Source organism: Gemella sanguinis ATCC 700632 (genome assembly GCF_000701685.1).
Classification (GTDB): Bacteria; Bacillota; Bacilli; order Staphylococcales; family Gemellaceae; genus Gemella; species Gemella sanguinis.
The window spans coordinates 57,672-115,342 of sequence record NZ_JNJO01000005.1 but is presented as its reverse complement, the minus strand read 5'-3'; the positions used below and the strand labels follow the sequence as shown (position 1 = coordinate 115,342).

Annotated in this window: 60 protein-coding genes and 1 other annotated feature (2 of these 61 cut by a window edge); of the genes, 8 read left to right on the top strand and 52 right to left on the bottom strand. The window is 29.5% G+C overall.

The window, feature by feature from the left end; genetic code table 11:
- From T369_RS0104515 to T369_RS0104495, 5 genes are all read right to left on the bottom strand, one after another.
- Positions 1-437: the 5' portion of a phosphotransferase family protein gene (locus tag T369_RS0104515; protein ID WP_031552305.1), read on the bottom strand. It extends 340 nt beyond the left edge of the window; only the first 437 of its 777 coding nucleotides appear in the window; the start codon lies at positions 435-437; the stop codon falls past the left edge of the window.
- Positions 438-666: 229 nt separating this feature from the next.
- A complete protein-coding gene (gene pepV / locus T369_RS0104510) occupies positions 667-2,064 on the bottom strand; it encodes a dipeptidase PepV (protein WP_031552303.1) in 1,398 nt (465 codons plus the stop codon).
- A gap of 14 nt (positions 2,065-2,078) precedes the next feature.
- Positions 2,079-2,786 (bottom strand): pseudouridine synthase, encoded by a 708-nt coding sequence (locus T369_RS0104505; RefSeq protein WP_031552300.1) that lies wholly within the window; start codon positions 2,784-2,786, stop codon positions 2,079-2,081.
- Complete coding sequence (locus tag T369_RS0104500; RefSeq protein ID WP_233417880.1) at positions 2,786-4,414, bottom strand: putative polysaccharide biosynthesis protein; 1,629 nt, start codon at positions 4,412-4,414, stop codon at positions 2,786-2,788. Before T369_RS0104500 ends, T369_RS0104505 begins: the two co-directional genes overlap by 1 nt.
- A 33-nt stretch (positions 4,415-4,447) precedes the next feature.
- Positions 4,448-4,630, bottom strand: coding sequence for a hypothetical protein (locus T369_RS0104495; RefSeq protein WP_006363424.1), 183 nt, complete (start codon positions 4,628-4,630; stop codon positions 4,448-4,450).
- 227 nt (positions 4,631-4,857) lie between these two features.
- On the opposite strand from T369_RS0104495, the gene T369_RS0104490 reads away from it, so the two are divergent.
- Positions 4,858-5,241, top strand: coding sequence for a MerR family transcriptional regulator (locus tag T369_RS0104490; protein WP_006363425.1), 384 nt, complete (start codon positions 4,858-4,860; stop codon positions 5,239-5,241).
- Between the two features lie 32 nt (positions 5,242-5,273).
- Complete coding sequence (gene glnA, locus T369_RS0104485; RefSeq protein WP_031552295.1) at positions 5,274-6,611, top strand: type I glutamate--ammonia ligase; 1,338 nt, start codon at positions 5,274-5,276, stop codon at positions 6,609-6,611.
- Positions 6,612-6,722: 111 nt separating this feature from the next.
- On the opposite strand, the gene trxA is transcribed toward glnA, so the two are convergent.
- The 3 genes from trxA to T369_RS0104470 all read right to left on the bottom strand — a co-directional run bounded on the left by trxA (position 6,723) and on the right by T369_RS0104470 (position 8,996).
- Positions 6,723-7,028: a thioredoxin gene (gene trxA / locus T369_RS0104480; RefSeq protein WP_031552292.1), complete on the bottom strand. Its 306-nt coding sequence runs from the start codon at positions 7,026-7,028 to the stop codon at positions 6,723-6,725.
- 79 nt (positions 7,029-7,107) lie between these two features.
- Positions 7,108-8,712: a chaperonin GroEL gene (gene groL, locus T369_RS0104475; RefSeq protein WP_031552288.1), complete on the bottom strand. Its 1,605-nt coding sequence runs from the start codon at positions 8,710-8,712 to the stop codon at positions 7,108-7,110.
- Between the two features lie 8 nt (positions 8,713-8,720).
- Entirely contained in the window at positions 8,721-8,996 is a 276-nt protein-coding gene (locus T369_RS0104470; RefSeq protein ID WP_006363428.1) for a co-chaperone GroES, read from the bottom strand.
- Between the two features lie 302 nt (positions 8,997-9,298).
- On the opposite strand from T369_RS0104470, the gene T369_RS0104460 reads away from it, so the two are divergent.
- Complete coding sequence (locus T369_RS0104460) at positions 9,299-10,660, top strand: FAD-dependent oxidoreductase (RefSeq protein ID WP_210727755.1); 1,362 nt, start codon at positions 9,299-9,301, stop codon at positions 10,658-10,660.
- Positions 10,661-10,700: 40 nt separating this feature from the next.
- Here the strand turns inward: T369_RS0104460 and mtrB are convergent, their stop codons facing one another.
- The 19 genes from mtrB to T369_RS0104365 form a co-directional block, all read right to left on the bottom strand.
- Complete coding sequence (gene mtrB, locus T369_RS0104455; RefSeq protein WP_031552280.1) at positions 10,701-10,904, bottom strand: trp RNA-binding attenuation protein MtrB; 204 nt, start codon at positions 10,902-10,904, stop codon at positions 10,701-10,703.
- Between the two features lie 23 nt (positions 10,905-10,927).
- Positions 10,928-11,488: a GTP cyclohydrolase I FolE gene (folE, locus tag T369_RS0104450; RefSeq protein WP_006363431.1), complete on the bottom strand. Its 561-nt coding sequence runs from the start codon at positions 11,486-11,488 to the stop codon at positions 10,928-10,930.
- Positions 11,489-11,555: 67 nt separating this feature from the next.
- Positions 11,556-11,828, bottom strand: a complete 273-nt coding sequence (locus T369_RS0104445) for an HU family DNA-binding protein (protein ID WP_003144688.1) — start codon at positions 11,826-11,828, stop codon at positions 11,556-11,558.
- Between the two features lie 186 nt (positions 11,829-12,014).
- On the bottom strand, positions 12,015-13,025 hold the full coding sequence (locus tag T369_RS0104440) for an NAD(P)H-dependent glycerol-3-phosphate dehydrogenase (protein WP_031552275.1): 1,011 nt from the start codon (positions 13,023-13,025) through the stop codon (positions 12,015-12,017).
- A 150-nt stretch (positions 13,026-13,175) separates the two neighbouring features.
- Positions 13,176-14,063 carry a YidC/Oxa1 family membrane protein insertase gene (locus tag T369_RS0104435; RefSeq protein WP_031552272.1) on the bottom strand — a complete coding sequence of 296 codons (888 nt, stop codon included), beginning with the start codon at positions 14,061-14,063 and terminating at the stop codon, positions 13,176-13,178.
- Between the two features lie 142 nt (positions 14,064-14,205).
- Positions 14,206-15,492: a solute carrier family 23 protein gene (locus T369_RS0104430; protein ID WP_006363435.1), complete on the bottom strand. Its 1,287-nt coding sequence runs from the start codon at positions 15,490-15,492 to the stop codon at positions 14,206-14,208.
- Positions 15,493-15,652: 160 nt separating this feature from the next.
- Positions 15,653-16,237: a peptidylprolyl isomerase gene (locus tag T369_RS0104425; RefSeq protein ID WP_031552269.1), complete on the bottom strand. Its 585-nt coding sequence runs from the start codon at positions 16,235-16,237 to the stop codon at positions 15,653-15,655.
- Positions 16,238-16,291: 54 nt separating this feature from the next.
- Complete coding sequence (gene thrS, locus T369_RS0104420; RefSeq protein WP_031552266.1) at positions 16,292-18,235, bottom strand: threonine--tRNA ligase; 1,944 nt, start codon at positions 18,233-18,235, stop codon at positions 16,292-16,294.
- Between the two features lie 336 nt (positions 18,236-18,571).
- On the bottom strand, positions 18,572-19,768 hold the full coding sequence (locus tag T369_RS0104415) for a leucine-rich repeat domain-containing protein (RefSeq protein ID WP_031552263.1): 1,197 nt from the start codon (positions 19,766-19,768) through the stop codon (positions 18,572-18,574).
- The gene (locus T369_RS0104410) at positions 19,749-21,317 is read right to left on the bottom strand and encodes a membrane protein (RefSeq protein WP_031552260.1); all 1,569 of its coding nucleotides are present in this window, start codon (positions 21,315-21,317) and stop codon (positions 19,749-19,751) included. The genes T369_RS0104415 and T369_RS0104410 overlap by 20 nt, the downstream gene beginning before the upstream one ends.
- A gap of 3 nt (positions 21,318-21,320) precedes the next feature.
- Positions 21,321-22,283 carry a glycosyltransferase family 2 protein gene (locus T369_RS0104405; RefSeq protein ID WP_031552257.1) on the bottom strand — a complete coding sequence of 321 codons (963 nt, stop codon included), beginning with the start codon at positions 22,281-22,283 and terminating at the stop codon, positions 21,321-21,323.
- A gap of 16 nt (positions 22,284-22,299) precedes the next feature.
- On the bottom strand, positions 22,300-23,331 hold the full coding sequence (locus T369_RS0104400) for an L-threonylcarbamoyladenylate synthase (protein WP_031552254.1): 1,032 nt from the start codon (positions 23,329-23,331) through the stop codon (positions 22,300-22,302).
- A gap of 44 nt (positions 23,332-23,375) precedes the next feature.
- Positions 23,376-24,164 carry an energy-coupling factor transporter transmembrane component T family protein gene (locus T369_RS0104395; RefSeq protein ID WP_031552251.1) on the bottom strand — a complete coding sequence of 263 codons (789 nt, stop codon included), beginning with the start codon at positions 24,162-24,164 and terminating at the stop codon, positions 23,376-23,378.
- Positions 24,161-25,042 carry an energy-coupling factor transporter ATPase gene (locus T369_RS0104390; protein ID WP_031552248.1) on the bottom strand — a complete coding sequence of 294 codons (882 nt, stop codon included), beginning with the start codon at positions 25,040-25,042 and terminating at the stop codon, positions 24,161-24,163. Before T369_RS0104390 ends, T369_RS0104395 begins: the two co-directional genes overlap by 4 nt.
- The gene (locus T369_RS0104385; protein ID WP_031552246.1) at positions 25,027-25,848 is read right to left on the bottom strand and encodes an energy-coupling factor transporter ATPase; all 822 of its coding nucleotides are present in this window, start codon (positions 25,846-25,848) and stop codon (positions 25,027-25,029) included. The genes T369_RS0104390 and T369_RS0104385 overlap by 16 nt, the downstream gene beginning before the upstream one ends.
- A 139-nt stretch (positions 25,849-25,987) precedes the next feature.
- Positions 25,988-27,166 carry an AAA family ATPase gene (locus T369_RS0104380; protein WP_035496383.1) on the bottom strand — a complete coding sequence of 393 codons (1,179 nt, stop codon included), beginning with the start codon at positions 27,164-27,166 and terminating at the stop codon, positions 25,988-25,990.
- A 307-nt stretch (positions 27,167-27,473) separates the two neighbouring features.
- Positions 27,474-28,781, bottom strand: a complete 1,308-nt coding sequence (rseP, locus tag T369_RS0104375; protein ID WP_031552242.1) for an RIP metalloprotease RseP — start codon at positions 28,779-28,781, stop codon at positions 27,474-27,476.
- 13 nt (positions 28,782-28,794) lie between these two features.
- Positions 28,795-29,577, bottom strand: coding sequence for a phosphatidate cytidylyltransferase (locus T369_RS0104370; RefSeq protein WP_031552240.1), 783 nt, complete (start codon positions 29,575-29,577; stop codon positions 28,795-28,797).
- Entirely contained in the window at positions 29,567-30,325 is a 759-nt protein-coding gene (locus tag T369_RS0104365; protein ID WP_035496381.1) for an undecaprenyl pyrophosphate synthase, read from the bottom strand. The genes T369_RS0104370 and T369_RS0104365 overlap by 11 nt, the downstream gene beginning before the upstream one ends.
- 497 nt (positions 30,326-30,822) lie before the next feature.
- Between T369_RS0104365 and T369_RS0104360 the strand changes: the two genes are divergently transcribed.
- From T369_RS0104360 to T369_RS0104345, 4 genes are read left to right on the top strand one after another with little or no spacing between them, the layout of a single operon-like run.
- Positions 30,823-31,842: a methionine ABC transporter ATP-binding protein gene (locus T369_RS0104360; protein WP_031552236.1), complete on the top strand. Its 1,020-nt coding sequence runs from the start codon at positions 30,823-30,825 to the stop codon at positions 31,840-31,842.
- Positions 31,832-32,512, top strand: coding sequence for a methionine ABC transporter permease (locus tag T369_RS0104355; protein WP_006363452.1), 681 nt, complete (start codon positions 31,832-31,834; stop codon positions 32,510-32,512). The genes T369_RS0104360 and T369_RS0104355 overlap by 11 nt, the downstream gene beginning before the upstream one ends.
- Positions 32,513-32,531: 19 nt before the next feature.
- Complete coding sequence (locus tag T369_RS0104350; protein ID WP_031552234.1) at positions 32,532-33,359, top strand: MetQ/NlpA family ABC transporter substrate-binding protein; 828 nt, start codon at positions 32,532-32,534, stop codon at positions 33,357-33,359.
- A 21-nt stretch (positions 33,360-33,380) separates the two neighbouring features.
- Positions 33,381-34,559 (top strand): aminotransferase class I/II-fold pyridoxal phosphate-dependent enzyme, encoded by a 1,179-nt coding sequence (locus T369_RS0104345; RefSeq protein WP_031552232.1) that lies wholly within the window; start codon positions 33,381-33,383, stop codon positions 34,557-34,559.
- Between the two features lie 46 nt (positions 34,560-34,605).
- On the opposite strand, the gene T369_RS0104340 is transcribed toward T369_RS0104345, so the two are convergent.
- From T369_RS0104340 to T369_RS0104250, 19 genes are all read right to left on the bottom strand, one after another.
- Positions 34,606-35,061 carry a LysM peptidoglycan-binding domain-containing protein gene (locus tag T369_RS0104340; protein WP_031552230.1) on the bottom strand — a complete coding sequence of 152 codons (456 nt, stop codon included), beginning with the start codon at positions 35,059-35,061 and terminating at the stop codon, positions 34,606-34,608.
- Between the two features lie 16 nt (positions 35,062-35,077).
- Positions 35,078-35,257 (bottom strand): DUF6501 family protein, encoded by a 180-nt coding sequence (locus tag T369_RS0104335; RefSeq protein ID WP_031552227.1) that lies wholly within the window; start codon positions 35,255-35,257, stop codon positions 35,078-35,080.
- Positions 35,258-35,283: 26 nt separating this feature from the next.
- Positions 35,284-36,750 carry a sodium/pantothenate symporter gene (panF, locus tag T369_RS0104330; RefSeq protein ID WP_031552224.1) on the bottom strand — a complete coding sequence of 489 codons (1,467 nt, stop codon included), beginning with the start codon at positions 36,748-36,750 and terminating at the stop codon, positions 35,284-35,286.
- Positions 36,740-36,994, bottom strand: a complete 255-nt coding sequence (locus tag T369_RS0104325; RefSeq protein ID WP_031552212.1) for a DUF997 family protein — start codon at positions 36,992-36,994, stop codon at positions 36,740-36,742. The genes panF and T369_RS0104325 overlap by 11 nt, the downstream gene beginning before the upstream one ends.
- On the bottom strand, positions 36,982-37,590 hold the full coding sequence (locus T369_RS0104320; RefSeq protein ID WP_031552209.1) for a phosphatase PAP2 family protein: 609 nt from the start codon (positions 37,588-37,590) through the stop codon (positions 36,982-36,984). Before T369_RS0104320 ends, T369_RS0104325 begins: the two co-directional genes overlap by 13 nt.
- Before the next feature lie 2 nt (positions 37,591-37,592).
- Positions 37,593-38,672, bottom strand: a complete 1,080-nt coding sequence (locus T369_RS0104315) for an undecaprenyldiphospho-muramoylpentapeptide beta-N-acetylglucosaminyltransferase (RefSeq protein ID WP_031552206.1) — start codon at positions 38,670-38,672, stop codon at positions 37,593-37,595.
- A gap of 2 nt (positions 38,673-38,674) precedes the next feature.
- The gene (gene coaD, locus T369_RS0104310; RefSeq protein WP_031552203.1) at positions 38,675-39,166 is read right to left on the bottom strand and encodes a pantetheine-phosphate adenylyltransferase; all 492 of its coding nucleotides are present in this window, start codon (positions 39,164-39,166) and stop codon (positions 38,675-38,677) included.
- A 4-nt stretch (positions 39,167-39,170) separates the two neighbouring features.
- A complete protein-coding gene (gene rsmD / locus T369_RS0104305; RefSeq protein ID WP_031552201.1) occupies positions 39,171-39,722 on the bottom strand; it encodes a 16S rRNA (guanine(966)-N(2))-methyltransferase RsmD in 552 nt (183 codons plus the stop codon).
- Between the two features lie 70 nt (positions 39,723-39,792).
- The gene (locus T369_RS0104300) at positions 39,793-40,059 is read right to left on the bottom strand and encodes a DUF2129 domain-containing protein (protein WP_006363463.1); all 267 of its coding nucleotides are present in this window, start codon (positions 40,057-40,059) and stop codon (positions 39,793-39,795) included.
- Between the two features lie 9 nt (positions 40,060-40,068).
- Positions 40,069-42,156: a polyribonucleotide nucleotidyltransferase gene (gene pnp, locus T369_RS0104295; protein WP_031552197.1), complete on the bottom strand. Its 2,088-nt coding sequence runs from the start codon at positions 42,154-42,156 to the stop codon at positions 40,069-40,071.
- Positions 42,157-42,390: 234 nt separating this feature from the next.
- Positions 42,391-44,025, bottom strand: a complete 1,635-nt coding sequence (locus T369_RS0104290; RefSeq protein ID WP_031552194.1) for a Na/Pi cotransporter family protein — start codon at positions 44,023-44,025, stop codon at positions 42,391-42,393.
- Positions 44,026-44,199: 174 nt separating this feature from the next.
- Positions 44,200-44,481, bottom strand: coding sequence for a 50S ribosomal protein L27 (gene rpmA / locus T369_RS0104285; RefSeq protein ID WP_031552190.1), 282 nt, complete (start codon positions 44,479-44,481; stop codon positions 44,200-44,202).
- 5 nt (positions 44,482-44,486) lie between these two features.
- Positions 44,487-44,816: a ribosomal-processing cysteine protease Prp gene (locus T369_RS0104280; protein WP_031552187.1), complete on the bottom strand. Its 330-nt coding sequence runs from the start codon at positions 44,814-44,816 to the stop codon at positions 44,487-44,489.
- Between the two features lie 2 nt (positions 44,817-44,818).
- On the bottom strand, positions 44,819-45,127 hold the full coding sequence (gene rplU / locus T369_RS0104275) for a 50S ribosomal protein L21 (RefSeq protein WP_003144981.1): 309 nt from the start codon (positions 45,125-45,127) through the stop codon (positions 44,819-44,821).
- Between the two features lie 19 nt (positions 45,128-45,146).
- Positions 45,147-45,218 (bottom strand) — a sequence feature (ribosomal protein L21 leader region).
- Between the two features lie 126 nt (positions 45,219-45,344).
- Positions 45,345-46,136 carry a tRNA pseudouridine(38-40) synthase TruA gene (gene truA, locus T369_RS0104270; protein WP_065419622.1) on the bottom strand — a complete coding sequence of 264 codons (792 nt, stop codon included), beginning with the start codon at positions 46,134-46,136 and terminating at the stop codon, positions 45,345-45,347.
- A gap of 10 nt (positions 46,137-46,146) precedes the next feature.
- Positions 46,147-46,836, bottom strand: a complete 690-nt coding sequence (locus tag T369_RS0104265) for a pentapeptide repeat-containing protein (RefSeq protein WP_031552182.1) — start codon at positions 46,834-46,836, stop codon at positions 46,147-46,149.
- Positions 46,837-46,862: 26 nt separating this feature from the next.
- Positions 46,863-47,966 (bottom strand): MBL fold metallo-hydrolase, encoded by a 1,104-nt coding sequence (locus T369_RS0104260; protein ID WP_035496380.1) that lies wholly within the window; start codon positions 47,964-47,966, stop codon positions 46,863-46,865.
- Between the two features lie 487 nt (positions 47,967-48,453).
- Positions 48,454-49,551 (bottom strand): MGDG synthase family glycosyltransferase, encoded by a 1,098-nt coding sequence (locus T369_RS0104255; protein WP_031552176.1) that lies wholly within the window; start codon positions 49,549-49,551, stop codon positions 48,454-48,456.
- Between the two features lie 3 nt (positions 49,552-49,554).
- Positions 49,555-50,172 (bottom strand): phosphatase PAP2 family protein, encoded by a 618-nt coding sequence (locus T369_RS0104250; RefSeq protein ID WP_031552174.1) that lies wholly within the window; start codon positions 50,170-50,172, stop codon positions 49,555-49,557.
- Between the two features lie 381 nt (positions 50,173-50,553).
- Between T369_RS0104250 and T369_RS0104245 the strand changes: the two genes are divergently transcribed.
- Positions 50,554-52,938, top strand: a complete 2,385-nt coding sequence (locus T369_RS0104245; RefSeq protein WP_035496378.1) for a GbpC/Spa domain-containing protein — start codon at positions 50,554-50,556, stop codon at positions 52,936-52,938.
- Between the two features lie 40 nt (positions 52,939-52,978).
- Here T369_RS0104245 and T369_RS0104240 read toward each other — a convergent pair whose 3' ends face one another.
- From T369_RS0104240 to T369_RS0104215, 6 genes are all read right to left on the bottom strand, one after another.
- Positions 52,979-53,233: a hypothetical protein gene (locus T369_RS0104240; RefSeq protein ID WP_035496376.1), complete on the bottom strand. Its 255-nt coding sequence runs from the start codon at positions 53,231-53,233 to the stop codon at positions 52,979-52,981.
- 87 nt (positions 53,234-53,320) lie between these two features.
- Positions 53,321-53,767, bottom strand: a complete 447-nt coding sequence (locus T369_RS0104235; protein ID WP_031552165.1) for a threonine/serine exporter family protein — start codon at positions 53,765-53,767, stop codon at positions 53,321-53,323.
- 9 nt (positions 53,768-53,776) lie between these two features.
- A complete protein-coding gene (locus T369_RS0104230; protein ID WP_031552163.1) occupies positions 53,777-54,547 on the bottom strand; it encodes a threonine/serine exporter family protein in 771 nt (256 codons plus the stop codon).
- 19 nt (positions 54,548-54,566) lie between these two features.
- Positions 54,567-55,250: a tRNA (adenine(22)-N(1))-methyltransferase gene (locus tag T369_RS0104225; protein ID WP_031552161.1), complete on the bottom strand. Its 684-nt coding sequence runs from the start codon at positions 55,248-55,250 to the stop codon at positions 54,567-54,569.
- A gap of 25 nt (positions 55,251-55,275) precedes the next feature.
- Positions 55,276-56,487, bottom strand: a complete 1,212-nt coding sequence (locus T369_RS0104220; RefSeq protein ID WP_031552159.1) for a DNA polymerase IV — start codon at positions 56,485-56,487, stop codon at positions 55,276-55,278.
- A gap of 159 nt (positions 56,488-56,646) precedes the next feature.
- A protein-coding gene (locus tag T369_RS0104215) for a ribonuclease J (protein ID WP_081821898.1) crosses the window boundary here: on the bottom strand, positions 56,647-57,671 show its 3' portion. 871 nt of this gene lie beyond the right edge of the window; 1,025 of the gene's 1,896 nt are visible here — the last part of the coding sequence; its start codon lies beyond the right edge, outside the window — the gene reads right to left on this strand; its stop codon occupies positions 56,647-56,649.

The window sequence follows — 57,671 nt, the reverse complement described above, 5'->3', positions numbered from 1 at the left end:
TCCTCAGGTAAATTATTTTCTAAATAATTTATCGCATAAAGAATATTCTTATTCTTTCTTAAATCATCAGTAATTAATGATTTAAGATTAGCTAATGATCTATGTGCAGTTTCTTCCTGATATCCTTGTGCCTGCATAATTCTTTTTAATTTTGGTGAACTATGGACTTTTCTTAATATTTCAGGTATACGTGGATCAGTCATATCTTTAGTATCCAAAGTTCTACCATTTTCAAAATCTTGAGCAATTAAAACATCTCCATTACTCATTCTTCTAGTCCATCTGAGAGTCGGTACAATACCTTCAGCAGAAAGTGTTGCAATCATTGGAGTAGTATTTTTCTTAATAAAATAGCGATGATTATCTCTAGAACAAAAATAATCTTCTTCATAATTATCATCTAATGTCCAGCCCATTTGATAATATTCTTTAGACATAATAATACTTCTCCTTTCTCTATAACTCTCTTTTACTAAACTGTAATGCAATATATATTTTACAATTTTTATTAATTTTTTTCAAGATAATATTTTTAAAGATAATTAAAATTCTCAAAGATATTTTAATTATTTCATCATTTTTTAAATACAAATATCTTTGAGAATGTTTTTTCACTTGTATATATTAATTCTTTTTACTTCTTTGAATAAATATTTTTATAAAATTTTATTCGCAGCAAAGTTTGTAGATACCTTCAGCGTAAATAGCTGTAGCTAATAGTAAATCTTCTATTTCTAAAAATTCATTAGCTTGGTGCATTGTATCTTGTTTACCAGGGAATAGAAGTCCAAATGCTACACCTTTTTTAAGGCAACGAGCATATGTTCCTCCACCTAATACAAACGCATCATTTTTAGTATCACCTGTATGTTTTCTATACACATCTACCAATGTAGTAACTAACTCATCATCTTTTGGAACATAATGTGCTTCTTTTGTACTTGTTACAACAATATTAATATTTTCTTCTTGTAATTTTTCTAATTTAGAAACTAAATCAAAATTCTTAGGATGTCTACAGTCAGTTTTAACAACTCCAACTTTTTCTACTGGATCATATTTAAAAATACCATAATTATATGTTGATGCTCCCATTTCATCATCAGAATATTCAATACCTAATTCTTTACCAAATGGATCATTTGCTAATCTAGTAGCAATATATTTTACATAGTTTTTACCATTTGTATCTAAGTTTAAAGTATTTAAAAATTCTGCTAATTTAGTTCCTGCATTTATACCAAATTGTGGTGTTGATCCATGTGCTGCTTTCCCTTTTACTACTAATGTAATAACTTCTCCAGAATTTACTTCTCCTTCTAATTTTTCATCAGAAAGGAATTTTTCAAATTTTTCTTTAATATCTTTTTCTTCACCGCTAAGTTTTGCTTCAGCACTAGCTACTACCATGTTCAAAACTTGACCTGCATTGAACTCAACTAATTTATAATCATAGTTTCCTTCCTCATCTTTAAAAATAAGATTATGGTCAAATGTTACTCTAGCTTTCTCAGCGTATACTAATGGGAACATTGCATCAGGTGTAAATCCTAAAGCTGGTTGTTCTTCGTGTTCAAAATAAGATTTAACACATCTAAATCCAGTTTCTTCATCACTACCAACAATTAATCTAACACGTTTATTCCATTTCACTCCTAATTTATCAAGCAGCTTAACAGCATAATATGCAGCCATTGTAGGTCCTTTATCGTCTAATGATCCACGAGCATAAATCTTACCATCTCTAACTTCAGGTTTAAATGGATGGCTAATCCAGTCCGCTTCAACAACAGGTACAACATCGACATGACCAAGAATACCAAATAATTCTTCACCTTCCCCTACTTCGATATGACCAGCTTTATTTTCAACTATTTTTGTTTTGTAACCATCACGTTCTCCAAATGATAGAATTAAATCTAAAGCTTTTCTAGGTCCACTACCAAAAGGTGTTTCTTCAGTTATATCAGTACCTAAAACTGAATTTACACTTAATAACTCAAATAAATCTTTTAATAGATCCTCCTTATGATTTTGAACTTCTTGTTTGAAAACGATATTCATAATATATCCCTCCATTATTTTTTTAATTTTTTTAGTTCCTTATCTGTTAAATATCTATATTCACCTAATTTTAAACTTTCATCTAAAACTAGACTACCTATAGATAATCTTTTTAAGTATGTTACTTTAACACCTAGAGATTTCATCATTCTTTTAACTTGATGAAATTTCCCCTCTGTAATACTAATATAAGCACTGCTTTTTTCAGTATTAGAAGTAAGTATTTCTAGTGTTGCACTCTTTGTTTTATATCCATCTTCGAGAACAACACCATCTCTAATAATCGTTACATGCTCAGCTTTTAATTCTCCGTCAACTTCAACATAATATTTTTTTATTACATCTTTTTTAGGTGATATTAATTTATGAGCAAGTTCACCATCATTTGTAAGTAACATAAGTCCTTCTGTATCTTTATCCAGTCGTCCGACTGGAAAAGGTTTAAATAAGCGATCCTTTTCATTTAATATGTCAATAACAGTAGTATCTTTTTTATCTTCAGTAGCTGATATAATATTTCCAGGTTTATTCATCATTATATATACATATTTTTGATAAAAAAGAGATTTTCCATCAATAACTACTTGATCATTTTCTTCATCAACTTGATAATCTGGTTGTTTTACTAAAACATTATTTACTAAAACACCCTTTTTTATTATTTTTTTTGTCTCTGCTCTACTATATTCAGTAATATTACTAATATACTTATCTAATCTCACTATACTCTTCTCCTACGGTTAATCAGTGATTTAATGCTAACTTTTCTGTTAAATAAATATTCAACAAATTCTAATTTATTTAAAACAAAGAAGTACAATATACCACCAACAACAGCACATATAATTATTATTGTCATACTAGATAATTTTGATTCTATAACAAAGTTTCCAATAATTGACTCATATACTGCCGCCACCGCAATAAACATAATAAAACAAGAAATTGCTAAACTAATAAATTTTTTAACAAACTCAACGATTCTTAATTTAATCTCGAAGTTAATAACAACAAAATTCATTAATATCATTGTAACGTAAGTAGCCATTGATGATAGCACAACACCATTAGTTTCATAACTCATAACAAATGGTGTAATAGTAGCAAATTTAACTATCAAACCAACTACTATTGTTATTAAATTTATTAATTGTCTATTTATTGCTTGCATAATTATACTCGTTAAGCTGTAAAGAGAATATAAAATAGCAAGAGGTAAATAAAATCTTAATAAATCTGCATTTATTAAACTCCTACTATAGAATGCTGAATATAACGGATCAGCTAATATATACATACCAACTAATGCCGGAAGCACTATCATCATAAGAGCTAATATAACTTTATTAATTTGAATACTAACACTTTTTTTATCACCTAAGGCGTATAACCTCGTAATCGAAGGTAAAAATGTACTAGAGAATGCCGGAGCTATTGCTACAGCAATCATTACAACCTTATTAACTAATTGTAGTGATGAAAATCTTCCATCTACAATATTCGCTTTTCCAATTGCAGTCATACCATGAATAAAGTTATGTTGATCTATAATATTCAGTATAGGGAATAAACCAACAATAAATATAAAAGGAATTGACACAGAAAAGAATTCTTTTACCAATTCTTTAGTTGGTTTATATATGTTGGTAGAATCATGCTGCCTGTACTCTAAGCCATGGCTATATTTTTTGTAAAAATAAAGTAAAGTTAGTAAAGAGAACACTGCTCCCACCGCAGCTGCAAAAGTTGCTGTAACATTACCTTCCACTACACCATAGCCAAGAACTCTCATAACAAAATATGTAGCTCCAAGCATAAATGCTATTCTCACTACTTGTTCTATAAACTGACTTAAAGCTGATGGAAGCATAATTTCATGAGCTTGGAATAATCCTCTAAATCCAGCCGATACTAATACTAAAGGTATACCAAAGCTTAAGCTTTTAAGTACTAAAGCACCATCAGATGGTAAGAATTTTTGTTGTTTACTTATTAATATTTGTTCCGAAATAAAATCAGAACCAAAGAATAAGATACAAAAACCTAACATCCCCATAACAACAAGTAACCATGAACCTAATTTAACGATTCTTCTACTAACATCATATTGCTCAAGGGCATTATACTTAGCAACTAATTTCGCTATCGCCAATGGAGTACCTGCAGCCGAAATTTCTAAAATTGTTGCATAGTAACTATACCCATAATTAAAAAGAGCCATCTGCTCCTCTCCACCTATTATTTGATAAAAAGGTATAAGGTATACAGCACCCAACAATTTAGTAAGTAATAAACTAATACTCAGTAGCGCAGTTCCTTTAAACAAGGAATCTTTCTTCAATTTTTTCACATCCAAACGTTTTATTTAATTGTAATTATCAAACTATAAATATAATGTCTGATAACAAAATACTAAAGCAACGACTAAACTATATGCCGCCACTAGTCTCAAAACTTTATCCATTCTTCTTTTTTTTATTTTATTAGTAGCTACTAAAGCTATATATGAACCCAATAATAAAACAAAAGAAAGTATAAAGACTAAAATAGAATAAATTATTGGCATTATACATATCCTTTCTTCAATATTATATACTATATATTTTAGCATGATTTTCTAATTTTTAAAACCCATTTATTTAAATATTTATATAAGGTTTATTAAAGCACTAAAAGTTGATGTCAGATTATATAACATTTACTTTATTTTACAATTAATTTATGTTAATATGAACATGTAGTGCGAGTTACAATATAAATATTTCACTAAATTTCCAAAAGAGAGGTGGTTCTATGGGGTTTAAGGAATTTCAAAAAAATCTTCCTGTTTTTTCAATTGGAGTTGTTACAAAAATAACTCAACTTAGCGCCAGACAGATAAGATATTATGAAGAAAAAAAACTCTTTACTCCAAAACGTACTGAAGGTAATACAAGGCTTTTTTCATTAAATGATATTGATAGCTTATTAACAATTAAAGAATTATTAAACAAAGGTTTTAATATAAAGGCTATTGATGAAATAATAAATGGTAAAACTGTTTCTAAAGAAACAACACAAATTAGACAAATCATACATCATGATATATTTGCAGGCCCTAATGGTTTACCTAGAGAACGCTCTATTGGACGTGGTGATTTATCAAGATTTTACAATAATAAAAAAAATAAATTCTAATATTAGTTTTTTATATAAAACGAGGAGATATAATGGTTAAAACAATTACTAAAAAACAAATTTTAAAAACTATCGAAGAAGAAAATGTTAAATATATAAGATTACAATTTACTGATATAACAGGTACTATTAAAAATGTTGAAGTACCTGTTAGCCAAATAGAAAAAGTATTAGATAATAAAATGATGTTTGATGGTTCTTCTATAGAAGGATTTGTTCGTATTGAAGAAAGTGACATGTACCTATACCCTGATTTAAATACTTTTTTAGTATTTTCATGGGACAGTGAATATGGTAAGGTTGCACGTTTTATCTGTGATGTATACACAGTTGATTGCAAACCTTTTGCAGGAGACCCACGAGGTAATTTAAAACGAATGTTAGCTAAAATGAATAAACTTGGATTCGATACTTTAAATCTTGGACCTGAACCTGAATTTTTCTTGTTTAGATTGAAAGAAAACGGAGAACCTAGTCTTGAATTAAATGATCATGGTGGATACTTTGATCTTGCCCCTGTAGATTTAGGTGAAAATGTACGTAGAGATATTGTACTGGAGTTAGAACGATTAGGTTTTGATATTGAAGCAAGTCATCATGAAGTTGCACCTGGTCAACATGAAATTGATTTTAAATATGATGATGTAATTACAGCTTGTGATAATATCCAAACATTTAAATTAATTGTTAAGACTATTGCTAGAAAACACGGATTACATGCTACATTTATGCCTAAACCTATGTTTGGAATAAATGGATCAGGAATGCACTGTAATGTTTCTCTATTTAGTAAAGGGGAGAATAGCTTCTATGATGCTAATAGTGAAAATGGTTTGTCTGAGATAGCATCACAATTTATAGCGGGTATTTTAAAACATGCTCGTAGCTTTACAGCAGTTTGTAACCCTACAGTAAACTCTTATAAACGTTTAGTACCCGGTTATGAAGCCCCTTGTTATGTTGCATGGTCAACATCAAACCGTTCACCTCTAGTTCGTATACCTGCTGCTCGCGGAAAATCTACACGTGTTGAAGTTAGATCTGTAGATCCAGCTGCCAACCCATATTTAGCAATGTCAACTATACTTGCTGCAGGTTTAGATGGTATCGAAAATAAACTTACTCCTGCTGAAGAAGTAAGAAGTAATATTTATGTTATGACTCGAGAAGAAAGACTAGCTAATGGTATAGATGAATTACCTTCTACACTTTATACAGCTCTTAAGGAATTAATAGCTTCACCAATAATGAAAGAAGCATTAGGATCTCATATCTTTTATAATTTTATTGAAGCAAAATCTATAGAATGGGATTCATTTAGAACACAAGTTACAGATTGGGAAGTTGAACAGTATCTAAAAAATTATTAATAATTAAAAAAAATTAGATGAGGATAATATATAGCCTCATCTAATTTTTCATGAAAAAGAGGTTACTACAAATACAGTAACCTCTTTTAGCTTTATTTTAAATTTAGTAGATTAGTATTTAGATAGCAATTCTACTAATGCTTCTTTTGGTTGGTAACCTGTTTTTTCTTCAAGTACCTCACCATTTTTCATAACTAATAGTGTAGGAATTGACATTACTCCAAATTCACCAGCAGCTTCTTGATTTTCATCTACATTAATTTTGTAAAATTCAATATTAGTTAATTCGTTAGAAACTTCTTCTAATACTGGTGCTAACATTTTACATGGTCCACACCAAGGTGCCCAAAAGTCAAATACTTTTACGCTATCAGTTTTTGATAACTCATAAAATTCTTTATCAGTGATTTCTCTCATTATTTCCTATCTCCTTATATTTTCTTAATTAATATATTAAACTATTGCAACTAATTATTCAAATATTTTGTTCTAATATCTACATCATAGGCATTTGAGGCATATTATTTTCTTCTTTTGAAATATCCGCTACAACTGCTTCTGTAGATAAGAATAAACTTGATACACTTGCTGCATTTTGTAATGCTGAACGTGTTACTTTAGTAGGGTCTACTATTCCTGCTTTTATCATATCAACCCATTCTTCTGTTGCAGCATTAAATCCAAATCCTATTTCAACTTCTTTTAATTTAGCAACTATTACACTACTTTCTAATCCTGCATTTTCAGCAATTTGTCGAACAGGGGCTTCTAACGCTTTTTTGATTATATTTATTCCTGTTTGTTCATCTCCTGTAGCTTCTAGTTTTTCTACTTCTGATATTACTTGTACTAAAGCTGTTCCTCCACCTGGAACAATCCCCTCTTCTACTGCAGCTCTAGTAGAATTTAGTGCATCTTCAATACGTAGTTTTCTTTCTTTCAACTCTGTTTCTGTAGCTGCTCCAATTTTTATTACTGCAACTCCTCCTGAAAGCTTAGCAAGTCTTTCTTGAAGTTTTTCTCTATCAAATTCTGAACTTGAATCAGCAAAAAGAGCCTTAATTTGTTGTGTACGTGCTTCAATTTTTTCTCTATCACCTTTTCCACCAACAATAACAGTATTATCTTTAGTAACATTTATTCTTGCTGCATTACCAAGCATAGTAATATTTGCATCTTTTAAATCTAAACCTAAATCTTCTGTGATTAACGTTGCACCTGTTAATATTGCAATATCTTCTAAAATTGCTTTTCTTCTCTCACCAAAACCAGGAGCTTTAACAGCAACAACATTAAATGTCCCGCGAAGTTTATTTACTACTAATGTTGATACCGCATCTTGCTCAACATCATCAGCTATAATAAGTAATGGTTTGGCAGCAGCAACTACTTCCTCTAGCACTGGTAGTATTTCTTGTACTGCGTTAATTTTTTTATCTGTTACAAGAACATAAGGATTATCTAAATCAGCGATCATTTTTTCTGTATCACTTACCATATATGGTGATAAATAACCTCTATCAAATTGCATTCCCTCTACTACTTCTAAAGTTGTTTCTAACCCTTGAGACTCTTCGATAGTTATTACTCCATCATTACCTACTTTATCCATTGCTTCTGATATGAATTTACCCACTTCTTCATCAGCAGCAGATATAGCTCCTACTTGAGCAATCTTATCTTTAGAATCTACAGTAATACTTATTTCATGTAGCTTATCAACAGCAACTTTTACAGCTCTTTCCATACCTTTTCTAATACCAATTGGATTAGCACCACTAGTTACATTCTTTAGACCTTCAGTTATCATTGCTTGGGCTAAAATTGTGGCTGTTGTAGTTCCATCCCCTGCTATTTCATTTGTTTTATTAGCAACTTCAGCTACTAATTTTGCACCCATATTTTCATAAGGATCTTCTAGCTCTATTTCTTTTGCAATAGAAACTCCATCATTAGTAATTAACGGAGAACCAAATTTTCTATCTAATACAACGTTTCTTCCTTTAGGTCCTAAAGTAATCTTTACTGCATTAGCAAGTTTATCTACACCGCGTTTCATCGATTGACGAGCATCTTCTGAAAATTTTAATTCTTTTACCATATTTCCTCCTATTCTTCTATTAATGCCAGAACTTCTTCTTCATTAACTAAATAAAATACTTCATTTTTAAAACTAACTTTTTTAAATTCATCAGAAAATACTACTTTACTTCCTTCTGATAATTCACCTTCATTATCTTTTGATAACAAACAGCTTTCTCCTAAAGCTACAACAATTCCAATATTAGAAGTTTCTTCTTTAGCTGCTAGTACAATACCACTAGCCGTTGATTTTTCTTCTTCAACTTTTTTTAATAAAATATTATCAAATAATGGTTTAATCATATATTCACCTCATCTAATTATTACATGTCTAATTATTATATTAAAACAAAAGTCAAAAAAAATCAAACTTTAAATTTTAGTGTTATTTTATTAATATTAATAGTGTATTAAAATCAAAATATTACAATGTATTCTTTATATTCTTAAATATAAATTAATGTAAAAAGAACATCTTATTTATGAGTTTCAATCAATAATCTCAAGCAAATTATTTTTATATCAATTTATAACATGTTAAAATTCTATTTGTATAAAAAAGTAATTATACGGAAATTAATTCAAAATAAAAAGGAGGAAATCGTATGAAATACGTAGTTGTTGGAACTTCTCACTTCGGTTACGAAGCAGTTCAAACTATTTTAAAAAATGAACCTAATGCTGAAATTCATTTATATGAAAGAGGCGCTGGGGCTTCATTTATGGGATGAGGTAGTCAATCATATTTAGATGGGACATCTAAAGCATTATCTGAACTACACTTTGCTAATGAAGAATCTTACCGTTCTCAAGGGATTAACATCCACTGTAATAGTGATGTTATTAAATTAAATACAGAAGAAAAATATGTTGTAGTAAAAACACCTGCTGGTGAAGAAAAACAGTCATATGATAAATTATTATTAAGTCCTGGAGGAGTTGCTGTAAAGCCTCCATTTGAAGGAATCGAATTAGAAAATATTCACACTTTCCGTGGACCAGAAGACACACAAGCTGTTTACGATTGTATGCAAAACAGTAAAAAAGCGGTAGTCGTTGGTGGGGGTTATATTGGACTTGAAGTTGCTGAATCTTATGCAAAACAAGGAATTGATGTAACTATCGTTGACTTTGCTCCAAGAATATTAAACACATACTTAGACCAAGAACTTACAGATATTTTAACTGAAGAAGGTGCTAAACATAACCTTAAAGTTCGTGGTGGGGAAAAAGTTCTTTCATTTAAAGGTGAAAATGGAAAAGTAACTTCAGTTGTTACAGACAAAGGTGAATACGAAGCCGATACTGTTATTGTTTCTGTTGGTGTTCGTCCAGATGCTTCTTGGTTAAGTGAAGAATTAGAGATGACTGAACGTGGTTTCGTTGTAACTAACGAATACTTAGAAACATCAGCTAAAGATGTTTATGCTGGAGGAGATTCTACAATTCTTCCTTATGCACCAACTCGTGGAGAGTTACCAATTGCATTGGCAACATTAGCACGTCGTCAAGGTGTAGTTGCTGCATTAAATGCAATGGGACAAAAAACTAAAATGCCTGCAGTAAATGGTACTTCTGCATTATCATTCTTTGATTACAAATTTGTAAGTACTGGATTATCACAAAATGGTGTTGGACTTTATGATGGTAAAGTTGCTTCTAAATATGTAGAAGAACGCATTTACCCTGATTTTATGAGAAAAGAAAACAATCTTGTTCATATGAAAATCTACTTCGATGAAGATACTCACAGAATTTTAGGTGCTCAATTTATGTCTAAACATGATATTTCTAGCGCTATTGCAGCTTTATCAATAGCAATTTCAGCTGAATGGACTCTAGAACAATTAGCACTTGCTGATATCTTCTTCCAACCGGAATTTGACCGTCCATGGCACTTCATTAACGTACTTGCTATGGCTGCTTTAGACTATAAACTTGGTGGAGCAGATAAATTACTATTCTAATATTAATAAAAAAATCGCAGATTATTTTCTGCGATTTTTTTTATTCAGAAACTACTTGATCAAGATTTGATACTATTCTTGCTCTACCCTTAACTTTAAAATTTACAATATTATCAAAAACATTAAGAATAATGACTTCACCTTTATTTAGTATTTCAAGAACTTCTTCATTATTAGTTTTTTTTGTTATTACTTTTACATTATCAACTTCTGCCCTTATAATAATATAACTAATCTCTTTCATAATTTCCTCCACGTTATTTCAAATTATAATTTAATTTTATATTGAATATCTTTAACTAATTCTGAATCTTCTAAGAAAATACCAGTTTTTTTGCTAGTAACTGTTTTTGATCCTATTTTTTTAATTCCACGCATAGCCATACACATATGCTCCGCTTCTATTATTACATAGACACCTTTAGGTTGTAATTGCTCCTCAATTGCATTGACTAACATTAATGTCATATCTTCTTGAATTTGTAGTCTTCTACTAGCACTTTCGACTAGACGTGCAAGTTTACTAAGCCCTGTTATTTTTCTGTTATTAGGAACATATGCTATGTGACATACTCCATAAAACGGAAGCATATGATGTTCACATAATGAATAAAACTGAATATCTTTTACTAAAATAGGTTCATCGTTATCTGACTCAAAAAATGTATTAATTTCTTCTTTGGGATCAACATTTGTTTTAGATAATAATTCTTCATACATATTTACACATCGTTTAGGTGTATCAAGTAATCCAGCTCTTGAAGTATCCTCTCCAATATTTTCTAATAAAGTTTTAATTAGTTGTTGTGATTGTTCTTTATTTTTCAAAATTAACCTCCATTTTTAAAAAAAAGAAGTTACTTTTTAAGTAACTCCTCTTCTGAATTAAATTTAATTATTTAACTGCGTCTTTAAGAGCTTTACCAGCTTTGAATGCAGGTACTTTGCTTGCAGCGATTTCAATAACTTCGTTAGTTTGAGGGTTGCGTCCTTTACGAGCAGCTCTTTCTCTTACTTCAAAGTTACCAAATCCGATAATTTGGATTTTTTCACCTTTAGCTAAAGTTTCTTCAACTGTTTCTACGAATGCTTCGATAGCTGCAGTTGCTTGTTTTTTTTGTAGTCCTGATTTCTCAGCAACTTTTGAAATTAATTCTGATTTATTCATTAATTCTTTACCTCCATAATTGAGTAACGGTTACCCGTTTCACTTATTAAATATTACCATATAAACACTGAATAATCAAGCTTTTACTAACGAAAAAACTAAAAAATCAGCATTTTTTTTCAGTTTTTTATCAAAAAACTAGTATTTCATCTTAAATGTATATAAATATTATCCCTGTATATACCCTTATTCAAATTTATTTAGTTCTTCTGCGGCCATTTTTTTCATTAAATTATCTGCACATTCATTTATACTAAGTCCTTCATACAGAACTTTATAGATATTTTCAGTTATTGGCATATACACATTATATTTTTTCGATAAGAAATAACATACTTTAGTTGTTCTAACACCTTCAGCTACCATATCTAATTTTTCTATAGCTTGCTCTAATGAATATCCTTGTCCTATTAAATAACCACAATTATAGTTTCTAGAGTGTTTAGATGTACATGTTACAACTAAATCACCAATTCCACCTAATCCTAAGAAGGTCATTTCATCTGCACCTAATTTTTTTCCTAATCGTGTAATTTCAATTAAACCACGAGTAAGTAAAGCAGCTTTAGCATTATCTCCATATTTCATACCATCAATAATTCCACAACCTAAAGCTATAATATTTTTTAGGGCTCCCCCTACTTCTACACCCACTATATCTTTATTTACATATATTCTAAAATACTTATTGTGGAAAATTTCTTGAGCCACTTTAGTTAGTTCATTATTCTCAGAAGCTATTGCAACAACTGTAGGATTTCTTAATACTAATTCTTCAGCGTGCGATGGCCCACTAAGTACCCCTACACCTTTAAGGTTTTGAGGATCTATTTCATCTTGGATTACCTCTGACATTCGTTTATTTGTATCCATCTCTAATCCTTTAGAAACATGAATAATGTATTTTGGCTTATCTAAATATTGATTAATTTTATTAGCTGTTTCTCTCATAACTTTTGTAGGAACCGCTATTACGATAACATCTGCAAATTTAACCGCTTCTTCTAAATCACTAGTAGCTTTAACTTCATCAGGAAGTACTATATTTTTTAAGTATCTACTATTAGTATGGTTATTATTAATTTCATCCCTTGCTACTTCGCTACGCGCATAAAGTAACAATTCATTTTTATTATCAACTATTGCTTGTGAAAGAGCTGTCCCCCAGCTTCCAGCACCTATTACTGATACCTTCATGTCTTCACCCTCTTTTTTCTTATTACTAAGTATATTATATCAAATATTTTGATATATTCCAAAATAATAGCTATTATTTTATAACACTTATATTTTTTCTCATAAAACAAAGAAACCTTAAGTAGTTTTACTTAAGGTTTCTTTATAAAATTATTTACGTTTTTTCTTGTTTGAAACAAGTGTTACTTTATTTGGATCGAACTCTTGTTTTTTCTCTTTTTCAGGTTTATATGGTGGGTAAATTTTATATCCTAGATATGTTTGGAATATTAAGAATAATCCCCCAACAATATAATAAACGGCTACAGCACCAGCCACCCAGAATGAGAAGACTGCAATCATTACAGGACTTAACCATTGCATCATTTGCATTTGTCCCTGCATTGCTTCTTGACCCGGTTGTACTAATGGTGGATTTATTGCCATAGTTAATTTAGTTTGAGCTGCATAAACCAAGAAAGCTATTATTGGTAATACATATGATCTTGTTCCTAAACTAAATATTCCTAAGTATGTAGAATCAATAATTCCTGCTGAATAAAGCGGATTTGTTAGCGTAAAGAATAAACCTGTTAAGAATGGCATTTGAATAAGTAATGGAAGACATCCTCCTACACTGATAGGATTAGCATCATATTTTTTCATAATTGCCATTTGTTCTCTTTGAAGCTCCATTAATTCAGCACGAGCTTGTGTTTTTTCTTCATTAGATATTGCACGAGCTTCTTTTTCACGAGCAGCTTTTTGTTTAGCTTGAACAACTTCTAACTCTGGACGAGCCAATACTTGCCCACGACGAGCTTTATTTTGTGTTTTATAGTTGTTTAACATAAATGGTAAGATTATAATACGTACGATTAATGTAATTATTACAATTGACCATCCCCAACTACCAACATATTCATGTATTTTACTTAAAAACATATCCATAGGTTTTACAAATGTTTCATAAAATGTACCACTTCTATCTTGTGCTGAACACCCTGATAAAAAGAATACACTCGCAAAACCTAGCATAAGTGCAGATAATTTTTTCAATTTCGGACTCCTTAATAAATTATTTTTTAAAAATTAAAAAGAAGGTAAATCATTTACCTTAACTAATTCTAATTACCTAGTAAATTATATCAAAATAAAAAGAGGTAGTCAATAAAAGTTTTACTACCTCTTAGAAATATTACTAATTTTTACTATTTTTTTCTTTTGGAAGGAATGCATTTAATAATACACCACTGATAGCTGCAAGAGCCATCGCTGGAAGTTCAAAGTTAATACTTTGAAATTTTAACATTGCTCCGCCAACTCCAAGAACTATAATAACTGATGAGATCACTAAGTTTCTATTAATACTTAAATCTACTTTTTCATCTACTAACATTCTTAATCCACTAGAAGCTATTATACCAAATAATAATATTGAAACTCCACCCATTACTGGTGATGGAATCGTAGAGATTAACGCAGAGAACTTACCAACAAAACTTAAGATAAGTGCAAATACTGCTGCCCCCCCTAATACGAATACTGAAAATACACGAGTGATTGCTAGTACACCAATGTTTTCTCCATAAGTTGTACTTGGTGGTCCACCTAGTAATGATGCGAACATCATTGCTGTACCATCAGCTAAGATAGAACGGTGTAATCCTGGATCTTTTAAGAAATTACGACCAACTACTTCTGATAGAACCATTTGGTGCCCTATATGTTCATTTATTGTAACTATAGCTATAGGAACCATTGCAAGTGCTGCAACATTCCACTCAGGTGTATATGTTACGAATGGAACTGTAAACTTAGGTAAGCTAAACCATGGTGCATCAATAACTGGTTGGAAGTTAACTAAACCAGCTATAACAGCAACGATATACCCAAATATAATCCCTAATAATACTGGAATTTGTTTTGCAAAGCCTTTTAATGCAACACAGCAGAAAATTGTAGCTGCTAGTGTTATTAGTGCTACTGTAAAGTATGTTAAATCATATACCTTAGCATCTCCAACTTTTTTGTTCATAGCCATATCTATAGCTGTTGGTGCTATTCCAAGCCCAATAACTATAATAATAGGTCCTACTACAACTGGAGGTAAAAGTTTTAATAACCAATTTACTCCAAATTTATAAATAAACATTGCTACAACCCCGTATACTAAGCTGGCTAAAAATGCACCAAGCATAGCTGTTTCAACACTATGAGTAGTAGATAATACAATAATAGGATTAATAAAAGCAAAAGAAGATCCTAGATAAGCTGGAATCTTACCTCTTGTTATAAATAAATACGTTAAAGTTCCTATTCCTGATGTTGTTAATGCTGTACTAGCTGGCAATCCAGTTAAGATTGGTACTAATACTGTTGCTCCAAACATCGCAAATAAGTGTTGCAAACTTAGTGTTATCCAAAGTGCCAAACTAGGTTTTTCGTTAACATCTAAGACAGGTTTTATTCTTGTTTGTTGTGACATTACTCTTCTCCTTTTTTTATTCAAACTTTCATAATTATACCACAATGATAAGCATATTTAAAGTTTTTTTGAAAATTTTTTTTATTTTTTCAAGATAAAAATTAACTATACAATTATTTGAAAAAGCAAGACTATTACTATAGTCTTGCTTTAAAGCATATTATTTTACAACTATTTCAGTTATTACTACATCTTCAAGAGGTTTATCTTGAGCACCAGTTTTCACAGCTGCGATTTTATCTAATGTTTTTGCACCAGAAATTAATTGTCCAAATACTGTATGGCGGTGATCTAAGTGAGGTGTCCCTCCTAGTTTAGCATAACCTTCAACAGCCTCTTTTGGCCATCCACCTTGTTCAAGTGCCTGTAAAGTTCTAGCATCTAAATGTGAATTTTGAACTATAAAGAATTGACTTCCATTTGTACTTGGTCCAGCATTAGCCATACTTAATGCACCATAGAAGTGGAAATAATCCATTGAGAATTCATCTTCGAAACTATGTCCCCAAATTGATTCTCCTCCCATACCTGTTCCAGTTGGATCTCCACCTTGAATCATAAAATCTTTAATAACACGATGGAAAATAACACCATTATAGTAACCATTTTTTGCATGAGTTAAGAAATTTTCTACTGCTTTTGGAATATCTTTTTCAAATAGTTTGAAACTCATATCACCATGAGTAGTTTTAATCTTTACTCTTACTTGTCCTTTTTTTACATTTTTTGTTAATTGTGTTAACATTTTATCTCTCCTTATTACGAGAAGGGATGATTATCACCCCTTCTCTATTATTTTTTAAGCATTTTTCTCGATTAATCTTTCATTTATTTCTTTTAAGATATTTTCTTTGAATTCAGCAAAACTTTCTTCTTTTTGGTCATGAGAACCAAATGTTCTAACATTAACCGCTTTGTTTTCAACTTCTTTATCACCAATTACTAAAGTATAAGGAATTTTTTTGTTAGCTGCTTCACGGATTTTATATCCAAGTTTTTCATCTCTATCATCAATAGCAACTTTTACACCTGATTTTTTAAGTTCTTGCATAATCTCTTTTGAATAATCATAGTGATAATCGTTATTTACCGGAATTATACGAACTTGGTTTGGTGATAACCATGTTGGTAGGTCCCCTTTATACTCTTCTAGTAAGAAGGCAACCATTCTTTCCATAGTAGACACTATACCACGGTGAATTACTACTGGACGGTGGGCTTTTCCATCTTCACCAATATATTCTAGTTCAAATCTTTCAGGTAATAAGAAGTCTAATTGAATAGTAGAAAGAGTTTCTTGTTTCCCTATAGCAGTTTCTACTTGAACATCAAGTTTTGGTCCATAAAATGCCGCTTCTCCTTCTGCTTCTACATAATCAAGACCTAATTCGTCTGCAGTTTCTTTTAACATTTGTTGAGCATTATTCCACATGTTGTCATCATCAAAATATTTTTCAGTATTTTCTGGATCTCTGTATGATAAACGGTAACTAAAGTTTTTAATACCTAAGTCTTTATATGCTTCTTCAATTAGTCCTACAGTTAGTTTAAATTCGTCTTTAAGTTGATCTGGTCTAACAAAGATATGTGCATCATTTAAAGTCATTCCACGAACACGTTGTAAACCACTTACTGCTCCACTAGCCTCATAACGGTGCATCATACCAAGTTCAGCGATACGTATTGGAAGTTCACGATAAGAGTGACGTTCATTTTTATAAACCATCATGTGGTGAGGACAGTTCATTGGACGAAGAACCATTGTTTCATGATCCATTTCCATTGGTGGGAACATATCTTCTTGATAGTGATCCCAGTGCCCACTAGTGATATATAAATCTTTAGATCCCATTATTGGAGTATAAACGTGGTCATACCCTAGTTCTACTTCTTTATCAACTATATATCTTTCGATAGTACGACGAATAGTTGCACCATTAGGTAACCATAAAGGAAGTCCAGCACCAACTTTTTGGCTAGTTGTGAAAATACCTAATTCTTTACCTAATTTTCTGTGATCACGTTCACGAGCTTCTTGTAATCTATGTAAATGTTGTTGTAAATGCTCTTTTGTGAAATAAGCTGTTCCATATATACGTTGTAACATTTTATTATCACTATTACCACGCCAATATGCTCCAGCTACTGATAATAATTTAAACTCTTTAATTTTAGAAGTTGAAGCTACGTGTCCTCCACGACAAAGGTCAGTGAAATCACCTTGTGTATAAACAGTAATAGTTTCATCTTCAGGTAAATCATTAATTAACTCAACTTTGTATGGATCATCAGCGAAAATTTCTAATGCTTCTGAACGACTAACCTCACGTCCTTCAATAGCAATATTTTCGCTAACAATTTTTTTCATTTCTTTTTCAATATTTTTAAAGTCTTCTTCAGTAACTTTATATTCAGAATCAAAGTCATAGTAGAATCCACCATCTATAGCTGGTCCTACACCAAAGTGCACATCTTTTCCATATAGTCTTCTTAATGCTTGAGCTAGTAAATGAGCTGTAGAGTGACGAAGTACATATAAGCTGTCTTGGTCTTCATCGTCAGCAACTATAAGTTTAAGATGTCCGTCTTTTGTAATTGGTTTATTTACTTCGATATAGTCCTCATCTAATTTTGCAGAAATAACTTTTTTCTTAAGACTTACACTGATACTTTCAGCGATTTCTAACGGTGTTTTATTATCATATTCTCTTACATTTCCATCTGGAAAAACTAATTTAGCCATATTAAGGTCTCCTTCTTTTTTATGTATACTTAGTCTAACTTATAAAAAATAAAAAGTCCCTCCTCTAGCAAAGGCTAAAGAAGGGACGAATAATTTCGTGGTACCACCCAAATTCGAAGTAATTTACTTCCTCTTTGTGAATAAAGCTCACTAACTATATTATACTTATAACTAGGTAGTAATATATAACGCTTATAGATATTTTCAGCACCATACCCTCTCTTAAATAAGTTAGATATATATCGTATCCTAAGTATACTTTTTTTATTTCATTAATGTAATTCTAGCACAAAGACGAATGAATTTCAAGGGTAAATTCATTCGTCTTATTATTTTCTATTTATTTTTTTTCCAATAACCCCTAATTCCAGTTACAGTAAATATCAAAATTAATAGCATAAAAATATAATTTTTCAAACTAAAATACTTAGAAGCTTCTGTAGTTATTATTTCTAGTTTTTTATCTATACCATTTTCTTTCTTAACATCCATATTTGTTTTTTCAAATTTACTTAAGTCTGAATCACTTATTTTAGTATTTTTGACTGCAACATAATAAATATATTTTAAATCATTTAATGGACTAATATCACTTACTGCAGTATTAGAAATATCTAAACTTGATAGATGTTGAACTGTTCTTAGTACATTAATATCTTTTAATGCTATATTATCATTTAACATTAATCTATATAAATATCTTTTTCCATCTAATGGTGTAATATCTTCTATATTATTTTTATACAGGAGCAATTCTTCTAAATTATCCAAATCTTTAAGAGGTCCTATATCTCTAATATCATTTTTATCTAAATACAGTGTTCTTAAAGTTTTTAGATTCCCCAGAGGTTTTAAATCTTTAATAGCATTTTCTTCAGCAACTAGGCTTTCTAGTTTTTTCGCATTCTGTAAAAATGTTATATTGTCTAGACCTATTCCAGAAATATTTAAACTTCTTATATTATCCAATTTTAAATTATTAGGTAAATAATCTTTTAATACACTATTCATAGAAATATCTAATGATTCAACATTAAGGTTGTTTAAAAAGTCTAAATTATTCATTAAATTCTTTCTCAACACTAACTGTCTTAATTTTTTAAGTTTACCTAAACTTTCTGGATTTTTGATTTTATTATTAGTTAAATCTAAATCCTCTATATTTTCTAATTTCTCTAATGGTGTTAAATCTTCAATAAAGTTATTAGATAAATTTAAGTTTTTCACATTAGTAGCATGTTCTAATCCTTTTAGAGAAAAAATATTTTTCCAAGGTAAAGATAAACTAGTAAACTGTTTCATCATATCTACAGTTATTTCTTTACCTGTAAAATTTTTATTAATATGAAACTTGTAGTATTCTAGTAAAGCTTCTTTTAAATTCAAATCATCAAACTGTATTTTCTCACCATTCTCTATTTCAGAAAAATTCTTTTCACTAAAAGGTACATAAATATCATTTGCTGCTACAGTTGGTGCTACTGTTAATCCAAGAACCATAGCTACAAGAGTTTTACATATTACTTTTTTCATTCTTTTCCTCTTTTGTTTTTTTATATTCTATTATTTTATTTCTAAAAATAATTAATCCATAAGCTGCTACTGGTATTAAAAACACAAAGTATGGGAATACATATCTACTTTTTGCTTCCCATATCATATGGAATAACGTTCCTCCAATAAAAGCAACAGGTATAATAGTTAGAACTTCCTCTTTTTTTCTAAAAATATTTACCGCAAAAATAAAGCTAAAACTATAAACAAATACTTGAAATACTTTCATTATAAACATCAACACATGATGTGTTTCATTGAAGTAAATTTGTTTTATAAAAAAGTCTTTAACTTTCTCTAATGTTGTCTCGTTATCAAAGTTTCTTTGTGGAGCAGTTACTAATAGACTCTGAAAAGAAGGCTCTATAAATTGATTTTCATACTTTCTCTCATAAAAATCAAAAGCATACCTTGGATTATTTCTAAAAACTGTAAGTCTTTGTTTTATTGAGTCTTTAGAAATTTCTGTGATACGTTCTGCATCAAAATCTTCTTCTGGCATAATATCATAGTTAAACCTATTCCACCAGCCAGCTTCCCTATCACCTTCTTGCATTCCCATAGCAATCCATGTTATTTTTGGTACACCCGGTGCTATTTCTTTTTGACTAGTTGCTTCATAATAATTATAAATTATACTTTTAGATGCAGTCATTAAAAATAAACAACTCAATATAAAGGCTAAAATCTTTTTATCTTTTTTTCTAATAAAATATATTATTGCAGCTGCAAAGATAGCTATCATATGTATCATATTATTTCCAATAAATAATATTGCAATGTTAATACTTATTGCACTAACTACCAATAAATACCACTCTTTTTGTTTTGTATATTTTATGAAATAGTAATATGCTACTAGAGTAAGAAACATTCCAGGCAATATTCCGTACACAAAAGCTACATAAAACACTAGCGGAAAACATAAAGCACTTAATATCACAACTAGATAGTTTGTATCTTCATCCTCAAATAATATATTTGATATTTTATATAACATAAAGATAATAAAGCTTATTGAGAAACTCTGCATTATATATAATATGAAAGTTGCTCGTCCAAATAACGATAGTATTATTTGAAAGATAAACACTGTTGTTATTTGGTGTGAATAAATATATAAATAATTATTTCCTTTTTCAAGACCACTATAATTACCTCTTATAAAATTATTAGCCTGATCAATTACGTTAAAAGGATCAAATTGCACATAGTCACGACGTAAAATAGCAAATAGAATACTAATTATAAAACTATAAATCATTACTATTAAAACTAATCTCTTTACACTTATAATTTTTTTAAAATATCTAGCTAATATTAAGATAACTATACTAAATATTATTAGGAAAATAATATTTAGTATAGCATTGTCGTTCTCATAAAATAGTGTTTCTTGATAATCTTTAGGAAATATAGCTGTCTTTGTTAATACTAATAAAGTATTTAATCCCATTAGTATAAAGAAAATTACAGCAATTACTTTTACAAAAAAGTTAGGTAATTTTTGCATTATTTCCTTAATCATAGATTATTCCTTCTCATTTTTTTCTTTATTTAAAAATTGTTCAATGATAAATCTTGGACGTTCTTTTGTTTCTAGATAAATTTTACCTACATACTCTCCAACAATACCTAATGAAATCATAATCATTCCACCGATAAACCACATAGATATCATCATACTAGACCACCCTGGTCTTGCAAATCCTGCAAAATAGCTATATAGAGTATAGAAGAATACTAGTGTTGCTATGAAAATCATAAGCGCCCCACCTACAGTTATAAATCTTATTAACTTAACTGAAAGTGACGTAATTCCTTCAAATGCGAAAGCTAACATTTTTGATAATGGATACTTACTTTCTCCTGCAAATCGCTCTGCTCTTTCGTAAGTAACTATATCATTTGGGTATCCTATCATAGGTACTATACCACGTAAGAATAGATTAACTTCTTTAAATTCAGCTAATCCATTTAATGCACGTCTACTCATCAATCTATAGTCAGCATGGTTAAATACTGTATTTGCACCTAATTTTTCCATAACACGATAGAATGCTTCAGCAGTAAATCGTTTAAAGAATGTATCAGTAGTACGAGCAGATCTCACACCATAAACTATGTCACATCCTGCTAAATACTTTTTCATCATTTCATCCATTGCATTAATATCATCTTGTAGGTCAGCATCCATAGATATACTAACATCACAATGATCTTTAACCGTCATTAAACCAGCTAACAATGCATTTTGGTGTCCACGGTTTCTACTAAGGTTTATTCCACTAAATAATGGATTGTTTTTATGAAGTTCTTCAATAATTTCCCACGTTTTATCTTTAGAACCATCATTTACTAAAACAACTCGACTTTCAGGTGAAATTAAATCTTCTTCAATCATCGAATTCATTTTATCTTCTAATCTTTTTGCAGTTTCATTTAATACCTCTTCTTCATTATAACAAGGTATAACTACATATAACTTTTTCATCGCTAATCTCCTATTTTTATTTTTTACTTATAGCTTTATTTAATCTATTTAATAAAGCCACATTTTCTTTATTTTCTTTTATTGGTAATATATATATTTCTTTTATATTTTCTTCATCAAACTCTCTTAGAATATTATATAAATTTTTATTAGATTGTTCAACACTTTTCTCAGAATCTGCTAAATATTTTATGGATATGTTTAATCCCTTTAGTTTATTTTTATAATTATCATATGTTATAAACCCTGTTTCTTTACCCTTAGTTTTTAACAATTCTAGCAAGTCTTTAAAAGAATGTCTATATAAAATCAATTCTGCTTCTGGTGAATAATGTCTATATTTCATTCCAGGAGCTATCGGAGCCTGATTTTCGCTAATTATCTCGTCATTATATACTACGCTACCCTCTCCTAAGACATTTTCTATATCTTCTTTAGTAATATCTCCTGGTCTAGCTATTATAAGTGGGGTTCTAGTACAATCAATTACTGTACTCTCTAAGCCAATATCTGATTGTTGATCTTCAATTATAACATCAATTCGCCCATTTAAATCATGATACACATGTTCATATTTGGTTGGCGATGGTTTACCACTTGTGTTTGCACTTGGTGCTGCTAAAAGAACTTTTGTTTCCTTTAATATTTCTCGTGCAGTAGTGTTAGAAGGCATTCTTACAGCTAACGTATTAAGTCCGGCAGTAACATTTTTCGAAATACCATTGTTTTCAATAGCATTTAATATTAATGTCATAGGTCCTGGCCAAAACTTATCTATTAATACTCCTACTCTATCGTCAGCATAGTCAACAATGTTATCTAGTTGTTTAACATCATAAAAATGGACTATTAGGGGATTATCACTAGGTCTACCTTTTGCCTCATAAATTTTTGATATTGCTTTATCACTAGTTGCATCAGCACTTAAGCCATAAACAGTTTCTGTAGGAATTGCTACTAGTTTATCACTTTTATAATACTGTCGTAACTTTTTGTATATTTCTGCTTTATTTTTACTTTTAGAAATATTTATTATTTCTGTATCCATAGAATCTCCTTTATTGTATTTAACGTAAACATATCTAATAAAATTTATTTTAAGATAATAAATACTGTAGTTACAATTATTAATAAATAACTCAAATAGTCAAATTTATCATATTTAAGTTTCTTATACTTACTCCTTTTAATTGTTGTACTATATCCTCTTACTTCCATTGCAGTAGCAAGCTCATCGGCTCTTTTTAGAGTTGCTATAAATAAAGGTATCAATATTGGAATGAACTTCTTTACTTTTTGCATTAAACTTCCTTCATTAAAATCAGAACCTCTCGAAACCTGTGCATTTATTATTCTGTTTGTTTCTTCTATTATAGTTGGAATAAATCTTAAAGATATAGATAGTACTAATGCAAAAGTAGAAATTGGAACACCTATTACCTTAAGAAACCCTAAACTCTTCTCTATTGCATGAGTTATTTGACTTGGAGATGTTGTAGCCATAAACACTACCATTACCATAACAACAAGAATAAATCTTACAGTTATTAATAAAATTCCTAATAAAGCACCACTATATATTTTCATAAAAGAAAGGTCTAATACTACACTTCCTGATTTATTAAAGAAAATATGTACCAATGAAGTAAATACAATCAGAACTATAATTGATTTTACACTTGATAACAACATATTAAAGCTCGTTTTTGACAAAAATGCAACTGTTATAAAGATTAAAAACAATAATGAAAATTCGGCTATACTATGAGCTATAAATATATCCACTAAATATACTATTACAAAAAATAGTTTTGTTCTCGGATCAAGATTATGAATAACTGTATCTAGCGGTATGTATTTACTTATTAAAGAATTATTCATTTACTTCTATCTCCTATTAAAAGTTTTACACTTTCTATCATTTCTTTATAACATCGAGGAAATGGGATAACTATCCCTTTACTTTTTAGTTCTTTATAGAACTTTAATACTTCTGGTAGATCTAAAGAATTCTTTTCAAGTATTTGCTTATTTGAAAATAACTCTTCTGCTGTCCCTGAAAAATCTAGTTCCCCTTTATTTAAAACAAATATCTTATCTGCATATTTCAAAACATAATCCATATTGTGTGTAACTAGCACAATTGTCATATTTTTCTTCTGTTGCAATTCTTTTATTAAGTTCATAATATCTTCTCTACTTTTATAATCCAATCCAACAGTTGGTTCATCTAAAATTAAAACTTTCGGATTTAGCGCCAATATTCCACATAAAGCAACTTTTCTCATTTCTCCACCTGAAAGTTCAAAAGGTGATTTTTCAAGATAATCTTCGCTTAGCCCTACTAACTTCACAAGCTCTATAGCATTCTTTCGAGCTTCCTTCTCATTTACTCCATAATTTAATGGTGCAAACATAATATCTTTCAAAACAGTAGTTTCAAAAAGCTGTTGTTCTGAAAATTGAAATAGTACAGCAACATCTTTCCTAATTTCTCTTAGTTTTTTTGCTAATTCTTTTTTTTCTCTTTTATTTTTTGGAAAAGTAATTATAGTATCGTCTACAATTACTTCACCACTATTTGGTACTAGTAACCCATTAATATGCTCGATTAACGTAGATTTTCCACTACCTGTTTTACCTACTATAACGTTATATGCTCGCTCTTTTAATTTCAAAGTTACATTTTTTAAAACTCTTTTTTCAAAAACTGTCCCTTTATTGTAAGTGTAGTCTATATTATTTAGATTAATTTGCATATTTTTTCTACTACACTCCCTTCATCTTCGGTAATATTGAAAATTTTTGAACCTAGTTGGTCATTTAATTCATTTTTTACCCTTTCTAAAAATGGAGTTTCTAAATTAAACTTATCTAGTATATCAGGTTCAGCATACAACATATTATAGTTTCCAGTAAATACAATTTTACCTTTATTCATAATCTCTATATAATCAGAATAAATACTTTCCTCAGCATCGTGAGTTATTGAGATAATTGTTATCTCATTTTCTTTATTAATTTTTTTTATATACTGCAAAATTGATTTTCTAGCCTTAGGATCAAGCATACTAGTAGCTTCATCTAAAATCAGTATTCGAGGATTTAAAGCTAATGCTGAAGCTATTGCTACACGTTGTTTTTGACCTCCAGAAAGAGACACGGGTTCATACTTCCTATACTCAAGCATATCAACCGCTTCTAATGATTTTTCAATAATACTATCCATTAGTTCACTTGGTATATTTCTATTTTCTAAACCGAAAGCAATATCCTCTTCAACAGTGGCTCCTACAAATTGGTTATCTGGATTTTGAAAGACAACTGCTATACTATTTCTAATTTCATCATATACTTCTTCAGTATATTCAGTACCATTTATTAGTATCTTTCCATCAGTAGGCTTATGTTGTCCGTATAATAACTTCATTAATGTGGACTTTCCACTTCCGTTTTCTCCTAATATACTAGTCCAACTACCTTTCTTTATATTAAGATTTATATTTTCTAGTACATTTTTTGTTGAATTAGAATACTTAAAAAATACATTCTCAAATTTTATCATTATCTTTACCTACTTCTTTAAAACATCATTTCATTATATCAAATTCCACCATTTTTCACAAATTTTAACTTTTAAATTAGCTCTATATTAACTTTTAACACATATACTATTAAACTTAAAAAATAATCATATCCATAATTTATATATCAATATTAAGTCTTGTTTTAATAGCTTCAATTGTTTTTTCATAGTTTTCTATGAAAAATGTATCTGGTTCACTATCAAGAATTAAAAGTTTGTCTTCAAAACCATCTCTTTTTAGTAACTCAATAAGGTGATTAGTAAAATCATCTCGAATGTCCTGGCTTGACATACTCATGTCACGAAAACCATCATTGACATATGCAGATTTTGGTGGAATTAAAACTATCAGATCCCATTTTTCTTTTGAAACAGCAACTTTATAAGATAAGTTAAGTGCTTGATATTCTTCCTCTGAAATAACATCCTTAAGATAGTAGTCTACATAAGCCATAGTTACAGTAGCATTAGTATCAACAAACACAATACCCGAATGACTACCACTATCGATAATATTTGAAGTTTGATGATTTTGATAAGCAAAAAGACGAATATAATCATTAGTGTCTAATTCATCATCACGAACATTATGTACCCCCTGATAATAACGTGCATATTCTAATGATACAGGCGCATTAAAAATTCGGCCTAAATCTTTTATAAGTGTTGTCTTCCCTCCCGAAGCTGAACCTACTACCAACACTTTTTTTGTAAAATGACGTCGAAAAGGTTTAGTAATATAGCGCCAGTGAGCTAAAGGTTTTTTAAGAATTTCAGCACTTGATACTGGGATTATACTTTTATCAATTATTTTAATACCTACTTCTTTTTTTATAATTGAATCAGAAAACTCAGTATCACTTTTTCCTAAAAGATATTCATCATTAAATACATTTTCAAAATAGCTAAGCAACGGCTTTTGATCCTTTTCTTCTCCTACATAAAATGTAATCTTTTCAAATTGATAATCTGTATTGTCTTTAATAAGTTCATGTAAAATTTTAAACCAATTTTCCAAACCATTCTGTTCTGAAATAATTCCTTCTTCATCAAGTTTATCCACAACTACTAATTCATCATCATGAAATACTTCTCGCACATAACGAAAACGTCTTTTAAGATGAAGTCCTACACGTGTCCCACGGTCTTCTTCAGTATTTGTACCAGAAACAACTACTAAAGCTGCATCATTTTCTCGTTTAGCTCTTGTTATAAGATCTACGTGTCCTATATGCATTGGGGCAAAAGTTCCAAACACCACAGCTAAATTTTTTGTTTTTAATAATTTATGTTTCATATTCTAAATTCCTTTTGATATTATTTTTATACATTCAGTAAATTATTAAGTATTAAAAAATAATTAATTATTTCTTTATTATTATAACATAATCTATTACTTTTATTTACTATACTGTTGTAATTATTTAAATCTAATCTTCTAAATTACACAAACTATTAAATATTCAACAAGACTTAAGGTATATTAGACCAATGTAATGGTAAACAACATAAAAAAACATGAGAGTATATCTAAAAAGCATACTCTCATATTTTTTTAATCGTTAACTATTATAATTTGTTCGATTCTATTTATTTTAACTTACTTATTTTCCAAATAGTCTTTGAATATCATTCCAAGTAACAGCTAACATTAATGCTACCATTAATAATCCAAATGTTATCGTCATATAATATTGAGCCTTTTTATTAATTGGTTTCTTAAATATAGCTTCATATATAACGAAAATTATTCTACCACCATCTAGTACTGGAATTGGAATTAAATTCATTAAACCTAAGTTTACACTTAAGATTCCAGTCCATTGAAGTGTAGTTACTAATCCACTTTTGGCTGCACTACTAGACATTTCGTATATAGCTACTGGTCCACCTAATTGATTTAGGCTAAAGCCACCAGTAAATAATGAAACAAACAAATTAATTATAGCTGTGAATATTAAGGTACCATAGTGTAAAGTCTCTTGTAAACCATATTTTATAGAATCTACAAAACCTTTTTTAGTTTCTTGGTATTTTCCTATACCTACTTTATAAGTTTTTACTTCTTCACCTTTTTTATTTTTTGTAACTTCTTCTTTTGGTGTTACTTTAACTTCTTGTATAGAACCATCTCTATTTACTTTTAAAGTTAATTCTTGACCATTAGATTCTTTAATTTTTTCAACAAAGCCTGTCCAAGTAGAAACAGATTGACCATTAACCTCAGTAATCGTATCTCCAGCTCTTAGTCCCGCTGTTTGTGCTGGTGAATTATCAGCCACAACTCCTAATTTTGCATCATCATTATTGACCGGCACACCTGTATAAAAAGCTAATCCAATAAAAATTACAGCTGCTAAAAAGAAGTTCATCAGTGGTCCCGCAAAAAGTGTCCAGAATTTTTTACCCCAAGAATGAGAAGAAAACATTCTATCTAATGGTGCAATTTGTTCTTCCATACCACCAAATACTACACAAGCATCTTTTCTTACTTCAAAATACTCTGATTCATCTCCAACAAATCCTCTAATAAACAATTTTTCTGTTAAATCAAAATCTTCTAGGTGAATTGGCAAAAGTTCCATATCATTCGATTCATCTAAAATAATTTTTTCAACTTTATCATTGCTATCCAATTTCAATCTGATATTCATTCCTTTTTTTAAGTCATACATTGAAACATCATTATTAAAATCAAATACATTATCAGGCATTTTTACATATCCACCTAGTGGAAGTAATCTAATAGTAAAATTTGTTTCCCCAATTTTTTTATGAAATATCTTTGGCCCCATTCCTATAGCAAATTCCTGACATAAAATCCCAGATTTTTTCGCCACTATAAAATGACCAAATTCATGTATAGTTACTACTACAAAAAATATTAATATAAATGCTATTATACCTTGCATCTAATACTCCTCTCTATAACGTCGCTACTAAGTTTAATAATAGTACTAAACATGGAGCAGAAAGAATTACTGAATCAAATCTATCAAAAATTCCCCCATGACCCGGTAGTAAATTACTACTATCCTTAACTCCATATTCACGTTTATATGCAGATTCTATTAAATCTCCAAATTGACCAATTACACTAATCACTAAAGTAATAACAATTGCTAATATTAAATTAGAAAAAATATTAGTTGTAAAATAAAATACAACAGCAATCAATACTGATGATAAGCTTCCTATAACTGATCCTTCAATTGATTTGTTAGGACTTATATGTGGAGAAAGTTTATTTTTACCAAACTTCATTCCCCCAATATACGCAAAACTATCTGTAAACCAAATAGTAAGCAATAAATATCCAACATGGAATAGACTTAAACTTCTCAACATATATAGAGAATAAAATCCAACAAATATATATGCTGTAACAAATATAATCGATCCTATTTCTACTAATTTAATTCTATGTCCAGTCCCTACAACTGATCCTAACATACCAATAATAATTATATATACTATACTATACTGTGATAAACTTAAAATTTCATTATGTAAATATAATACTGCTCCTGCTAGAGAAGATAATCCTAAGATAACAATATTAGTTTCTTTAAATGTCATTCTAACTATTTCATACATTGCCATAACACCTAAAGCAAACGTAGTATATTTAAAATAATCTCCACCTAAAAATAGTAGTGGTAAAAATACAATTAAAGCCGCAATTGCAGTTATTACTCTAGTCTTCATTTAAACCACCATACCTTCTATCTCTATTTTGGTATTCTAATAACGAATTATAAAACTCTTCTTCAGTAAAATCTGGCCAAGCTACTTTTGTAAAAATAAATTCACTATAAGCTATTTGCCATAATAAAAAGTTTGAAATTCTTTGTTCTCCTGATGTTCTAATTAATAAATCAGGATCTGGTGTATTTGCAGTAAAAAGATTTCTACTTAATGTTTCTTCTGTAATATCTTCTATACTATATTTGTCAGATTTTACATCACTAGCAATTGTTTTTACAGCACTAATTATTTCGTCTTTTGAACCATAGTTTAATGCAAAAATTAATTTTAATCCTGTATTATTTTTTGTTTGCTCGATAGCGTCATTAACAGCTTTTCTAGTATTTTCTGGTAATTTTTCAATTACACCTATAACTTCTACTTTTACATTATTTTCCATTAATTCAGGCATAAAGCTACTGAACATTTTTTCAGGTAAATCCATTAAATAGCTAACTTCTTCCTTAGGTCTTGCCCAGTTTTCAGTAGAAAAAGCATATAGTGTTAAATATTTAATTCCCAGTTTTGATGCAAATTTAGTTATTTTTTTTACTGTTTGCATTCCTTCATAGTGCCCCTTTATACGCGGCATATTTCTTTTTTTTGCCCAACGTCCATTGCCATCCATAATAATGGCAACATGCGTAGGTGTTTTTTTTAATTCTGTTTTTATTTCTTCGGGTTTATTTTTCTTAAAAAATTTAAACATAATACCTCCTATGTAATACACCTCATTATATCATAAATAGCTGTAAGCAACAAATTTATTGACAATATAAATAATAAGATGATTAACTTAATTATTATATAAGATAATTAATAAAAGTCAAGTTATCTTTTTACCAATTGTATATATATCAATTATTTGCTATATTTATTCTAAAATTTTAAACTTTTATATTGCATTGTCAGAAAATTTATGCTAGAATATAGTCATTGATTTATTATGCTATGAAAAGTAGAATCCTATCCACTATTTTATAGAGAGATCTTGTATGCTGAAAGAGATTAATTAGGTTTAGGAGAAATGGACTTTGAGCATTTAGTATTTATACTACGGGTATGCCCGTTATAGCATGAGTTATGAAAGTAACTTATAGAGGTATAATAAGTGATTATTGTACAAATAAAGGTGGTATCACGTTAAGACGTCCTTTAGCTTATGCTAAGGTACGTCTTTTTTTCATATAAAGAAAGGAGAATTTTATGATAAATCTGAATGGTGTTGGAAAAACATTCCATCAGAAAGGAAAAGAAATTGTAGCTTTAAAACCAACAAACCTTCATGTTAAAGAAGGAGAAATCTTCGGTATAATCGGCTACTCTGGTGCTGGTAAAAGTACTCTATTAAGATGTATTAATTTACTAGAAACGCCAACTTGTGGTGAAGTAGTTGTTGATGGGCAAGTTGTCAATAAACTAAATAGACAGGATTTAAGAATCTATCGACAAAAAATAGGAATGATTTTCCAACAATTTAACTTATTAAATTCTAAAACTGTTGGTGAAAACATCGCCTTTAACCTTAAAGCTGGAGACGCTAAAGCCGATGAAATCCCAAAACGTATCGATGAATTACTTGAACTTGTTGGACTAGTTGACAAGAAAAATGTTTACCCTAGTCAGCTTTCAGGTGGTCAAAAACAACGTGTTGGAATAGCTAAAGCGCTAGCAAATAATCCTAAAGTATTACTTTGCGATGAGGCTACAAGTGCACTAGATCCAGTTACAACAAAACAAATTCTTTCATTATTGAAAGAAATCAATAAAAAACTAGGACTTACTATTATTCTTGTCACTCATGAAATGGAAGTTATAAAACAAATTTGTGATAAAGTTGCTGTTATGGAAAATGGTGAAATTATTGAATTAAGCTCTGCTTATGATGTTTTCTCTAACCCTAAAACTAAACTAATGAAAGAGTTTATTTCGAACTTACATAGTGACGATGATTTTGAAGAACAGTTTTTAGAACAATACAAAGATGAAACTGTAATTAAAGTTATCTTTAAAGGAGATGCAGCAAAAGAACCAGTAATTCAAACATTAGCAAATAAATATAAAGTTACTACAAATATACTAGCAGGAAGAATTGAATATATTCAAAATAAACAATTAGGTAGCCTTACTTTTGCAGTTACAGGTGATGAGCAAAACTGTTCGAATTTTGTCAACCATCTTATTAGTGACATTAGTGATGTGGAGGTGAAAGTTTATGGAGAATAATCTTAGTTTAGCTGAACAATGGAATAATTTACAACCTGAACTTATTCAATCATTTGCTGATTCACTTTATATGATAAGTGTTTCGATAGTAATCACTGTTATTGTTGGTTTATTCCTAGGTATCGTATTATTTTTAACAAGCAACCGACTGTTATTTAAAAATGTTTTTATATACAAAACTGTTGACTTTATTGTTAATACAATACGTTCTATACCATTTATTATATTACTAGTATTTTTAATACCATTCACCCTATTTTTACTAGGTAAATCTACAGGTCCTACTGGAGCTATAGTTCCGTTAACTGTTGCTGCTATACCTTTATTTACAAGATTAGTCGATACATCTCTTAATGAAATAGACTACGGTATTATTGAATCAGCCGTAGCATCAGGAGCCTCTTTACCTCTAATCGTAAGAGAAGTACTTATCCCTGAAGCAATGTTTGGTATAATTCAATCAATTACTCTGACTTTAATTAATCTTATCGCATTTTCAGCAATGGCTGGAGTTGTCGGAGGCGGAGGAATCGGTGACCTTGCTATAAGATATGGGTACTATCGTTTCGATAACTTTACAATGTGGGTTACAGTAATATTATTAATAATACTTGTTCAAATTACACAATATATAGGAAATTATATTTCAAAAAAATTCAAAAAAAATTAATATAAGGAGATTCATTATTATGACAAAACTAAAAAAAATATTAACAATTGCTTTTACAGCACTATTAGCAATATCACTTACTGCATGTGGAGCTTCTAAATCTAGCTCAAATTCAAGTGGTGATAAAAAAGAAGTTAAAATTGGTGCTACATCTGGACCATATGCAGATATGGTAAATAAAGCTATAAAACCTCTACTTGAGAAAAAAGGATATAGCGTTAAGGTTACTGAGTTTTCTGATTACATTCAACCTAACAAAGCTTTAAATAGTGGTGAATTAGATGCAAACTTATTCCAACACAAAATATATATGAAAAAATTTGCTGAGCAAAATAATATGGACTTAACTGCTCTTGCACCTGTTCCAACTGCACCAATGGGACTTTATTCTGATAAAGTAAAAGATCTTAAAGATTTACCTGATGGAGCTGAAGTAACTTTACCAAACGACCCATCAAATGCAGCTCGTGCCTATGCATTATTAGCCGCTGCTGACCTAATTAAAATTAAACCAGATACTGATGTATTAAAAATTACTAAAAACGATGTAATTGAAAATCCAAAAAATCTTAAATTCACTGAATTAGAAGCTGGTCAACTTGCTCGTTCACTAAGCAGTACTACATTATCTGCAGTACCTGGAAACTTCGCTTTAGCAGCAAAATTCGATTTAACTAAAGCATTAAAATTAGAAAAAATGAATGAAAATAACCGAAATAACATTGTTGTGACTACTGCAAATAAAGATTCACAACTTTCAAAAGACTTAATTGAAATTGTTCAATCAAAAGAATTTGATGAAATAATTGATAAAGAATTCAAAGGTTTTGACAAACCTGAAAAATAATAGATTAGGACGTGATTAATTATGAAAATTGAATTATCAAATACATTAAAAAATGTTCCAGAAAATGTTTTTTATCCAATTTTTAAATTAATCTCTGAAGAAAGTTCTAGTAATATACCATTATTAAATGCGGGTATCGGAGTTCCAGACTCTGATACCCCAGAACTTTTATTAGAGACATTAGAAAAAGCAATTAGAAAACCTGAAAATATGAGATACGGAGCTTTTGATGGTAAAGAAACCTTACTTAATCAAATTTCTCTTTGGCTTAAAGAAACATACGGAATAGATGCAGATCCAAAAAATGAGATTGCTCTAGTATTTGGAACTAAATCTGGATTATCTAGTGTTCCTTCCGTATTATTGGATAAAGATGATACTGTTTTGCTTCCTGTCCCTAGCTACCCTGATTATATACAAGGTATTGCCCTTGCACAAGCTAACTACGAAGAAATACAGTTAAAAGAAGAAAATAACTACTTAGTAGATTATTCTTCAATACCAAATAATCTAGTTGAAAAAGGAAAATTAATTTTCCTAAACTACCCTTCTAACCCTATTGGAGCCGTTGCAACAAAAGAATTTTATGAAGAAACTGTTAGTTGGGCTAAAGAAAACAATGTTATAGTAGTACAAGACCATGCCTACTCAGATTTTTATTATAATGAAGGTTCATCACCTTGTTTTATTAGTACTCCAGGAGCAAAAGATGTAGGTATAGAATTCTTTTCTTTCTCTAAAAACTTCTCTATTTCAGGTCTTAGAATTGGGTTTGCTGTCGGAAATAAAGAAATCATTGAAGGTCTTAGAGTATATAACTCTATTTTCCACGCTAATATTTATGGAGCAATTCAAGATACTGTAGTAACTGCACTAAAAAATCATAAACAACTTACTTCAAATATTAAAGATACATTTAAAAATAGAATTGAGAAAATTACTAATAAACTAGATGAACTAGGTTATTCTTACTTCAAACCGGAAGGTAGTATTTTTATTTGGTTAAAAGTAAAAGAAGGATTTGATAGTCAAAGTTTCTTCGAATTGTTATTAAAACAATATAGAATAGTTACTATGCCTGGTCATGTTTTTGGAAGTGGAGGCGAAAATTATATTAGAGTTAGTCTTAGCTTATCAGATGCACAAATAGATACACTTTTAGCAAAATTAGAACAACTTAATAAAGATTTAGAAAAATAAAAAGAATCATCATTAGAAGAAATTTCTTTTAATGATGATTCTTTTCTTATGATTTTGGAATTTGAATTTTTTGTCCAACAGTCAAATTATTATTATTCATGTTGTTTGCTTGTTTTATCTTATCTATTCCACTTTGTGCATTTCCTTCACCATATGCACTTGAGGCTATCGTAAATAATGTATCCCCTGTTTTTACCACATAACTCTGTCCTGCTATAGGCGTTGAACTTACTGTTCCTGAGTTTTGATTCTTATCTTTATTATTTGATGATGTACTATTTGAGATTTTTTTATCATCTGCTTTAGGTATATCATTATTTGTTGTTGATTTTGTTTCTTCAGGTACTTTTGCTGCTTTTTCTGTAGTTTGTGTTGCATTTGTAGAAGGATTACCTTTAATACCAATAGTATTACCTAATGCAGTCAAACCTACAAGAATAAGTGGAGCTAATACAACAAAGATAACAACTAGTACAGAATTTTTTATACTCTTTTTATCCATATAAAAGTCCTACCGTCTATTCCGAAACTTCTTCAAAATAGTCATGGTAATATCCACCAATTTTACCACTGTTGTCTCTTATGAATATATATTCTTCTGTTTCATTTACAACTTCATAAACTTTTCCAATTGTTAACATGTCACTTACTTTAAACTTCTCTGCATCAGTGTGTTTAACTATAACTTTTTTAGCCATTGTATTTCCTCCTTTTATATACTCTTTTATTTTATTATAATATTACTATTTTTGCAATTTTTTTTATTTATAACCATTGATATAATAACAAATACAATAAATGATAATGTTAATGAAATTACTACTGGTTCAATTGATTTTATAACATATATATTTTTGAAAATAATATAACTTACTAAACCTACTACTATCGATGCTATTGCCCCTATTTTTTCAGCATATTTCCAATATAAACCTAAAAGAATAGGCCATAGGAATGTTGATTCAAGACCTCCAAAAGCAAATAAGTTAACATTAACTATTAAACTAGGTGGTCTCATACTAATAAACATTATTAGTAAAATAACAATAATATTTATTGTGTAAACAAAAACTGGGACTTTTTTACCTGTAATACTATTTTTTACAATTTTTGTATTAAATAATAAATCTTTAACAAGAGCTGATGATATTAATAAAAATTGAGCATTAACCGTTGTTATAATTGCTGCCATTGGAGCTGCAAGGACAATTGCTGCTAAGTACCAAGGAAGTACTCTTAATGTAATTATTGGTATTACAGAGTCATAATCTTTAATATCTGGAAAAACACCTCTAGCCATAACACCTATTAAATGTACACCAAACATTACAATGAAAATAACTATTGTTCCAATAATTATTGATTGTTTTAAGCTTCTTGTGTTTTTATACAACATCGAGTTAATTGCAATCTGAGGAATACCTATAACTCCGACCCCAACTAATACCCAGAATGATGATACATATTTTGCAGTTAAACTGCCATCCGCTCCAAAAGGAGTTAATATTTTTTCATTAATTGAAACTAAATTATTTGTTATATTTTCAATTCCTCCACCAAATGAAATCACTGAGTATAACAATATAATTGTTGAAAAAATCATTATTAGACCTTGAATCATATCAGTAATTAAAATATTTTTTAATCCACCAAATACTACACAAAACACTATAATTACAGATATCAATATAACACCCGTCTTATAACTAATACCTGTAAAAGCAACTAATAGTTTAGCTCCTCCAACCCATTGAGCTGACATTGCAGCAATTAAGAAAATAATCATTGCAAATGTTGAAAGATAAGCAACAATATTAGATTTATATCTATTTTTTAAATAGTCACTTATAGTTATAGCATTTATACGTTTTGCTTCTTTTTTAAATTTTCTAGCGAGCACTAATAATACAAAGTATCCAGTAACTACCTGAATTACAGCTAGTAATACCCAACCATACCCTAATTTATAAGCTACCCCAGGTCCACCTAAAAACGTTGAAGCTGATCCATATGTTGACATTAATGTAATAGCTAAAACTATTCCACTCACTTTTCTATCTGCCAAATAATATTTTTCAAAAAAACCATGATGATTTTTTGCTGTCTTATTTAATATTAAAGGTAAGAGAATAATACCTAAAAATATAAACGTAAACAAAAGAAGAATTTTAAAATCTACATTATATTTCATTATTATTCTCCTTCTCTATATCTTTATTAAACAAGAAGTTAGTAAAGATAATAACCATAATAATTATAAATATACTTACTACAACTGAGCTATAGAAGAACCATTCTGGTAATCCTAGTATATATTTATAATCTTTTACATCTACTCCAGCATATTTTATATAAGCAAAATAGTACCATAAAATAAAGTGAATTACAGCTAAAAATATGGCAACTATTCCCTCTCTTGATCTTAATTTATCCATTTATTTTTCCCCAATTTCCTTACAATTATATTGTATATATCTATATAATATACTTTCATAACATCTACAACTATACTACCAAGTAGTACTCCCGCAATAACGTCACTTAAAAAATGTGCCCCCAGTACCATTCTTGAAATTGGTACAGCAATTATTGCAAATGTTGCTATTGCAGACAGAATTTCTTTCTTATTAATTATAAATAATAATGCCAAGAAGAATAATGCTACAAATGTAGAGTGTCCACTTGGAAAACTAAATCCATCATGCACTTCTGGTAAAGGTCTTACTCGTTGAACAGAATACTTAATTGCAAATAACAAGAAACCACCAATACCTGCACTAAAGAATATAAATACTGCTTTTTTCACTTCTTTAATCCACACTAAAAATACTGATAATAAAATCATTATTAATAATAACAATTTATCATTAAACACTAAAGATATAATCTTAGCTGTTGTAGCTAATACTTTTATTTCAATTAAATCAGCGATTATCACATCAAAAACATTCTTAGGATAAGCTATTGCTACAAACATTAATAAAAGAAAAGCTATTATTTTTAAATAGGTATAAAATTTTAACTTTTTCATTATTATTTACCTCCTACTTCCTTTAATATTTTATTGTAAAAATCTTCTACATTATTAATTACTTTTTTCTCATCTTTATATTTTATCATCGCATTTTTATAATCATTTAAACTATTATAAAAATCATCAACCTTTGTTAATTCTAAGTCCTTGAAGTCATCCTCTTGAAAAACAAGAGCAAAGCCATTTTTCTCAAAAAACTTAGCATTTTCTATTTGGTCTCCTCTACTTTGATTAGTTCCTAATGGAACTAATATAGCAGGAATATTTAATGCTAAAAACTCATATAGAGCATTTGCACCAGCTCGAGAAATTGTAAAATCTACGATTTTAAAAATATCAAATAACTCTGCAGATAAAAATTCGTATTGATTATAACCTTCAACATTTATGTCTTTATTTAATAATCCTTTTCCAACTAAATGTATTATTTGATACTTTTCAGTTAGCTCTTCAATATTATCCCAAATATAATCATTAAGTATTTTTGAACCTAAAGATCCTCCCATAACTAGAATAACAGGTTTTCCTTCGCTAAATCCTGTAAATTGATAAGCACGTTCCTTACTACCACCGTATATAGCATCACGTACGATAGCACCTATTAAACTTGCCTTACCTTTTGGTAAATAATTTAATGTATCTTCAAAAGTAGTAAAGATATGATTACTAAACTTTATATTTATTTTATTTGCTAATCCTGGAGTTAAATCAGATTCGTGAAGAACAACAGGAACTTTTAATAAACGTGCTGCTACACAAACAGGAACACTTACAAAACCACCTTTTGAAAAAATAAAGTCTGGCTTCTCTCTTTTTATAATAAAAATTGAATCTAAAATACCTTTTAATACTTTAAATGGGTCTATAAAGTTTTCCCAAGAAAAATATCTCCTTAGTTTTCCTGAACTTATAGCATGATATTTTACATCATTTATATTTTCAATCATTTCCTTTTCTATTCCTTTTTTGCTACCAATATATGATATCTGGTAACCATGTTTTTTAAACTCCGGAATAAGCGCTACGTTAACCGAGACATGTCCCGCAGAGCCACCACCAGTAAAAAGAATTTTATTCACTATTATTCTCTCTCCTTCACCTTTTTCTCTAGTTTTTCTTCCACATGTTTAGGAACAAATTTTGATAAGTCTGCCCCAAACCCTGAAACGCCTTTAACTATACTTGAACTTATAAATGAATACTGTTTATTGGCCATCATATAAAATGTTTCTATATTGTCATCCAGTGCCTTATTCATAAAAGTAAGCTGCATTTCATATTCAAAATCTGAAACTGCTCTTAGTCCCCTAACTATAACTGTAGAGTTGACTTTTTTAGCATAATTAACCAATAACCCTGAAAATGAATCAACCTTGACATTTTTAAAATCTTTTATAGATTCATTAATCATTTCTTCACGTTCTTCTAATGTAAATAAATATTTTTTATCAGGGTTTACTAAAATAGCAACTATGACCTCATCAAATAACTGTGCGCTTCTTTTTATTATATCAATATGACCGTAAGTAATAGGATCAAAACTCCCAGGTACTATTGCAATTTTTCTTTTCATCTAATTAATTCTCCATATACTCAAAGATAATTATATTTGTTATCCCATATTTTTTTTCTTTAACTAGTTCTAATTTTTCAAACTTCGATTCAACAACCTCATCCACACTTTTCTCACATACTATTAAACAGCCATCATTGCATATATCATTTTCTAATATAGAACTAATAGCTTGATTAATTAGTCCCTTATCATATGGTGGATCTAAAAATATTAAATCAAACTTCTCTCCTTTTTTACCTAATATCTTTAATGCTCTTTTGTAGTCATTTCGATATATATCATAATCTGATTTTGGTATTCTACACTTTTCTATATTTGAACGAATAACTTTTATAGCATTATTGCTACCATCTATAAAAGTTACATAATCCGCTCCTCTACTTAAACTTTCTATTCCTAGACCGCCAGTGCCACCAAATAAATCTAACACTCTACCTTCACAGTCTAACATATTAAATAAATTTTCTTTTATTTTATCAGTCGTTGGTCTTGTATTCATACCGTCTACTGAATTTAATTTTATTGATTTATACTTCCCGGCTATAACTCTCATTTAATCCTCACACAAGAATGTAGTTTGAATACAATTAAAGGAGGATTTCTCCTCCCTTAAAAACTATAAACTACCTAGTATTATCCAATTTATTATCAAAGTTTTCAAAACTAAGATGTAAATCAGACATCTCTGAAATTTCTATCTTTTTAACAAATTTCTTCTTTTTAAGGTCCGCTACTATACTATCTATTCTATTTTCATCAACATAGATACATGCATACCTTCCTTTTTTAGAATATGAAATAAAGTTTCCATATTTTTCAAGTTTACTTAAATCTTTAAAACTTTTGAAATATACATATATTCCACGACGTTCTTTTTCAAATAACTCCATATAAATCTCCTAGAAGTGAGCTGTTGCGTCTACTCGACCTTTTTCATCAATTTTGATTACTTTAACTTTTAGAGTATCTCCCACTTTAACAACATCTTCAACTTTATTTACACGCTCAGCAGCTAATTTAGAAATATGAACAAGAGCATCAACTCCTGGGAATAATTCAACAAATGCACCAAATTTTTCAATTCGTTTAACTTCTGCTAAATAAATTTCTCCTACTTCAGCTTCACGAGTTATATTCTCAATAATCTCGATTGCTTTATTAATTCCATCGATTTCAGGTGAAGAGATGAACACTTCTCCTGTTTGCTCAATGTCAATTTTGACACCTGTTTTTTCAATAATTTCATTAATAACTTTACCACCAGATCCAATAACATCTTTAATTTTTTCTGGTTTAATTTTAATAATTTTAATTTTAGGTGCATAAGTTGAAACTTCTTCACGTGGAGCACTTATTGTTTCGTTCATATGATCTAAAATTTGTAGTCTTCCGATACGTGCTTGTTCAAGTGATTCTTTTAAAATTTGCTCGCTTAAACCATCTATTTTAATATCCATTTGTAAAGCTGTAATACCTTCAGTAGTACCCGCTACTTTAAAGTCCATATCTCCTAAATGGTCTTCCATACCTTGAATATCAGTTAAAATAGTATAATGCTCATCTTTTTTCACTAATCCCATTGCTATACCAGCAACTTGTGCCTTAATAGGTACACCAGCCGCCATTAATGCCATAGACCCTGAACATATTGTTGCTTGTGAACTTGAACCATTAGATTCTAAGATTTCTGATACAATACGGATTGTATATGGGAAATCTTCTTTTGATGGTATTACTTGTGCAAGAGCTCTTTCACCTAATGCACCATGTCCAATTTCTCGACGACCAGGAGCACGACTGAATCCTACTTCTCCTACAGAGAATGCTGGGAAATTATAATGTAGCATAAAGCGTTTATTTTCCTCTTGTGTTAAGTCATCAATAATTTGCTCATCTGATAAATTACCTAAAGTAACAACCCCTAATGATTGAGTTTGACCACGAGTAAACAATGCTGAACCATGTGTTCTTGGTAATACATCAATTCTTGATGCTAATGGTCTAATTTCTGTTAATGCACGCCCATCTGGTCTAACTTTATCTTCAGTGATTTCACGTCGAACTTCATCCTTAACAATCTTATCAAGAGATAATTTAGCTTCTTTAACTATATCTAGTTCATCTTCTTCACTTGCTCTTTCTTCAAATATAGCTACTACTTTTTCCTTAACAGTAGAAATAGCTTCATCTCTTTCTTGTTTGTCTTTAATAGAAATCGCAGATTTCATTTCTGATAATGCTAATTCTAAAACCTCATTATAGATTTTTTCATCTATAACTTTAAGTTCTACTTCCATTTTTTCTTGACCAATTTCATCAACAATTTGTTGTTGGAATGCTATTAAACGTTTGATTTCTTCGTGACCAAACATAATTGCTTTTAGCATGATTTCTTCTGATACTTCTTTAGCACCTGCTTCTACCATATTAATTGCATCACTTGTTCCTGCAACTTTTAGGTCAATTTCAGATTTTTCTAATTGTTCAATATTAGGATTAATAATGTATTCCCCATCAATATAGCCTACTGTCACACCAGCAATCGGTCCTTTAAAAGGAATGTTAGATACTGATAAAGATAATGAGCTTCCTAACATTGCTGCCATTACAGGATCACAATCATATTCTACTGACAATACTGTAGATATAACTTGAACTTCATTTCTGAAACCATCTTCAAATAGTGGACGAATAGGTCTATCTATAAGACGAGCAGCTAATGTAGCTTCTGTTCCAGGTCTTCCTTCTCTTCTTAAAAATCCACCTGGTATTTTTCCTACAGCATACATTTTTTCTTCATAGTTAACTGTTAATGGGAAAAAGTCTACATCTTTTGCTTCCTTAGATGCTACCGCTGTAGTTAAAACAACTGTATCTCCATACTTAACTACTACTGCAGCATTTGCTTGTCTTGCCATTTCTCCTATTTCAACAGTTAATTCTTTACCTGCCCACTTAGTTGTGTATACTTTCTTTTCTTGAAACATCTTAATTTCCTTTCAATTATTTTTACTAATTCTTTATATAAATCGACTATTTTATTATATCACGAATACCCTTATTTACAAAGGAAAAAAGAGATAAACATCATAATTTTAACATTCGATGTTTACCTCTTAAAATTTATGCTAATTGTATTTTAAATAATTTATATATTACTAAAAATATAAGTAATAAAATAATAAATATTATAAAATATATTTTTTGTTTATTTGTCATAATTATAAATTACCTTGGATTTCTTTTTCCAAAATATTTCTTGCGTGTTCACATATACGTGTGAAGTGTTGAATTAAGTCCATATAAACAACACCTGCAGAGATTTCACATTCTCCATCTTTCATACGTTGTGTGTGTTTTTTACGTGCTTTTTTCTCAAGTTCGTAAATATTTTCGCAAGCTGCTAATGCTGCTCCAGCAATTGCAATATTATTTTCTTCTAATGATTGAATGGTTTTCTCAATAATACTATTTGAAAGATCGTACAATTCTTGAACTTCAGCTTTTGCATCATCTGAGAATTTAACTTTCTTTTTAATTTGATAATTTACTGAAGCTACTATATCACGAGCGTGGTCTCCTATACGTTCAATATCACGTGTACCATCTAATAATATTGATGCCGCCATACCTTCTTTAGGACTTAATTTTTCTCTAAATAATAGAGTTAGGTAATTAGTCATTTCTTCATCGAATGTATTAATTGCATCTTCTAATACTTCAGCTTTTTCATTAAAACGCTCTTCGCGAGTCATAAAGTAGTCAACTGAGTTTTTCAAGCTTTTTTTAGATAATGTTAACATTTCAACAAATTCTTTTTCTACTTGTCCTAATGCAACTGCAGGTGCACTTGCAATTAATGATTTATCAAGGTATTGTGTAGAGTATTTAATTTGCTCATCTTCACCTGGAATAATCTTAGTAATAATTTTAACAAGTAGCCAAATAAATGGAAATTGTAATATTGTATTAAAGATATTAAATGTACCATGACCAAACGCTATAGCCATTTTAGGTTCTAAACCAAGTTTAGCTTCTACTAGTCCTACAAACGATATATATGGTTGTAATAAAATTAAACATATTACTGTACCAATTATATTAAACATTACGTGAGATATAGCAACACGTTTAGCCGCTATATTAGTTCCTACGATAGCAAGTGCCGCTGTTGTAATAGCAGTACCAATATTATCCCCAAAGATTACTGGGATTGCACCATGTAGATTAAGCGCATGTTCCGCATACAAGTTTTGTACAATCGCAATTGTCGCTGCAGAAGATTGGATTAAAACAGTTAAAAATGTACCTACTCCTACTCCAACCCACGCACTGTCATCTATGTGAGTTAATATTGTTTGGAACCATTCCATTGATTTTAAAGGCCCCATTGCAGTAGACATCATTTTTAACGAATAGAAAATTCCACCAAACCCAAAAATAACACGACCAATATTATTAATTAGTTTTGCTCTTGTAAAGAATAAAAACGCTGCTCCTAAAAATATAAGTGGTAGTGAATATTGCGATACGTTAAACCCTATAATAAAAGATGTAAGAGTTGTACCAATGTTAGATCCCATAACTATCGCTATGGCCTGTTTTGTTTTTAATAAACCTGCTCCTACCAAACTTACTGTAATAACAATAGTTCCTGTACTTGATTGGATTAATATAGTTACTATAATCCCTGCGAGTAATGCCATTAAAGGCTTAGAAGTATACTTATCTAAGACATAACGCATTTTATCCCCCGCTATTAATTGTAGACCGTCCCCCATGTATTTAATACTAAATAAGAAAAGACCTAGTCCACCTAAAAAAGAAAATAAAATTTCTTGTCCTAACGCTGACATTTTTTTCCTCCTGAAAATGTATATGTGCAATGTCAAATGCACAGATTGAGTTTAACATATATAGATGAAAAATACAACTATTATTTATATTAAAATACTGTTACAGCATATGAATTTATACATAAATAAAAAAATATCTATAGTAATAATTTACTATAGATATTTCTTATTTTACTATGCTTGTGGATATACAGAAACTTTTTTACGGCTACGTCCGTATCTTTCGAAACGTACAACACCATCAACTAGTGAAAATAGTGTATCATCTCCACCTTTTCCTACGTTAGTTCCTGGCCAAATTTTTGTTCCACGTTGTCTGTAAAGTATAGAACCTGCAGTTACGTACTGACCGTCAGCTCTTTTAGCACCTAAGCGTTTTGATTCAGAGTCACGTCCGTTTTTAGTAGAACCTACCCCTTTTTTAGATGCGAAGAATTGTAAATTTAATTTTAACATCATCTCTAGTTCACCTCTCTTGTTTCAATAGTTATATATTCTGAATAATTTTCTTCAATTGTTTTTAATGCTATTAACATTGCATTAAGTAGAAGTTGCTCTTTCTCTGTAGATTTAAGTGATCTATATGTTAAATGCCCTGTCTCATCTTCATTTGCAGAAATATCAAACTGAACATCATCATCTAATACGTCTACTGAATTAATTAATCCAAATACCACTGCTGATACCCCTGCACATACAATGTCTGAACCATGTTCAGCAAAATCTGCATGACCATCTACTGTGACTTGTTTAATATTATCAACTTCTTTAATAATTTCCACCTTAATCATGATTAAGCGTTAATTTTTTCAACTACTAATTTAGTGAAAGGTTGACGATGACCTAATTTACGGTGATTGTTCTTTTTAGGTTTGTATTTAAATACTGTGATTTTTTTACCTTTACCTTGAGCAACTACTTTAGCTGTTACTGTCGCACCAGCTACTAAAGGAGCTCCAACTTTTGTTGTTTCTCCACCTACTAATACTACTTCATCAAAAGTAACTGTAGAGTCAACTTCAGCTGCTAATTTTTCAACTAAAATTGTTTGTCCTTCTTCAACACGTAGTTGTTTTCCACCTGTTTTAATTACTGCGTACATATCTGCACCTCCTTAAATATTTTTTACTAAGACTCGCCACATAAGGTGGATTTCTCACTTTTATACCTTATACGTGCGGTTGTAGTAGCTATTTTAGGAGCTACTCAACATTTCAATTCTAACACATCTAGTAACTCTCGTCAACTAGAAATATATATTTTTTTAACTATTTACAAATTTAATTAATATTAATTAATTCTATACATATAAAATTATATTAATATAGCTCTAGCGTGGTTTTAATAAACTCATTAACTTCATCGTTATCATACAATACTTCTTTCAAATATAATCCTGATGCATCTGCTTTAGGTCCTGCAAAACTTCTTTCTTTCTTATCAAGTATTTCTTGTATATATTCCGGCTCATATTTCCCTGCCGCAACATCTTGGATAGTACCTATTATAATTCTTACCATATTATATAAAAATCCATTGCCTGTAATCTCAAATTTAATTATATTATCATTCTGATTATCACGGTCCACTTTGAAACTATAAATTACTCTAACTTTATCTTCTACACTAGTATTTTTTGAACAAAATGATGAAAAATCATGTTCTCCTATAAAATATTGTAGAGTTTCTTTAGCTTTATCAAAGTTAAAGTTAAATTTATGCTGGCCAACATAATTAATTAAAAACGGATCTATCTCTCTACCTACGTACAATTTATAAATATATGTTTTTTTGATACTATTATACCTAACATGGAATTCATCATTAACTACTTTAGCTGATACAATTCTTATGTCCTTTGGTATCATAGCATTTATCGCTTTAACCCAACCATCTGTAGGAATATTTAAATCCGTATCAAAGTGTAAGACTTGTCCATAGGCATGCACTCCACTATCAGTTCTTCCACTCATATAAATTCTAACATCTTTTTTATGAATTTTTCTTAAACTTTTCTCTATCTCTTCTTGGATAGTATTATTATTCGGCTGTATTTGAAAACCATGATACTTACTTCCATCATATCTGCATATTAAAACTACTCTCACCATTATCTCCTTATTAATATTTTTTTGCCTCTTCTCTTGTCATCCAAAAATGAATACCACCAGTTGAATCATACCAACGATCTTCGTTAAAATTTTCAGCATAAACCCAACTTCCAAGTTTATAACAAAAACCTTCTGCAACTGTTGACCATGCTTCGTCATAATATTTCTCTTTCTCAAAATCACTAATTTCTACTACTTTTGCTTTATCACATCTGCAACAGTTTCTAGTTGCAGATACTCTCTTCGCATCTCCAGGGATTAACAGCTTTATTATCCTATTATTTAACCCTTTTTTATAAGCTATAAATGCTCCTTTTTCCGGACAGTATAGACTAAAAAACTTAGTCTTGTCATTATACTTTATATTATCTAAGTTTGCCGCTTCTAATACCGCAGCATAAAGATTAGCTTCCTCAATATTCGCATTTTTTAAATTTGTTCTTCTCATTGACGCATGCTGTAAATTAGAATTTATTAATAGTGAATTTTCTAAATTACAATCATCTAATAAACTATTCTCAAGATTAGAAAATGAAAAATCCACACCCTTTAAGTTTACACATATAAAGTTTGAATAAGAAAAATCTCTATTACTTAGATCAAAATTTTCTAAATCCATATCCTCTATAATAATATTTGAAAAATCTGTTTCTTTATTATATAACCTTGTTTTAAACTCTTCTAAACTAATTTTTTCCATAAATTATATCCCCTAGTATTTTTCGATTACTCAAACCAGTGTTTTGTTTTTATCTTATTTAAATTATTTAAATCGATAACTTCTCCAATAATCGGTGTTATAACTGGTATTTTATATTTTTTATCATTTATTTTTACTAGCTCTCTTAATGGTTCATACCATGCATGCGGTGCTAAAGTAAATTTTGAATTATGAACTGGTATTAAGTACTTTGCACCAAGCTCCACTGTAACCTTTAAGGTTTCTTCAGGAAAAAGATGACTGTACTTCCAATTCTTATTGTATTGTCCATTTTCTAAAATAGCGATATCTACTTCACCATATTTTTCTCTAATTTTCTTAAAATGCTTCCCGTATGAACTATCCCCACCAAGAAAGATTTTCTTACCATCTACATATAAAATATATGATGTCCATAAGGTATTGTTTAAGGGAAATAGTCTTCCCGAAGCATGTCTAGATGGTACAGAAATTATTTTTACATTCTCTTCAAGATGATTTTCCTCATCCCAAGATAATTCAATAATTTTCTCAGGCGAATATCCCCAATATTCAAAGTGTTCACCTACTCCAAGTGGAACAATAACCTTTCCAACCATATCTTTCAATTTTTTCACAGTATCATAATCTAAATGATCATAGTGGTCATGAGAAATAATTAAATAATCTATTTTTTCAGGTAACATTTCAACATCATAATAATCAGCACCTTTAAACGCCTTACCTGACCCTGGTGCCGGTGAAACTGATCCGCTAAAGACAGGATCTATTAAATATTTCACACCTGAAATTTGGATAAGATATGAAGAATGCCCAAACCAAATGTAATAATTATCATTACTTTCCGATAATTTCTTTAAATCTGTCTTTATATGAGGAATTTCTGATTTAGGTCTATTGTCCTCGTGCACTGAAAAAAGAGTACCTAGTATATCAAGAATACCTGTATCTTCAGGTATTGAAGGTGTATTTTCAATATTATTAAATTGTCCATTATAATAATTCTTTGATTCTAAAATCTTTTTTTTACGTTCTTTCCTTGGTATTCTTCCAAAAATAGGATTTTGCAAATATAAAACGCTCAGTGCTATGGTACTACCTAATAACATTAGCATAGACTTTTTTTTCATCTTGCTATCCCTCCTCATAAAATTCTACTATAAATTATATCATAGTTTTAATAAAAAAGAGTGTAAATCACTAAAATCAAATGATTTACACCTTTTACTTATAGATTTATTAGAATAATTAAAAACTTCTCTTCCCTTTTTTATACTTGTATAAATAATTCCTGATTCAACAACTCTATACAAAGTACTTTTATTATAGAATAAATTAGAGTATCTCGTATTTTTAATATGCGTTGTATTATATATAAATAAAATAAAAGGCCCTCACTAACTATTCTGTCAGTCGACCTATTATATTTAAATACTATGTAAATTACAGATAAAAAAAATTAATTTAACTCAATATTCTATTAAATATCTACAATTTCACTCTATTTCCAGTGATTTTGTATATACCAAATTATTCTATAGTAATCTTACCAATTTTCTATCTTTTTTACAAGTGATATCCTATTAATTGATAATCATTCACATCATAACACGTTACTTAATTTTTTCTTTTATTTAATATACTTAGAATAGCCTTGCATATATTTTGTGTGCTATGCGGAAGGTAAAATAATTTCATTTTATTTCTAACTAGTTTTAAATTCTCCTCATATAAAAAATATGTTAAATGTTCAATGATTTCACTTTCTGTATATGCTATTTTTGCTAATCCGTTCCTTTCGAAATATTTTGCATTTTCTCTTTCCTGGCCAGGCACTGGATTTAAAAGAATTAAAGGGACTGTACTAGCTAACGCCTCAGAAATCGTAACTCCACCTGCCTTTGTAATTAATACATCAGATGTTTGCATCCATTCTCTCATATCATCTGTGTAACCAATAATTTTGATATTTTTATTTCCTTCAAAATTTTTCTCTAGTTTCATTTTTAATTGATTATTTTTCCCACAGATTATAATAACTTGTAAATCTCCAATATCGAGAATATTATTAATTATATCTTGAAAATTATTTGATACCCCGAATGCACCTGCAGATAATAATATTGTCTTTTTATCTAAAGATAAATTATTTTCTTCATACCAGCTCTTCTTATCTACTTTTTCATCAAACTTAGTATTTATCGGTATTCCTAGAACTTTTACTTTATCTAAATCAACACCTGCTTCGACAAATGCCATTTTGGAATCCTCATTTGAAACAAAATATCTATAAGCATTTTTAGTTAACCAACTTTTATGAAAATAATAATCTGTAACAACATTTACAATTGGAATATCAGTACTCTCTAATAAAGACAATGCTGGTGTAGGAAATACTGAAACAATAATATCCGGAGATTCTTTCTCCACAAGCTTCCTTAAATAATGATAACTAAAGTATCTATAAGAAGACATATTCTTATGCCTTTTTCCAGCGTAATATAAATATCCATAAATATCTCTAAAATAAGAAAAACTATATAGGTACAATTCTTTTAATATCGGTGTTAAATTAGGATGTGCTTCTAAAAACAAATCAGATTCTACTATTGACACTTCACTATTATAATTTTTCTTAAATTCATCCTTTAAGCTATTTGATACCTGAATATGCCCATTTCCAAAGGAACCTGTTAGTAATAAAACCTTTTTCATTAATTAATCCTCCTCACTCGGATTACTATAATATAAACAATATACTGTACTCACTATACTAATACCTAAGCAAATTCCAGCCATAACATCTGTTGGATAGTGGACACCTAAATAAATTCTAGAACTGCCAATAATGACAATTCCTAATACTGCAATGCTAAAAACAAAATATTTATTTAACTTCTTCATGATACTTAATAGAATAATTGCAAGTGTTAAATACATAGTTGTTGCCGATGTAGTGTGTCCACTTGGAAAGCTATATCCACTTATTTCTATTAACCTGTAAAAATTAGGACGTTCCCTTCTAAAGATATTTTTAAGCAATGGCATGGCAAGGCCGCATGTAGTCATTGTTATCGCTAAAAACAGCGCTTCTCTATAGTGTTTTTTAAAATATAAAAATGTAACTAATAATATTGTAATTATAGCACTTTGATATGTATCAGCGATAATAGTTATCATTTTATAAAATACTGTTAAGTATTCATTTTCTAAACTTTGAATATAACTTATTATTTTTAAATCAAATGGCTTTAAAATATTATTATAACCTTGTGATAAAAATAAAAAAGTTAATATTACAACTGTAATTAGTATCTTAAAATTATTCTTATTCATTCTTAAATTCCTTATAACGTTTTAATTAATAATATTTTATAGCAAAATACATTATAATACAAATTTCTTAAATTACTATCCCATTCACTGAATTAGATTAATTTTTTTATAGATATTTCTAAAGGAAATTTATGTAGATAATAATTAATTAGAATTCAATTTACTAGTTTATTTTCTATTATTGTATGTTTTCAAAAAAATGGTATACGTTACCCTATATCTAATTTAATGTTTAAGTTGTAAAATATATAAAAAAATGAAACTGATTTCTTGTTTTTCATAAGATGTCGTGGTATAATAAGTTGCTCATGTGTATTATTATAAAAATCAAATATTATTAACACTGATGCAGAAAAAAATAATTATACTATGGAGGATATTATGAAAAATATTCATAATCAAAATGAGAAAAAATTTCATTATTCACTTAGAAAGATAGGAGGAAAAGGAGTAGTTTCAGCAGTTATTGCCGTAGGTTTCTTTTTCCTAGGTACTAGTGCCGTTGAAGCTGCTGATGTATCATCAACAGAAGCAGTAGCTTCTTCTACTACTAATACTGATAAAAATCTACAAAAAGAAACTAACTCTACAACAGAATTAGTATCTACTGAAAAAAAAGCAAATGTAGAAAAAAACACTTATAAAGTTGTAACACCATCTTTAGAAAAAGCTGTTGACTCTGCTAAAAAAGAAGATTTAACAGTTACTAAAGAAAAAACTGAAGTAAAAGAAAATATTGAATCTGCTGTAAAAGATAATTTAAAACAAGCTGAAGAAATTCAAGCATCTGTTAAAGATTATACAACTGAAAAAGAAAAATATAATGAAGCTAAACAAAGTTACGATAAAAAAGTAGCTGAAAAAGAAGCAGCTAATGCTGTTAATAAAGAAAATAAAGCTAAATACAATAAAGAATTACAAGCTTATAATACTGCATACAATAAATATGTAACAGATAAAGCTGCATATGATTCTGCTCTTGCAAAATACAACAATGATCTTTCAACTTACGAAAAGAATTTAGCAGAATACAAAATATTACTTAAACAATTCCAAGATGCTAAAGAAGCATATGATAAATATGTAAACGACAGTAATTATAGAGATATTAAAGAAGTTGAAACTGTTCAAGATTTAACATTCCAACGCGAAAATAATGCAACACATAAAATTGATGGAATAAGCACATATTTAACTCGTGAAGCTCAAGCTAGATTAAACACAAGTAACGTAGCTCAATACGACTCTAATAAATTAACTAGTGACGATATAGTTTCTACAAGTCCATGGGCTAATAATGAAGTTGAATACGTTCAAATTAAAGAAGGTGATAAATTCGTTGTAACTTATGATGGATTAAACCAATCTCATATGAATGAAAAAGATAAATCTAAAAATGATATAACAAGAGTTATTTACCGCTATGAAATACTTAGCCTGCCTTCTAATGATGGAAAAGGAATCGCTGCAGTTAATAACGATCCAACTGTAACACTAACTGTCGGTGCTTCTACAGATAAAGATAAACCTGTTAAAGTAGCAGTTGATGTTGAGTTTTATGATAATGCCGGGAATAAATTTGACCTTCAAAAATATAATGCTATTGTTGCTTTAAACTCACTTAACCACTGGACTGGTGCTTCTTATGTAGACAGCGGTGATAAACCAAGAGAATTAACAGTTGAAGCTAAAGATACAAATGGAAATATTGTACGTGGTACGTGGAATCCTTATGCAGACGGTTCTTCAATGAGTATTGAAAATAATGCTGTAGTTACAAAATCAGGAACTGCAAACTTTGGATCAGGAGTAACTGTTAATATCTCTGCAGATAACCCTCTAAAAGTAGTTACTCAAAAAGCAACATGGAATGGTAGTGAATTTGCTGTTAGCGAAGAATCAGTAACATCAGCTACTTCAGTGAACGCTTCTGGAGGAGGTAACGGACACTCTATCGGAACTGAAGAATATAAATTCGAAGATAAAGATGATGTAATTGGTACATATTCTATTAATTCAATCACAGGAGAAATTACATTTACTCCTAAGAAAAAATTCGAAAACATTGAACACCAAGAATTTGTTAATGTTGGTAATAATAAATTTATTCCAATTCCAAATTCAAGTGTAACTTATGATGCTAACACTAAAGAAGTAACTTCACTTAAAGATAACCAATATATTGAACATGGTTCTGTTTTCAATGGTGAGTCTTCTTCTACATTAGAAGGATGGGATAATCCAAATTCTAAATACTTATACTATGGTGGTGCCGGATTAAAAATGACTGATGGTCATTTAGTATTTACTGCTAACGGAGCAAATGCTTCTGGACAACCTACAGTTTATTGGTTTGCAATAAACTCACAAGTTGGTCTTCCACAAAAACCTGGAAAAGAACCAGTAGAACCAACTAAACCTACTCCTCCAGTTGCACCAACAGAACCAACTAAACCTACTCCTCCAACTCCTAAAGTTGTAGAAGTTCCAAATAAACCAGTGGAGCCAACAAAACCAGAAATAAAATGGCATGAGAATGTTATTGAAGTTGAAAAAACAACACCACAAACACCTCCAGTAACTCCACCAAATAAACCAAACAAACCAAACAAACCAAACAAACCAAACAAACCTGTAAAACCTAACAAAGTTAAAGCTAAACATTTACCAAATACTGGTGAAACTAGTACAAATTCTGCGTTAGCAGGATTAGGTTTACTTACACTTGCAGGTGCTGCGTTAAGAAGAAAACAAAATCAAGATTAATAAAAAATCAAAAAAGGATAATTTTTAAAATTATCCTTTTTTATAATTCATTTAATTTATCTATATCTAAAATACATTCAGATTCACTTACTACTAAACAAGGAATTCCTATCTGCATATTCCCTTTAATCTTATCAAATACTTTATAAGTATCTCTTACAAATAAAAACTGTTTTAAATCTTTTAAAGACGTAAATACTTCTACTTCTTCATAAACAATCCCTAATTCATTTAATTTATCAACGAATGGTTTTGTATCTGGACAGTCTTTTGCATAGTATAAAATTGGTTTCATAATTGCCCTCCTAATTATATCTTTAAGCTAATTCTATCATAAAAAAAATAATAGCTCTATTCATATGTTTTTCAGAGCTATTATTTTTTATCTTCTTCTTTGTATTTTTACCCTTTTTATTGAATCTGAAAATACTGATGCTAGTAAAATTCCCATTGCTATAGCTCCCGCCTGAAGCAATGTTTCTAAACCAACTTTTAAAGCAATATTATAGTTTTTTGTAACTATATTTTGCATAGTATTATACATTCCATACCCAGGAACTAAGGGAATAATACCAGTATAAATAAATATTGTTGCAGGCATACGTAATCGTTTAGAAGCACTAGTAGATAAGATTCCAACACATAACGCTCCTACGAAACTTCCTACTACAACATCCGATACTAATTTAGTTAATACATACGCTAACCAACCTACTGCACCGACTATACCACATGATAATAATGATTTTTTAGGAGCATTAAAAAATATAGCAAAGGCAAATGAAACTACAAAACCTGCCACAAATTGAATTATTATATTATATTCCATTTTTCCTCCTTAAACAATCTTTAACCCTAATACTACGCCAATAGCTATAGCGGTTGAAACAAATACTGCAGCTTGGGCACCTATAATACCTGATAAATAATCTCCAGCCATAAAATCTCGAACCGAGTTTGTTATTTGAACCCCTGGAACAAGTGGCATTAAGCTAACAATAATAATACTAAATGGATTATGAATCACAATTAATTTCGCCAATGTCATTACTAATACTGTTGCAATAAATGCACCTAAAAAATTACTTAAAAAGTAAGTAATTTTGAATTTTGCTGCAATTAATAAGAACAATGTTTCTATAGCCATTACTGCAAATGCAATTAGACTATCCTTAAAAGTACCACCAAACATTATAGCGAAAAATGGTGCAGATAATGTCATAGATGATACTACCGCAAGATTAGAATATCTATCTTTATTTTTTATTTCTTTTAATTTTTTAAAAGCATAATCTAAAGAGCAACCACCCATAACCATTTTTCTAGATAAGTCATTTATTAGAGAAATTTTCTCAAGATTTCTATCTCCTAAAACTACTCTTCTCATTGTTGTATATGTAGTATCATCATAAATAAACGATACTATTATAAAGTTATAGGTAACCAGACTATTAGCAGCTCTAATATTATCAAAAGATTTATATATTCTATTAATTGTATCTTCTACTCTATATACTTCAGCACCATAAGAAAGCATATTTTTAGCCATTTTCACACTCAAGTATAATAGCTTTTTTGCTTCTTGTTCGTTTTGTAAGCTTTGTATCATAATCTCCTCCTTTTCTTTTTTACACAGAAATTATATTTTGTATTTCTTTATATCTTTTCTCTAATTCTTCAACTTTATCTTGTTGAATTTCTTTTGCTTTTTGCAGTTGTGATAAAATATATTCTATTTTATTCAGTTCTAGTTTCTGTTTTTTAATAAAAAAATCATTTTTTTCTTTTAGTAAATATTTGCCAAAGACTTTTTCTTCTTCTGTAAGCTTCATTTCTCCAACTTTAGCAACTATAATTTCATAAATATGACCATCTTCTTCTATAATATTTTCTGCTACAATATTATACCCTAATTGCTGTAATTTTTCCCTAACAAAGCTTTCACCAACATTTGGTTGCAATATCAAATTGGGTTTATTAATTAATTTATCTTTTCCATCTTCTAATATGTCAGAAATTAATTTTCCACCCATACCACAAATAGTAATTACCTCTATATTATCTTCTAAAGTAATCGCATCTAACCCAGCTGCTTTTCTACACTCTATAATATCAGATAAACCTTCTTCTTTTACATTTTTAATAGATACCTTATGTGGACCTTCTACTATCTCCCCTGCAACAGCAAAATCTATTATTCCTTTTTTTGCTAAAAAAATAGGTAAATACGCATGATCACTACCTATATCTGCTAATCTTTTATTTTCCACATAACTTGCTACTAACTCTAATCTTTTATTGATTGCTAACATTTTATCTCCTTACTTAATTAAACTCTTATTCTAAAAAATCTTTGCTAAAACTTGTAGTAATAATTGTCTTACCTTTTTTATCATCAAGACTATCAAATTCTGTAATTATATTATCTCCAAATTCCATTTTCAATCTTTTTGATAATTTTCTAAACTCTTCTTCTTTCTTATAACTCTTTTTATCAAAAATATCCAGTTGTACTTTTAAGTTATCTTTTTTCTTAATATCATTAAGTGATACCCCCAATAATCTTATTGGATAAGTAAAATCATAATTTTCTAGAACCAGCTCTAACGCATTGTTATATATATCATCAGTGGTATCAATATATTCGGATATCTTTTTCGAACGTGTAATATTCTTAAAATCCGAAGACCTAATAACTATTGAGATATTATTCCCTACATAGTTCCTTGATTTTGCCCTATTACTAACTTTTTCACTTAATTTCTTTAGTTGGTTTTTTATCTCGATTTCTTCTACCAAATCTTCTGAAAAAGTTTTTGAATTACCAATTGATTTTCGTTCCACAGTAAATTTTAATTCTCTATTATCTTCACCATTAGCACATTTTTTTAATCGTAAGCCTTGAATTCCTAATATACTATGTAATACTACTTCATTAGCATTTGCCAAATCTCCAATAGTTGATATACCCATTTTTTTTAATTTCTTTGTTGCAGATTTTCCACAACCATGCATTTCACCTATATCCATATTCCATAATATAGTCTTATAATTCTTCTTATTAATAATAGTAAAACCTAACGGTTTTTTAAAATCAGAACCCATTTTAGCGAAAAATTTATTAAATGAAACTCCAACACTAGATGGCATCCCTAGTTGTTTATAGATTCTTCTTTGTATAGTTGCTATTACTTTTATCGGCTCTTCAAATTCACTAAGATCAATATATGCTTCATCTACTGAAACTACCTCAACCTTAGCAGTATATTCTCTTATTAAATCAAAAATCAACTTAGACTCTCTTTGATATTTTTCCATATCTGGTTGAAGAAATTTTATAGTTGGACAAATCTTTCTTGCATCTCCAACTCGCATTGTTGTTTTTATACCTAATTTTCTTGCTTCATAATTAGAAGTGACTATTATACCATGCCTAGTTTTTACTGTTCCAGCTATAGCTAACGGTTTTCCTCGTAATTCTGGATTATATTTTTCTTCGACACTAGCATAAAAACAATTCATATCTATATGAGCTATAACCCTAGACATATCACTTCACCTCCACTTATTTTATATTAAGATTGGGAGCAATTCAAAATCATGATTTCAATAGAAATCAATTATATTGAATTACTCCCACAAATATAATCTACTTTAAAGATTATTCATAAATATAAACTGTTAAACTATTTTAGTTACTAAATTACTTTAAACTAAAGAAAAGTTAACAATAATAATAGGTCTTCTCTTTGTATTATCATATAATAAGCTTGCTAGCATATTTCTAATTTCTGCTTTTACTGCAGCACACTCTCTTATATTTTTAATTGGATTATTTTCTAGATAATCAATAACTTTTTCTTCTGCATCTTTTATAAGCTCTGCACTTTTCTTAACATATACAAAACCTTTTGTTTGTATACATGGTCTTCCTACTAATGTTTTTTCTTTTCTACTTATAGCGTATGAAGTAACAAATATTCCATCATTTGACAGTACTTTTCTATCTTTTAGAACACTATCCTCTACATCTCCAATTCCTCGCCCATCAACAAGTACGTTTCCTATAGGCACATTATTAGGGATAGTTTTTGTTTTATTACCACTTATTTCTAAAGTTGTTCCTTTTTGTAGTATATGGATATTTTCTTTAGAAACTCCTGTCTCCTCAGCAATCTCTGCATGTTTTCTTAGATTTCTAAACTCACCTTGAACAGGAATAAAGTGTTTAGGCATAAGCATATTTAGCATCATCTTCAACTCTTCACGAGTAGCATGACTCGCAGCATGAAGTCTCTTAGATGCAGTAACAACATGAGCACCTAATTTCACCAATAGATTTAGTGTTTGGAATAACATGACCTCCATATTAGGTGACGGAGTTGCTGCAATCATAATAGTATCCCCTTCATCAATTTGAATACCCTTGATTTTTTTCTCAGCCATATTTTTCATAGCCTCAATCGGCTCACCTTGATCACCAGATGATAAAATACAAATTTCATTTTGAGGATAGTCTTTCAAGTTTTCAATACTTATTAAATTCTCATCTTCTATATTTAAATATTTCATATCTCTAGCAGTATTGATTGAATCTTGAATAGCCTCACCTAATAATAGAATTTTTCTATTTTGTGTTAATGCAGCTTTCACTATGTGAGAAATAGTAAGGAAGTTAGATGCATAACAAGTTACTATTATACGTTTATTAGCTTTATAAAAAGCATTATCTA

Excerpts from the sequence above, each read along its gene's own strand:
- pepV (WP_031552303.1), bottom strand. The coding sequence starts at position 2,064 with ATGAATATCGTTTTCAAACAAGAAGTTCAAAATCATAAGGAGGATCTA.
- T369_RS0104495 (WP_006363424.1), bottom strand. The coding sequence starts at position 4,630 with ATGCCAATAATTTATTCTATTTTAGTCTTTATACTTTCTTTTGTTTTA.
- T369_RS0104490 (WP_006363425.1), top strand. The coding sequence starts at position 4,858 with ATGGGGTTTAAGGAATTTCAAAAAAATCTTCCTGTTTTTTCAATTGGA.
- glnA (WP_031552295.1), top strand. The coding sequence starts at position 5,274 with ATGGTTAAAACAATTACTAAAAAACAAATTTTAAAAACTATCGAAGAA.
- trxA (WP_031552292.1), bottom strand. The coding sequence starts at position 7,028 with ATGAGAGAAATCACTGATAAAGAATTTTATGAGTTATCAAAAACTGAT.
- groL (WP_031552288.1), bottom strand. The coding sequence starts at position 8,712 with ATGGTAAAAGAATTAAAATTTTCAGAAGATGCTCGTCAATCGATGAAA.
- T369_RS0104470 (WP_006363428.1), bottom strand. The coding sequence starts at position 8,996 with ATGATTAAACCATTATTTGATAATATTTTATTAAAAAAAGTTGAAGAA.
- mtrB (WP_031552280.1), bottom strand. The coding sequence starts at position 10,904 with ATGAAAGAGATTAGTTATATTATTATAAGGGCAGAAGTTGATAATGTA.
- T369_RS0104445 (WP_003144688.1), bottom strand. The coding sequence starts at position 11,828 with ATGAATAAATCAGAATTAATTTCAAAAGTTGCTGAGAAATCAGGACTA.
- T369_RS0104440 (WP_031552275.1), bottom strand. The coding sequence starts at position 13,025 with ATGAAGGTATCAGTAATAGGTGCTGGAAGCTGGGGGACAGCTCTTTCA.
- T369_RS0104430 (WP_006363435.1), bottom strand. The coding sequence starts at position 15,492 with ATGTCACAACAAACAAGAATAAAACCTGTCTTAGATGTTAACGAAAAA.
- T369_RS0104425 (WP_031552269.1), bottom strand. The coding sequence starts at position 16,237 with ATGTTAACACAATTAACAAAAAATGTAAAAAAAGGACAAGTAAGAGTA.
- thrS (WP_031552266.1), bottom strand. The coding sequence starts at position 18,235 with ATGGCTAAATTAGTTTTTCCAGATGGAAATGTAAGAGAATATGATAAT.
- T369_RS0104415 (WP_031552263.1), bottom strand. The coding sequence starts at position 19,768 with ATGAAAAAAGTAATATGTAAAACTCTTGTAGCTATGGTTCTTGGATTA.
- T369_RS0104410 (WP_031552260.1), bottom strand. The coding sequence starts at position 21,317 with ATGATTAAGGAAATAATGCAAAAATTACCTAACTTTTTTGTAAAAGTA.
- T369_RS0104405 (WP_031552257.1), bottom strand. The coding sequence starts at position 22,283 with ATGAAAAAGTTATATGTAGTTATACCTTGTTATAATGAAGAAGAGGTA.
- T369_RS0104400 (WP_031552254.1), bottom strand. The coding sequence starts at position 23,331 with ATGGATACAGAAATAATAAATATTTCTAAAAGTAAAAATAAAGCAGAA.
- T369_RS0104395 (WP_031552251.1), bottom strand. The coding sequence starts at position 24,164 with ATGAATAATTCTTTAATAAGTAAATACATACCGCTAGATACAGTTATT.
- T369_RS0104390 (WP_031552248.1), bottom strand. The coding sequence starts at position 25,042 with ATGCAAATTAATCTAAATAATATAGACTACACTTACAATAAAGGGACA.
- T369_RS0104385 (WP_031552246.1), bottom strand. The coding sequence starts at position 25,848 with ATGATAAAATTTGAGAATGTATTTTTTAAGTATTCTAATTCAACAAAA.
- T369_RS0104380 (WP_035496383.1), bottom strand. The coding sequence starts at position 27,166 with ATGAAACATAAATTATTAAAAACAAAAAATTTAGCTGTGGTGTTTGGA.
- rseP (WP_031552242.1), bottom strand. The coding sequence starts at position 28,781 with ATGCAAGGTATAATAGCATTTATATTAATATTTTTTGTAGTAGTAACT.
- T369_RS0104370 (WP_031552240.1), bottom strand. The coding sequence starts at position 29,577 with ATGAAGACTAGAGTAATAACTGCAATTGCGGCTTTAATTGTATTTTTA.
- T369_RS0104365 (WP_035496381.1), bottom strand. The coding sequence starts at position 30,325 with ATGTTTAAATTTTTTAAGAAAAATAAACCCGAAGAAATAAAAACAGAA.
- T369_RS0104360 (WP_031552236.1), top strand. The coding sequence starts at position 30,823 with ATGATAAATCTGAATGGTGTTGGAAAAACATTCCATCAGAAAGGAAAA.
- T369_RS0104355 (WP_006363452.1), top strand. The coding sequence starts at position 31,832 with ATGGAGAATAATCTTAGTTTAGCTGAACAATGGAATAATTTACAACCT.
- T369_RS0104350 (WP_031552234.1), top strand. The coding sequence starts at position 32,532 with ATGACAAAACTAAAAAAAATATTAACAATTGCTTTTACAGCACTATTA.
- T369_RS0104345 (WP_031552232.1), top strand. The coding sequence starts at position 33,381 with ATGAAAATTGAATTATCAAATACATTAAAAAATGTTCCAGAAAATGTT.
- T369_RS0104340 (WP_031552230.1), bottom strand. The coding sequence starts at position 35,061 with ATGGATAAAAAGAGTATAAAAAATTCTGTACTAGTTGTTATCTTTGTT.
- T369_RS0104335 (WP_031552227.1), bottom strand. The coding sequence starts at position 35,257 with ATGGCTAAAAAAGTTATAGTTAAACACACTGATGCAGAGAAGTTTAAA.
- panF (WP_031552224.1), bottom strand. The coding sequence starts at position 36,750 with ATGAAATATAATGTAGATTTTAAAATTCTTCTTTTGTTTACGTTTATA.
- T369_RS0104325 (WP_031552212.1), bottom strand. The coding sequence starts at position 36,994 with ATGGATAAATTAAGATCAAGAGAGGGAATAGTTGCCATATTTTTAGCT.
- T369_RS0104320 (WP_031552209.1), bottom strand. The coding sequence starts at position 37,590 with ATGAAAAAGTTAAAATTTTATACCTATTTAAAAATAATAGCTTTTCTT.
- coaD (WP_031552203.1), bottom strand. The coding sequence starts at position 39,166 with ATGAAAAGAAAAATTGCAATAGTACCTGGGAGTTTTGATCCTATTACT.
- rsmD (WP_031552201.1), bottom strand. The coding sequence starts at position 39,722 with ATGAGAGTTATAGCCGGGAAGTATAAATCAATAAAATTAAATTCAGTA.
- T369_RS0104300 (WP_006363463.1), bottom strand. The coding sequence starts at position 40,059 with ATGGAGTTATTTGAAAAAGAACGTCGTGGAATATATGTATATTTCAAA.
- pnp (WP_031552197.1), bottom strand. The coding sequence starts at position 42,156 with ATGTTTCAAGAAAAGAAAGTATACACAACTAAGTGGGCAGGTAAAGAA.
- T369_RS0104290 (WP_031552194.1), bottom strand. The coding sequence starts at position 44,025 with ATGTCAGCGTTAGGACAAGAAATTTTATTTTCTTTTTTAGGTGGACTA.
- rpmA (WP_031552190.1), bottom strand. The coding sequence starts at position 44,481 with ATGTTAAAATTAAATTTACAATTCTTCGCATCTAAAAAAGGGGTAGGT.
- T369_RS0104280 (WP_031552187.1), bottom strand. The coding sequence starts at position 44,816 with ATGATTAAGGTGGAAATTATTAAAGAAGTTGATAATATTAAACAAGTC.
- rplU (WP_003144981.1), bottom strand. The coding sequence starts at position 45,127 with ATGTACGCAGTAATTAAAACAGGTGGAAAACAACTACGTGTTGAAGAA.
- truA (WP_065419622.1), bottom strand. The coding sequence starts at position 46,136 with ATGGTGAGAGTAGTTTTAATATGCAGATATGATGGAAGTAAGTATCAT.
- T369_RS0104265 (WP_031552182.1), bottom strand. The coding sequence starts at position 46,836 with ATGGAAAAAATTAGTTTAGAAGAGTTTAAAACAAGGTTATATAATAAA.
- T369_RS0104260 (WP_035496380.1), bottom strand. The coding sequence starts at position 47,966 with ATGAAAAAAAAGTCTATGCTAATGTTATTAGGTAGTACCATAGCACTG.
- T369_RS0104255 (WP_031552176.1), bottom strand. The coding sequence starts at position 49,551 with ATGAAAAAGGTTTTATTACTAACAGGTTCCTTTGGAAATGGGCATATT.
- T369_RS0104250 (WP_031552174.1), bottom strand. The coding sequence starts at position 50,172 with ATGAATAAGAATAATTTTAAGATACTAATTACAGTTGTAATATTAACT.
- T369_RS0104245 (WP_035496378.1), top strand. The coding sequence starts at position 50,554 with ATGAAAAATATTCATAATCAAAATGAGAAAAAATTTCATTATTCACTT.
- T369_RS0104240 (WP_035496376.1), bottom strand. The coding sequence starts at position 53,233 with ATGAAACCAATTTTATACTATGCAAAAGACTGTCCAGATACAAAACCA.
- T369_RS0104235 (WP_031552165.1), bottom strand. The coding sequence starts at position 53,767 with ATGGAATATAATATAATAATTCAATTTGTGGCAGGTTTTGTAGTTTCA.
- T369_RS0104230 (WP_031552163.1), bottom strand. The coding sequence starts at position 54,547 with ATGATACAAAGCTTACAAAACGAACAAGAAGCAAAAAAGCTATTATAC.
- T369_RS0104225 (WP_031552161.1), bottom strand. The coding sequence starts at position 55,250 with ATGTTAGCAATCAATAAAAGATTAGAGTTAGTAGCAAGTTATGTGGAA.
- T369_RS0104220 (WP_031552159.1), bottom strand. The coding sequence starts at position 56,487 with ATGTCTAGGGTTATAGCTCATATAGATATGAATTGTTTTTATGCTAGT.